Genomic DNA, 56673 nt, shown 5'->3' on the forward strand with positions numbered 1-56673 from the left:
TGTTTTCCAAAAAACGGCCCCAAAACAACCAACCACCAACAATCAGCAATACAATATGAGCCTTCCCCTTGACCGCCGCGCCTACGCCGAAATGTACGGACCCACTGTGGGCGACCGGGTTCGCCTCGGAGACACCGATCTGGTGATTGAGGTTGAAAAGGACTATGCCGTCTACGGCGAGGAATGCAAGTTCGGGGGCGGCAAAGTGCTTCGCGATGGGATGGGCCAGGCGGCGGGCATCGGACAGGCCGAGGCGCTGGACCTGATCATCACCAACGCCCTGGTCCTGGACTACACCGGCATCTACAAAGCCGACATCGGGATTAAGAATGGGCGCATCTCGGGCATCGGGAAGGGCGGAAATCCGCACATTATGCCGGGTGTTACGCCGGGTATGACCGTGGGCGTGACGACGGAAGTGGTGGCCGGGGAGGGCCTGATCTTGACGGCGGGCGGCATTGACTGCCACATCCACTTCATCAGTCCGCAGCAGATCAACGAGGCCCTGGCCTCGGGCGTGACCACCATGGTGGGCGGCGGCACGGGACCGGCGGCGGGCACCACGGCCACTACCTGTACGCCCGGCGAGTTCTACATCAAGATGATGATGCAGGCCACGGAGGCCTATCCGCTGAACTTCGGGTTTCTGGGCAAAGGCAACTCGTCTAAACCCGAGGGGCTGATTGAGCAGGTGGAAGCCGGCGCGCTGGGTTTCAAACTTCACGAGGACTGGGGCACCACGCCCGCGGCCATTGACACCTGCCTTTCCATTGCCGAGCAGTACGATGTGCAGGTCTGCATCCACACCGATACCCTGAACGAAAGCGGTTTCGTGGAGACGTCTACGGCGGCGTTCAAGGGCCGCACCATCCACGCGTACCACACCGAGGGCGCGGGCGGCGGACACGCCCCGGACATCATCAAAATCTGCGGCGAACCCAACGTGATTCCGTCCAGCACCAATCCCACGCGGCCGTTCACGGTGAACACCATTGACGAACACCTGGACATGCTCATGGTCTGCCACCACCTGGACAAGAACATTCCCGAGGACGTGGCCTTTGCCGAGAGCCGCATCCGGGGAGAGACCATCGCCGCGGAGGATATCCTGCATGACATGGGCGCGCTGTCCATCATCTCGTCAGATTCGCAGGCGATGGGGCGCGTGGGCGAAGTGATTACCCGCACCTGGCAGACGGCCCACAAAATGAAACAGCAGCGCGGCCAATTGCCAGAAGATGCTGGCAAGGACCTGGAGACAGATAACTTCCGGGCGAAGCGTTACGTGGCTAAATACACCATTAACCCGGCGCGGGCGCACGGCTTCTCCCAGGAAATCGGCTCCGTAGAACTGGGTAAACTGGCGGATCTGGTGCTCTGGAAACCCGCGTTTTTCGGCTCCCGGCCCGAGATGATCATCAAAGGCGGCATCATTGTGCAGTCGCAGATGGGAGATGCCAACGCCTCCATCCCCACGCCGCAGCCGGTCTTGTCCAGACCCATGTTCGGTTCCTTCGGCCAAGCCATCGGGCAGACGTCCATGGTGTTTGTCTCGCAGGCCTCAGTGGAGTATGTCCAGCAGCACTACGGCCTGCAGAAGCAGGTGGTGGCCGTGAAAGGCTGCCGCAGCGTCACCAAGAAAGACATGGCCCTGAACGACTACCTGCCCAACATAGAGGTAGACCCTGAAACCTACAAAGTGACCGTTGACGGCGTGCACCTCTCCTGCGAACCCGCCGAGAAGCTGCCCCTGGCCCAGTTGTACAACCTGTTTTAAATAAATATGAATAGCGGCAAATGGTGATCTGATCCGTATTCCTGATCCCATGCGTTTCAGGCCTGTTTTCATCAAAACGGCACCAAAACAGAAGCATCGTCTACTATCTAACATCCATACTTTAGCGTCTTACAAATGAAATTCGCCCGGCTGCTGCACCTCGTGGATTCCTCCATTCCCACCGGCTCGTTTGCCTATTCTTACGGGCTGGAGAGCAGCATCACGTTCGGGCTGATCAAAGACCGGCTGGGGCTGCGGCATTACCTGTACTCGTACCTGCAGCAGGTGGTGGGCATGGAAGTACCGTTTCTGAACTCGTGCTTTCACCTGCCAGTCCCAGATCTGAACTCCGAGCTCCAAACCATTGCCGAGGAATACGATGCTATGATGCTGGTGCCTACCATCCGGAAAGCCAGCGTGGTGCAGGGAAAAAACTGGATGAAGCTGCTGGCGTCTTTCTATCCGGCCTCGGGCATGCCGGAGGTGCGGCGGTGGTTTGAGGAACAGGAACTGCCCACCCATTTTGTGCTGGTCTTCGCGCTGTGCCTCAAGCGGGTGGAGTTTGACCTTTCCGATCTGCAGACTATGTACCTGCACATGGCGCTTCGGGACCAGGTGAGCGCCGCCATCCGGCTGGGTTTCATCGGCCCGATGGAGGGCCACAAGCTGCAGCACGATTTTTACTCGATTTTTGAAAATCTGCTCCAAAACCAGGCGGGCAGAGCGTACACCCAAGCCACAAGATCGGCGTTTATGCTGGACACGGCGCAGGTGCTGCAGGAAGATATTTACTCTAAGTTGTTCCAGAATTAAATTACTCAACCACTCATTCACTCATTGAAAAATGGCCTTTGTAGATAAACTAGCACTGCTGCTGCACGGACACACCCACGAGTTCTATGAATCACCGGGCAACTTTGAGGAACGCGAGACCCGCAAACTGCCGCCGTACCGCAACTTCCGGAAGCGGGCGTTCACCGTGGGCATAGGCGGGCCAGTGGGCACGGGCAAAACCGCCCTGCTCAAAGCTCTGTGCGAGCGCCTGCGGAACGACTACAAACTGGGCGTGGTCACCAACGACATCTTCACCCGCGAGGACGCTGAGTTCCTCATCCGGAACAGCGCGCTCTCTGAGGACCGCATTGTGGGCGTGGAGACCGGCGGGTGCCCGCACGCCGCCATCCGCGAGGACATCTCTCTGAACATGGATGCGCTGGAAGGGCTCATGACCAAGTTCAACAACGAGATTGACCTGCTGTTTGTGGAAAGCGGCGGCGATAATCTGGCGGCCCACTTCAGCCGGGAACTGGTAGATTATTCCATCTATGTGATCGATGTCTCGGGCGGCGACAAGATTCCGCGGAAAGGTGGGCCGGGCATCACGCAGTCAGACTTGCTGGTGATCAACAAAATTGACATCGCGGATCTGGTGCGCGCTGATCTGGGCGTGATGGAGCGCGACTCACTGAAGATGCGGGGCGAAGGCCCGTTTGTGTTAGCCCGCGCGCTGGACGGCTATAACCTGGACGTGATTATTGACCATATTTTCAAAGCGAAGGAGAAAGCGTTGGACTCAGTGCGGGAAGAGCGGCGGTAACTCAGGTCAATATTTCCGCTCCAAGGGATTGTACCCGAAAAACGCCTCGGTGCTGAGCGTCTGTAGCAGGTGCTGGCAAATCGGTTCCAGATCCTGGCGGCTTTTGCCCATGGCCCGCAGCAGGTACACGCCTTCTCTCGCTTCGGAAACCGAGATCACGTGATCCTGATCGGAGATGTGGAAGGTCACGTGGCGGTTACTGGTCATTTTCAGTTCCTGGAAAGCCTGGGCCAGCGCGGCAAACCTTTCATCTTGTGGAGGGCCCACCAGATACGCCGAGAACATGGTCTGGTACACGTCAAAGTTGGCGGGTGAGGTGGCGATATGATCCTCAGGGGAAAAGGAAAACCGGTCCAGCAGCACCAGTTTCTCTCCTACGCTTACTTTCAACTCAGAAGAGAAGGAATAGAACTGGAAGCGCTCAGACTGGTCCATCCGGCCTGAGTGGAACCAGTCCACCACCAGCAGTAGCGCCGAAGGGTGCAAATGCCAATGCTGGGTCTGCCTGAACCTGCTATGCTCCTGCGGCACCACCGGGTCCGGGAACGAAACAGCCAAGGCGTTTTCGGCTACTTGGGCGGTGATGTGCTGTTCTGCAGTGGCACCGTTGGTGCTTTTGAAGATCTTGGTGTTAGCCTGGGTGCTGACGAAAAGCTTGGCCTGGGCGCCGCAGGTAATTCTGAGGTTGATCTGATCACCGGACACCATGCCGCCGCCGTAACTGGAGAGCACCACGTGGCAGCCAGGGTAGGAGGAGCCGGGGTTGAGCAGCTTCAAAGGCTGCAGGCTCTTGCTGGTTACCAGCCGTGATTTCCCCTGGGTGAGCGCCACTTCCACCTCGCTCCACTGTGTGTTTCTCTCCATCTACGTTGAATTGGCCTGTAAATTAGAGAAGAAAGAGCAGAAAGCCATTATCCGGCCCTCTAAGTGGGAGAGGTGTACTGCCGGTGTTTCAGCCAGCTTATGCTCAGGCCGTTTCAGGGCCGTTTTCATGAAAAGAGCCTCAAAACGATGTCCTTCTCCCAAATTCCGGGTAAAAGGCATCCGGGGAGCAACTTCTCTCTAAATAGAATATCTTATATACTCAAAATACAGTATAAGTCTATGGATAAATGAACGCCCAAGTGCCCTTGCGGCTTTCCTTAAACTTCTATTGACTGCTTATGCTTCATATAAAAGAGCTTACCCTGAACATCCCGGATACTACCAAGCCAAGGGTGGTGATCATTGGGGGCGGATTTGGCGGAATCAACGTGGCAAGAAAGCTGTCTGGAAAAGAATTCCAGGTGGTGATGTTTGACCGCCAGAATTACCACGGCTTCTGGCCGCTGCTGTACCAGGTGGCCACTGCCGGCCTGGAACCAGACGCGATTGCAGAGCCGCTCCGCAAGATGTTTGACGAAGACTACGAAGACTTCCATTTCCGGCAGGTGAAAGTGACTGGCATCAACCCGGCCTCTAAAACGGTTTCTACGCTGGTAGGTGATCTGCCGTATGATTTTGTGATTATCGCCACGGGTACTAAGTCCAACTACTTCGGGAATGAGCAGATCAAGAAATACTCCTTCCCTCTGAAGCAGGTCCCGGATGCCCTGAACCTCCGGAGCCAGTTGCTGCAGTCCTTTGAACAGGCCAACATGATCAAGGACCCCGAGGTGCGGCAAAGCCTCCTGAACATCGTGATTGTGGGCGGTGGCCCTACGGGCGTGGAGTTGGCCGGTTCCCTGGCCGAGATGCGGAAGCACGTGCTGCCGAATGACTACCCGGGCATGGACTTCTCACGCATGAACATTTACCTGGTAGAAGGCCTTGACCGGGTGTTGCCTCCCATGTCACCAGAGTCCAGTGCTACCACCAAAAGGTATCTGGAGGAGGTAGGGATCAACATCAAATTGAATACGCTGGTGGAGTCCTATGACGGGGAGGTGGTGACCTTCAAAGGAGGCGAGCAGATCAAGACGCAGACCCTTATCTGGGCCGCCGGCGTATCTGGGGCGCAGGTGGCAGGGTTGCCGCCCGAAGCCAGTGAGCGCGGCCGTTATCTGGTCAACCACTTCAACCAGGTGATTGGGTTCCCGGATGTGTTTGCCATTGGCGATATCGCCTACATGAAGACCGAGAAATGGCCCAAGGGGCATCCCGGGGTGGCGCAGCCTGCCATCCAGCAAGGGCAGCACCTGGCCAAGAACCTCCGCCACATCATCCGGCGAGAACCCTTAGAGCCGTTTGAGTACTTCGATAAAGGATCGCTCGCCATCATCGGGAGAAACAAAGCCGTGGCTGACTTGCCCAAGAACATGCACCTGAAAGGATTCATCGCCTGGATGGCCTGGCTCTTCGTGCACATCTACTACCTCATCGGATTTAGGAATAAATTGATAGTACTTGCCAACTGGGTGTACAAATTCTTTACCTACGAGAACGGAACCCGCTTGATTATCAGGCCCTTCCTCCGAAAAGATGATATTGCCGGGCAAGAGTTCGTCAGGAAACAGGCGGACCTGGATTAACCATTCCCGGGGTAAAACCCGATTTCTCTTGTTCAAAAGGGGGCTGCGGAAAGCAGCCCCCTTTTGCGTTTTAAGCGTGTTTTGTCAAAACTGGTTCTTATTTATCTCGGCAGATACCTAAAACGCATGTCTGTGCGCTTCTATGAGGCTCTTCCTGCTTCAGAATGCCGTAAAAAGGATAATGCACCTGCAAAAGCTTCGCTTGCATTCATCTCTACAAAGCTCAGAAGCTAGGTTTGGTGGCGTTGTGGGTGGTGAAAGCTACGTTTTCTCTTTGCTTAGCTTCTAAGTAGTCACTTTAGCTGTAACGGTAATATTCCTACTGAAACTTATTGGATGGCATTTAAGCAAGTATTTTAATACCTGTTTTTAGGTATTATCTATTAATTTATAAAATTTAGTAAATAATATTTTGCACGCTATAAATTTTGTACTATATTAGATCAACAAAAGGATATAATGGGACTTTTAGATTCTGAAGAGCAACTAAAACACCTTATTAAATGTCTTTGTACTTAGTTATTAATAATTAGTATTAAGTATCTATACGATTTATATTTTTTGTTATTTAATTTCAATTCAAGCGAACGATTAAGATTAGCTCTCTGTTCAGGAGAGAAATAAGGGAGTCAGCTCCTGCAAATCATCGCTAGAAATACCCTTTGTAACCTATTCACACCATAAATAATATCATTGTTTAATCAGTAATCTTTAAGTTATGAAAGCAAAAGCTACCTTCCTGAGCTACATCTCTGCTGAAAAGAGATTGAGAAAAGAGCAATTAAAAGCAAACAGTGCAAAGAAAAACACTGCACTTGGTGAACAAGTATCTCAACTTGAGAAAAGAGCTTCTATGTCTGCAGGTAACTAATGCGTTAAGAATCTGACAGAAACGTAATCTGACGTGCCGTACATCCGTATATCTACATTGGCTCTATAACAAAATCTATACTTATAAGTCAGAGGTTCCCTTTGAGTAGGTACGTTGCTGTAACCAGATTTGCGGGGAATACTCTTATTCCTTAATCAATCAAATAATGAATTCAAAAGAAAAGCCCCGCTGTACTTGACAGCGGGGCTTTTGCCTTTAAGAGAAATCTCGTGCGATCAGATTATCCGATGGCTACACGCTTGAACTCAGTAACGGTCATGCCTTTGGAGGTGTTATCCAACAATTTGGCAATGGTTACAGATGGGTCTTTCACAAACTCCTGGTTCAACAAAGTGCTTTCTTTGTAGAATTTGTTCAGTTTACCTTGCGCAATTTTCTCCAGCATTTCTTCTGGTTTGCCTTCGGCACGAGCCTGCTCTTTTCCGATCTCGATCTCACGCTGGATGGTATTTGCATCCACGCCGTCTTTGTCAACCGCGATTGGTTTCATGGCCGCAATCTGCATAGCCACGTCTTTCCCAACCTCAGTTACATCGTTTCCGCTGGTGTTGGTTAAGCCAACCAATACACCCAGTTTACCATTAGAGTGGTTATAGGCAACAACTCTCTCAGCAGTAACAGTCTCGTAAGAAACTACGTCAATTTTCTCACCAATTTTACCCATCAGGTCAGTGATGTGGTCTTGCAGGGAGCGGCCATCGGCTTGTGGCGTAGCTAACAGATCTTCTTTGGTACCAGACGTGTTGGAAACAGCAGCCGCCAATACAGTTTGAGCCAAGTTTTTGAAGTCTTCTACTTTAGATACTGGCTCAGTTTCGCAAGCCAGTGCGATCACTGTTCCAACGGTACCGTCAGCGTTTACCTGCGTCAACACAGCTCCTTCTGAAGTTGCGTTGTCAGCACGCTTGCTGGCAATTTTCTGACCTTGCTTACGCAGGATATCTTTGGCAGTCTCAAAATCGCCGTTGGCTTCAGTCAACGCTTTTTTGCAGTCCATCATACCAGCGCCAGTTTCCTGACGAAGTCTGTTTACATCTTGTGCTGTAATAGCCATTGTTCTTTTATTAAGAATTACGGTTAATAAGATTTACTAGGAGGGGCTTACCGGAGCCGGTGACACCCGTTTGGGTAAAAAGAAACTGAACATCAGTGGCCAGGCTTCCTGATGTTCAGTTTCTTTTACAATGCTATAAAGAGATCAAAAGCTTATTCAGCCTCAATTTTCTCCTGGATGCCTTCGTCTTCTGAACGCTTTCTGTCAGAATCTTCTTTGTCTACTTTCCGCTCAGACAGACCTTCTTCAATGGCTTTACCAATCAAAGAGGTGATGAGGGAGATAGATTTAGAAGCGTCATCGTTTGCCGGGATTGGGAAATCTACCGTCTCTGGGTTAGAGTTGGTATCCACAATCGCGAATACGGGCAAGTTCAGTTTCTGTGCTTCTTTGATGGCGATGCCTTCACGCTTCACGTCCACTACGAACAGAGCAGCTGGGAGACGTGACAAGTCAGCGATACCACCCAACACACGGTCAAGTTTCTCACGCTCACGAGACAACATCAAACGCTCACGTTTCGCCATGGCGGCGTAAGCGGTGTTTTCTTTCACCATTTTGTCAATGGTTGACATTTTCTTCAAAGACTTACGAACCGTCTGGAAGTTAGTCAACATACCACCTAACCAACGGTCGGTCACGTAAGGCATTTTAAGGCGTTTTGCCTCTTCAGCCACAATGTCCTGTGCTTGTTTCTTGGTGGCGACAAACAAAATCTTACGGCCCGATTTAGCAATCTGCTTGATAGCGTTGGTTGCCTCGTCCAGGGAAACTAAGGTTTTGTTCAGGTCAATGATGTGGATGCCGTTTTTCTCCATGAAAATGTACGGAGCCATTTTAGGATCCCATTTTCTGGTAAGGTGACCAAAGTGTACACCGGCGTCCAGTAATTCTTTATATGTGGTATTAGCCATGATATTGATACAGCTGATGATATATTAACGTTTAGAGAACTGGAAGGAACGACGAGCTTTGCGCTTACCGAATTTCTTACGCTCCACCATACGGGGGTCACGCGTTAAGAATCCTTCTTTTTTCAGGGCTGGACGGGTCTCAGCGTTTTCTTCCACCAAAGCTTTGGTGATAGCCAAACGAAGGGCTTCAGCTTGACCAGCTACGCCACCGCCTTTGATATTCGCCTTAATGTCGTATTTGCCAACCGCCTCAATCAGCGCCAACGGCTGCTGAACGATGGTTTGCAATACTTCACTAGGGAAGTATTCCTTAATATCTCTATCGTTAATAGTGATATTCCCTTGCCCTGACGTCATGTAAATGCGCGCCACCGAGGTTTTTCTTCTACCAGATGTATTGAGAACTTCCATTAAATATGTCTAGATTATTATTTTGTAAGTTTTACTGAAACAGGCTGTTGTGCCTCATGCGGATGCTCAGCACCGGCGTACACAAACAGGTTGCGGAATTGCTCACGGCCCAGACGGGTTCTTGGCAACATACCGCGTACCGCGCGCTCTACCAACAGAGTGGAAGATTTGGCTTTCAACTCACGCGGAGTGAACGTGCGCTGACCACCTGGGTAACCAGTGTGTGTCACGAAGGTTTTCTTATCCCACTTCTTACCGGTCATGCGAACTTTGTCCGCGTTGATCACGATCACGCTATCGCCGCAGTCAGCGTTAGGCGTGAAAGAAGGTTTGTTTTTGCCGCGAAGAATCATCGCGATCTGAGAGGCCACACGGCCAAGGGTTGAGTCTCCGGCGTCTATCACTACCCAGCCTTTATTAGCGGCCGCCTTATTAACTGATAGCGTCTTATAACTTAAATGGTCCATTGTAAATGGTTAACGAGTGAAAAGAATGTATGCTTTTTCTTGAAAATGGTCACAAAGATACAAGCTTTCTTTTTCGTGTGCAACAGTATTGTTATTTATTCCCTTGAAAATCAGCAGAATTCAGGTGCTTTTCTCAGGAGAAGACTTGGGTGTGAAGCATTTAGGAGAGTAGCACTTGTTATTTTAGGGCCGTTTCTGGTAAAACAGCCTCAAAACGATCTGGCCAGAAAAGCTTTATAAGCCTGAGGAGAGGATCTGGTTGACCGCTAGTATTGGGAGCGAAGCGGCGGACGTCATTTGGTTCGAGTTGTAATTACTATGGCGCGGAAGTTACTTCCGTGACTTACAGATTCGGCAAGTCACGGAAGTAACTTCCGCGCCATAGAGGGAAAATCAGAAGTACCGGTTTCGCTGCGGCAGCGAGGATAGTCAGAGACTATCCGGCATCGGTAGGCACGAGTTGCAAACTCGCGCCAGTGAAAAAAAACTTGCTGCTGCGGGCTGCTAGTGAGGTCTTACTGCAAGAGCAACTGTGAGTTAATAACCAACAATCAGCATCTAACAATCAACAATCAAAACTAACAATCAGCAATCAGCAATATTTCTAACCGTTCTTGCGCAGCAGCTTCAGCAGCACGTCAAAGTCTTTGGGGTACTCGGCGGTGACGGTGACCGGCTCGCCGTTGAGCAGGGTGAAACCTAGTTGGTAGGAGTGGAGCGCGAAACGCTTGATGAGGGGCTGTTCCTCGGTGCCTTTGGCCAGGTTGAATTTGCGCTTGAGGCTGGAGAGATACAGGGGCTCGCCGCCGTACATTTCGTCCTGCACAATGGAGGCTTTGAGGTAGGCCAGGTGCAACCTAATCTGGTGCATACGTCCGGTGATGGGTTTGCATTCCAGCAGCGTGTGGCGGCTAAACTTCTCCAGCGTAGTGAAATAGGTTTGCGCGGGTTTGCCTTTGAAGGCCAGTTTGGCAATTCCCTTCAGGCCCGGCTGAATGGCGCGGTCTACCAGCAGGTTCTCAAACTCATGGCTGCCCCAGGCCACCGCGTGGTACACTTTGTTGACCTGGCGGTTCTCAAACTGCATGGAAAGGTGCCGGTACGCCTCGGGGTTCTTGGCGATGGCCAGACACCCAGACGTCTCCTTGTCCAGGCGGTGGCAAGCCTGGGCGTCATCATGGTACTGGCGGGCCAGGGTAAGCAAGTTGGTGGCGTTGAACGAACGGTCTTCCAGGGTAGCCAGAAAGGGAGGCTTGTTGACAACAATATAGTCGTCGTTCTCAAAAATAATAAGGTCGCGGAAAGCGGGTAACTTCATAGGAATGGCTGTGTAACGGCAGACGGGCGAGCCGTTTTTGACCTGCTTTTACGAAAACAAGGCAAAAACGACGGCCGCTGTTGCAGATACGCAAAGGTACCGAATATTTTCATCTTGCCCGGAGCTGTGTTTATCGCCCGTTTTCCGGAAAAGAAGGTGAAAACACCCGCCTGTCAGGCTTTCTGCTTCGTCAGCTTGAACCGCAGCGTGGTGCCCTCGCCCACTTCAGAAGAAACAACAATGGCCGATTTATGCGCCTCCACGATGTGCTTGGAGATGGCCAGACCCAACCCCGATCCTCCGCCGGATACATCTCTGGTCCGGCTTTTGTCAATGCGGTAGAAACGCTCAAAGATGCGGTTCAGGTGCTCTTTGGGAATACCCGGGCCATCGTCCCGCACGGTCACCAGGGTCTTTTTCTTGCCGTCCTCGAACGAGAGCCAGATGTTACCGTTCTCAGAGCCGTACTTGATGGCATTGTCAATGAGGTTGATCAAGACCTGTTTGATGCGGCCGCGGTCCCCGATCACCTCAAAGCTTTCGTCTGGGGAGTTCAACAGATGGAGGCGGATGTTTCTGGAATTGGCTTTGTTTTCCAGCTGCTCAAAGACTTCCTGCCCCAGTTCATTCAGGTCGAACGTCGATTTCTTCATCCGGATCACGCCTTTCTCCAACTGCGAGATGGTGATCAGGTCCTGCACCAGCGTATCCAGGCCGTCCAGGCTTTTGGCGGCTTTCTTCAGGAATTTGTCGCGCACCAGTTCATCGTCCATGGCGCCGTCCAGCAGGGTGTGGATGAAGCCTTGGGCCGCGAAAATAGGCGTTTTAAGTTCGTGGGACACATCAGCGAGGAACTCGCGGCGCATGGCTTGCAGACGTTTGAGTTCTTCTATCTCTTTCTGGTTGCGTTCGGCCAGCAGGTAAATTTCGTCTTTGATGCGCTGCAACGGATCTGGCCGGAAGAGGAATTTGGTGCTCATCTGCTTGAACTCCTTGCGCTTGAACTTCTCCAGGCTGGCGTAGATGTTGTTGATTTCCCTGAAGATGAGGGCCTCGTAGGAGAAATAGACCAGCAAAAAGCAGGAGGAGAAAGACAACGCCAGGGCCAGCACCCGCTGCCTGAACTCCAGGTAGGGCGATACCCCCAGGTAAATGGCAATGATCAGCGCCACCAGCACCGAGATGAGGATGGCGATGCGTTGCGAACTCAGTTGGGTGCCTCTGGGCGGCGTGGCCGGGGCGGGAGGTCCGGCCGCGGCAGGTTTAGTCGGTGTTGAATTTATAGCCAACTCCTTTTATCGTCTTTATTTGGTCTTCGCCTATTTTCTCGCGCACTTTCCTGATGTGCACATCCACGGTGCGGGCAATCACAAACACATCGTTCCCCCAGACGTTGTTCAGCAGTTCGTCACGGCTGAATACTTTGTTGGGTGTAGCCGCAAGAAACGACAATAATTCAAATTCTTTTTTGGGCAGGGTGATCTTTTGCTCGCCTTTGTGCACCATGAAGCTGGTGCGGTCAATGCGCAGACCGCCAATCTCAATCACGGGCACCTGATCTCCGCCCTGGCTGGTGTCACGGCGCTTAAACGCGGCTAACCGGCTGATGAGGGCTCTGGGTTTAATGGGCTTCACGATGAAGTCATCGGCTCCGGCGTCAAAGGCGGCTACCTCAGAGAACTCCTCGGAGCGGGCCGTCAGAAACAGGATGTGCGTGTCTTTGAACTTGGGGTTCTCCCGGAACTGGCGGCAGGCCGCTATCCCGTCCATAACGGGCATCATCACGTCCAGCAGAATAATGTCTGGCGTGAATTTGCGGGCCACGTCCAAGGCAAGCTGGCCGTTCTGGGCGTGCGCCACCTCGTAGCCTTCTTTCTCCAGATTGTACTGTAACAGTTCCACGATGTCTGGATCATCGTCCACTACCAGAATCTTGTATTTAGCCGACGTTTGCATACAATGCGGTTTGCTTAAAAAAGAGTCATGCCTTACTGTAATCTCTTTGAAAATCAGGTATAAGCACAGCGGAATAGGCTTACGCAACCTGAATTCTCAGGCAAAGATAGGGATTAGTTGTTGGCGGCCGCTTCATTTGCCAGCCGGGTGGTATTTAGTAACAATTTCTTAATATTCAGTTGCTTTCCTGGGGTAAGCCTGAGGGACTTTCAGGCAGGTTTTGGCAAAAGTGCCTTAAAGTAAAAAGACGCTGCAAGGATGTACCTAACAGCGTCTTCTGCTTCTTATGTGGAGGGAGGCAGTTTCAGCCACTGATATTGCTCACCTTGCCGGTGATGAAACTATACGAAATCTTGGTAGTGCCTATCTGGGTAACGCGATTGTCAAAGTCATACGATATCTGTTCGGTGCCGATCCTGTTGATCCGGCCATTGAAATCATAAGAAATATCAATTGTACCCATTTTCTTTAACCGGCCCTCCAGGTCAAAGTCTATGTCGCCGTCAGCATTGATCACATAGTTGGTGATTTTGCCTTTAGGGGAAAGTATGATCTGGAATGTTGGTTTGCTGATCTTGAAACTGAGGTTCCCTTCTTCTGTGAGGTACGCCGTGGCCTTGCTCTGGGCATTAGCCCCGATGGCTAAAAAGATAAGAAAGCCAATGACTAGGAACGCGTTTCTGTTTTTTGCAGGCATGGTGCTGTGGTTTGGAAGAGTGAGCGAATGGACAACAACAGAGTGCCCTGTTATTTCACCACGTTAAGCTTGGCTTGCAGGCCGTTGTATTTGTAAAGGTCTACTTTCACGGAACCCACGAACATCTCGGCCTGGAACATCACCGGAATCTTATTCTCGTCATCAGAGAAATACACCGAGATGGCATCTTCGCCGCTGAAAAGCTTGTTTTTAGGCATTCTAGGGACCAGGCGGTGCGCTCTGATTTTACCGGCTTTGGTTTCTACCGTGGTCTTGCCCCGGTAGGTCACGGTCATGTCAAACACCTCATCGCCTAGAAAACCCTGCATGCGTACGGTTTGGCCCGGTTTGAAGCTGTTCAGGTCAAGGGTGCGCAGGTAGTAGAACCCACTCACCATGTCCTGGGCGTTGTCTGGCACTTTGAAGACCTGGTTCTTCTTCTCGTCGCGGCTGTCGTTCACTACCACCTGGTTTTTGTAGTGGTCAAAGTCAGTGGTCTCTTTGCGGCGGTATTTGCCTTCCTCTATGTTGCGGTGGAAACGCAGGGGCAGCATGGAGGAGGTGTCTATAAAAGAGGTCCAGGTGTCACGCACGCGGTGGAAAAAATCAAAGGACCCCACCGTCTTGCCGCTCACCGTGGTCTGGTAGCAGGGGCGGTTGTTGATCCGTTGCAGATTGGGGGCTACATGAATAGTGGCCTCGCCGGCATTGATAAGGCCGTAGTGCACTTTATATTGCAGTACCTCGCCCGGGGCAAAAGAATCGTTTTTCACGGTGCGCAGGGTGTCATTGATCGCAAAGCCGCTCAGAACTAATCCTAACAGAGGTACCAGAAGTAGTAGTTGATGTTTTACACGCATAAGCCAATCTATCCTGTATGCCTAAGCTATTCAAATGTCGTACCAAATCCTGTTAGTTCAGGGCGTACACAAAGTTATAGGTTTTCAGGTGGAACTCAACTTAAACAGAAACGGCACCTGAAAAGGTGCCGTTTTGTAGAAAAAATAAAAAAATTATTGCTCTGTATCTTCTAAGGCAGCAGCCACTTTCTCGGGCTCGCCTTTCACAATGGCTCTGATTTTGGCTTCAATTTCCTGCATCAGCTCTTCATTGTCTAACAGGAACTGCTTCACGGCATCGCGGCCCTGGCCTAAGCGGTCACCGTTGTAAGAGAACCACGAACCTGATTTCTGCACCACGCTCAGCTCCACGCCCAGGTCAAGGATCTCGCCTACTTTGGAGATACCCTCACCGTACATGATGTCAAACTCCACCACTTTGAACGGAGGCGCCACTTTGTTTTTCACCACTTTCACTTTGGTGCGGTTACCGGTGATGCTGTCCGGACCTTCTTTGATCTGGCCAATCCGGCGGATATCCAGACGTACCGATGCGTAGAACTTCAGGGCGTTACCACCGGTGGTCGTCTCTGGGTTCCCGAACATCACGCCAATCTTCTCACGCAACTGGTTGATGAAGATACAGCAGCAGCCGGTTTTGTTGATGGTACCGGTCAGCTTACGCAGGGCCTGAGACATCAAACGAGCCTGAAGACCCATTTTGCTCTCGCCCATGTCGCCTTCCAGTTCACCCTTAGGTACCAGCGCGGCCACGGAGTCAATCACGATAATATCAATAGCACCGGAACGGATCAGATGGTCAGCGATCTCCAGGGCCTGCTCACCATTGTCTGGCTGCGAGATCAGGAGGTTCTCCGTGTCAATGCCTAGTTTCTCAGCGTATGATTTGTCGAAAGCGTGCTCGGCGTCAATGAACGCAGCCAGGCCACCTTTTTTCTGCGCCTCTGCAATGCAGTGCATGGTCAGGGTGGTCTTACCGGAAGACTCTGGTCCGTAGATCTCCACCACACGTCCGCGCGGAAGACCTCCAATACCCAGGGCGATGTCTAAGCCCAGGGAGCCGGTAGAAATGGCTGGGATGTCCTCCACCTGCGTATCGTTCAGCTTCATGACCGTCCCTTTTCCGTAGGTCTTGTCCAGCTTGTCGATGGTGAGTTGGAGCGCTTTCAATTTTTCGCTTTGTACACTCATGTCTGTGTTTTCTTTGCTTTATTTTTGATGAATTTACAACTTCCTGCGCCAATCTGCAAACGCGGCCGCGGCGTTCGTACTGCTTTCCAGGCTTATTCCGGAGGTCTATAAAGGAAACACCCAAAGTACCGGATTTGTGCCAACATTTACTACTTTTTTTAGTTAAATTTTCAGCTGAAATGCTATTTATACTAGCAATAAAGCGAACTGTCTAAAGGGCAAATAGTTAAAGCGCAACGCCCGTTACGGGTAGTTCCCGTGGCTTCTTCTCAACAACTGTGGCCGCGTTTTAGTTACAGAGCAGAGCGGTTATTTTACCTGAAATGCCGGCGGCAGAAGGGCTGGGGCATCTTCTCCGTTTAAGGCCTCCTTTCCGGAAAACTGCCTTAAAACGGAAAAGTCTGCCCCATGGGAACAACCCCAGCCGGCACCGCGCCGTTTAGTTTTCAGCCTGTTTTTACCTACCTTTCGGGAGGAGGGGAGCGGCGGCTCCCAGCACCGGTATTCTTTCTTTGTTTTTCAGTGGGTTCCTGTTGCAGAACGGGACGTTAACGATTTTCTATGTCTAAGAAGTGGCTTCTGATAGCCGTAGGTGCAGTTCTTGGGGTCCAGAGCGCCTTTGCCCAGTTAAACAACAAAGCCCTGGAAGTGAGGCAACCGGTGAAGCCCGACCAAACCGGCGAACTGCAACTGGGCATCAACGCGCTGGGGTACCAGAAGAACAACGAGTACTTCAATGACATCGCCGAAGGCTACACCCTGTTTGGCTATCACCTGAACCCGCGGCTCATTTACTTCGCCTCGCCCACCGTGCGCATTGACGCGGGCGTGCAGGTGCAGAAAGACTTCGGGACGCGCAGTTACTCGCTGGTGCAGCCCACGTTCACCATCCGCTACGAAGAGAACGGCAAGGCATTTATTTTCGGGACGCTGCAGGGCAACCTGAACCATGGTTACATTGAGCCGCTCTATGACTTTGAGCGCCTGATCACCAACCGGCTGGAGAACGGCATGCAGTTCCTGCTGGACAAACCTGGCGTGAAGCTGGATGTCTGGATTGACTGGCAGCGCTACATCCGGCGCCTGGACCCTTTCCAGGAAGAGATAGCCGGTGGCGCCTCCTCTGAGTTCACGCTGTACCGCACGCCGGTTTCACTGGACTTTCCGGAAAACACCCCCGAAACGGAAACCTACATCGGCTTGCCGCTGCAGTTCACCGCCCAGCACCGCGGCGGCCAGATTGACAACACCGAGCTGCCCCTGGTGACGCTAGCCAACGGCGCGGCGGGGCTGGTGATCCGGAAGACCTACCACAAGAAAAAAGTCTTAAGGGCGCTGCATTTTCAGCCGTACGTGGTGGGCTGGAAAGACTTCTCCAATACCAAGGAGCAGGCGTTTCAGCAGGGCGGCGGTCTGTACCTGAATGCCGGCATTGACACCAAGTACCAGAACGTGATGCTGAGTTACTGGCGGGGTAACGGCTACTACTCAGAACTGGGCGGCAAACTTTTCCCGTCGGTTTCCTCCAACTTCAAAACCCCTGATTACTCCGATAAAAACCGGCAGGTCCTGATTGTGCGCTTCATGCATGACCTCACCCTCATGGAGGGACTGACCCTGACCCTGCGCCTGGAACCGTACGTGGATTTAGACGACCCCAAACTGGAGTTCTCCAACAGCCTGTACCTGAACTTCAATTCTGATTTCTTCCTGGCCCGGCTCAAGAAACGGTAGCGGCCGCTTTGAGGCCGTTTTCCGGAAACCAGGCTTAAATCACCTCCCACAGGAGCGTGGCGTTGGCATCGCCTTTCTTCAACTGGTACACCCGGATGGGAAACGGCGGCGTGTTGGCGTCCTGCTGTTGCGGCAGGTAGGTCTTGAGGTGAGTGAAGCCGCTGCGCTCCGCCACCCGGCGGCTGCGTTCGTTGCTTTCGGCGCAGCGCAGGTTGATGCTCTCCATCCGGAGGTCCTGAAACGCGTAGCGGGCAATGGCCTTGAGGGCCTCGGTGGCATAACCGTGGCCTTCGGCTTTGTCGCCTAAGTAATAGCCCACTTCTGAATACGGTTTTCCGCGGGCCAGCCGCCGGAGGGTGATGTCGCCCACGTATTCGTTGGGTTCCTTTCGCCAGATCCCAAAACTGTACAGGTCCCCAATCTTGTGCTGGGCCATGAACACCCTGATCCGGTTCTGGGCATCGGGCAGGGTGATGACCGCTGAGGTCCGGTCCGGGAAATCGGGGAGCAGGCGTGCCCGGTTCTGATCCAGCAGCTGCCAGAACTCCGGCGCCATTTCCGGCGTGTAGGGCAGCAGCCACAACCGGGGGGTGGAGATCTCTAATCGGGCGGCAGGAGAAGTGAGGGGTGAGGGCATAGACGGACGCATACGCTTGATCTTTTTGGGTGTACGAGACGGCTTCTAAGCAGATGCCAAAAATCAACAAATTCTCAGGAGTGGCCGTTAACAGAAGATTGTTTTACCTGTTAACCCCCATTTCATGAGATTACAAGATAAAGTTGCTATTGTCACCGGCGGCGGAACCGGTATAGGAGAGGCCATCGCCAAAAAGTTTGCCAAAGAAGGCGCCAAAGTAGTGGTGTGCGGGTTCCCCGAAGATCCCGTGGCCGATGTCGCCAAAGCCATCCAGGAGGAGGGTGGCACCGCTATTGAGTTCACCGGCGACATTTCGCTGGAGGCGAACGCCAAAAGCTGCGTGGAGCTGGCCGTGAAGCAGTACGGCAAACTGGACATCCTCATCAACAACGCCGGCGTGTTCCCCACCACTTCTTTGCTGCAGGACTACCCCACCGAGGCCTTTGAGTACATGCTGCGCCATAATGTGGCGTCTACCTTCATGATGAGCCGCGCCGCACTGCCGGAGCTCCACAAAACCAGAGGCAATATTGTGTCTGCGGGCTCAGAGGCCGGCCTTATTGGCATTGCGCAGAACACACCCTACGGAGGCACCAAAGGCTTCAACCACGCCTTCATGCGCGGACTGGCGGTAGAGCAGGCTCAGTTTGGCGTGCGGTGCAACTGCGTGTGCCCGGGCCCCATTGACACCGCCTGGACGCACAAAGAAACCGGCCCCATGGACAGCAAGATGGAAAAGACCATGGTGCAGGCCACGCCCCTGGGCCGCCGCGGTACCCCCGAGGAAGTAGCCAACGTGTATGCGTTCATCGCGTCTGATGAGGCCTCGTACGTGACCGGCGCCCTGTATTTCGTGGATGGCGGCATTACGGTGGCCAAAGGACCCGTAGGCGATGAAGTGCCCTCCAAACTGGCCCAGGAACCCAAAGGTGAACTGACCACCGAGCACAGTCAGGACGGGCACACCCAGATCAAGGAAGAGCACCAATAGCCTTGCCGCTCACAGGGAAAAGCTGCCGCTGAACAGCAAGGCCCGAGTGACGACCGCTTTGTTTTACGCCTGATTTTCGGAAAACATGCAGGAAAAGACCATTCTCCAATCATTGCAGGAATATGGGCGGGGCGTCATTGGGGGCTTGCTCTTCAGCCTGCCCATTCTCTACACCATGGAAGTCTGGTGGACCAGCTTTACCGTGTCGCCGTGGCTGCTGCTGCTGTACATTTTGGTAACCTCGGTCTCGCTGCTGGGCTACAACACGTACGCCGGCCTGCGCTCCAGCGCTTCCTGGAAAGAGATTGCCGTAGACTCCGTGGAGGAGTTGGGGTTGGGCTTGGTGCTAGGATTCCTTTTCCTGTGGCTGCTGGGAGTGGTGCAGATCCATGACATGTCGCTGGAGCGGATGGTGTACATGACCGTGATCGAAGCCATGCCCATTGCCATTGGGGTTTCCATTGGTACCGCCCAGCTAGGCACTTCTGAGAAAGAGGAAGACGAATCGGAGGAGAAGAAACCGCAGGAAAGCATTCTGGCCAAGCAAGATGCCGGACCCGCCTCCACCTTAGAGCAGATCATGCTGGCTACCTGCGCCAGTTTGCTGTTTGGGGCCAGCGTGGCGCCCACCGAGGAGGTGATGAAGATTTCCTCTGATGCCAACCCGCTGCAGCTGTTATTGGTGTTTCTGGTCTCGCTGTCGCTCAGTGGCGCTATTCTGTTCTATGTGGGCTTCAGAGGATCTTACGAGACGCCGGCCAATGAAGCGCCCACCTTTTTGGAGGTCATCTGGGGTTTGAGCATCACCTATGCCACGGCATTCTGTACCTCGGCGGGGGCACTGTGGTTCTTCGGGAGGTTTGACGGGGTGGGTTTGCAGGCCTGTGTGGAGGCCACGGTGGTGCTGGGGCTGGTTTCTGCCTTGGGCGCATCAGCGGGGCGGTTTTTGTTTGATCAGGAGTACAAATAGAAAGGAAGGTTCCTATGAAGAAAAATCCGCTGGAGTGGTTTGTGTTCGGCCTGAGTGTCTTGCTGATTGTCGCGCTGCTGGGCTACCTAGGGGTGAAGGCCTTTCACTACCAACACACGCCGCCGGATCTTCATGTCAAGATCTTCCCAGAGAAAGGCCGCCCGCAGCAGAACATCCACCGGGTGGAACTGGTGAACCTGGGCGAGCAGACCGCCGAGAACGTTTTGCTGGAAATCACGCTCCTGCACCAGGGCCAGGAGATAGACCAAGCCGAGGTCCGGTTTCCCATCGCCCCCAAGGAAAGTGTGCAGGAAGCCTGGATCACGTTCAAAAAGCCCAAACAAGCCAATCAGAAGATGTCGGTGCACGTGCTGGGGTATAATAAGCCCTAAAGCACATCGGGGCTAAGCAGGAATCAACTGCTTAGCCCCGATGTGCTTTATGAGTGCTTTTAAGAAAAGTGCTCCAAAGAGAGCAGCTCCCAGACGAAAGCGGTGTAGGTTACTGGTTCAAGAAAGGGTAGTTGTATTGCAGCGGGCTGCCTAGTTGCTGCAGACGGGCAATCACTTCCATGGAGTGGGCAATCTCGTTGAAATACTCCAGGCGCCGGATCAGTTGCTCTTTCAGCAGTACGGTGCCTTCTGGGGTGCGCAGGTACGCCCGCTTGTCTTCCAGAATGCGGTGCATGACGTCAGATACGCGTTTGCCTTCCTGCATGTACAGGGCGTGAAACTCCACCAGCGCATCGAAACCGTCTTTGGTGACCCGGCACGGGAAGCCGGCTTGGGTCAGTACATCGCACAGCAGGTTCAGCTCCAAGGGCATGGAGATGTTATACGGCGTGGTACGTACGTCCAGACCTCTCTTGATGTAAGAGAAGATGGTTTCCAGGTTGTTTTCAAAGCGTTCGTAAAGAGCTGCTGCTTCCATGCGGGTTATGTTTAAAAGAATGCGGGGCAAAAGTACACAATGCGTTACTCTTTTTCACCACCAGCCGTTGCCTCTGCGGCCGGCGCGTTTCCGTTTTAAGGCTGTATTTTGAAAAACGGGCTCAAAACGCCTTTCGCAACGGAGAAGATTTACTTGCCTTTTCTCCGGAATGTCTCATCCTGTTATTACTCCTGAAGTGGTTTTCTCAGGAAAGGAACTGTTGTCTGTTTTGAGGCCTTTTTCGCGAAAACAGGCGCAAAACAGCTTAGAGGAGCCCTTTGATGATTTGTTCTACGGTAATGCCCTCGGCCTCGGCTTTGAAGTTGCGCACCAGCCGGTGGCGCAGAATAGGAACGGCTACGGCCTGCACATCCTCAATGTCGGGGGAATATTTTCCGCGGATGAGGGCGTTGCATTTGGCCCCCATAATCAAGTGCTGCGATGCGCGGGGACCAGCTCCCCACTCCAGGTATTGCGTGGTCTGCGGACCAGCCAGTGGGGTGTTGGGACGGGTCTTGTGCACCAGCTTCACGGCGTATTCCACTACGTTGTCGGTGACGGGGACGCGGCGCACCAGTTGCTGGAAGGCGGTGATCTCATCGCCGTGTAACACCACGCTGGGCGTGTGCTTGCGGTCACCGGTGGTGTTCTTGACGATCTGGAGCTCGGCCTCGTAGCTGGGGTATTCCAGGGCTACGTGAAACATGAAACGGTCCAGCTGCGCCTCGGGTAGTGGGTAAGTTCCTTCCTGCTCAATGGGGTTCTGGGTGGCTAGCACGAAGAAGGGACGCGGCAGGTTGTAATGATGGCCCGCCACCGTCACAGAGTATTCCTGCATGGCTTCCAGCAGCGCGGCCTGCGTCTTGGGTGGCGTGCGGTTGATCTCATCCGCTAACACAATGTTGGCGAAGACCGGGCCTTTCACAAACTGGAACTGGCGGTTCTGGTCCAGCGTTTCGGAGCCCAAAATGTCAGAAGGCATCAAATCTGGGGTGAACTGCACGCGGTTGAACGACAGGTCCAGCGAGTTGGAGATGGTCTGGATGAGGAGCGTTTTGGCCAGCCCCGGCACGCCCACCAAAAGACAATGCCCCTGACAGAAAACGGCGGTCAGCACCAGTTTCACCACTTCCTCCTGGCCAATGATGGTTTGGGAGATCTCAGTAGTCAGACGCTTGAAGGCATGGTGAAGCGCATCTGCGGCTTCTCTGTCAGAGGCAAAGGGAGGCATAGAAGGGGGATTAGTCGTCTAAACTACAGGTTTTGAAATCGGGCACGATGTCCACAAACACCGTTTCTTTGTTTTTTTCAAACCACTCACTGATGGCTTTGTTGCGTTTATCAGCCAATGCCGCGGCGGCAATCTTCTGATAATCGTCTTTCATGTTGGCCTGGTGCGGAGCGGCCTTTGATTTCAGGTAAAGAACACGCATGGCTTCTTTGCCGTCCTCGGTCCGGTACGGAAGCGGCCCGCTGATGGAACCTACCTGCATGGTGTCAATCACGAAGAAGATAGACGGGTCTACCTTGTCTACCGGAATATACGTGCTAGGGCTGTTGGGGAGGGTGATCATTCCGCCGTTGCCTTTGGAGTTCATGTCATCTGAAAACTCTTTGGCTGCCTTGGCAAACGACATGCTGTCTGTTTGAACCAGCGTCCGGATGCTGTCCAGCAAATGGGCGGTGAGCTGCATGTCTGCCTGCGCGGTAGCCGGTTTGATAAGGATGTGACGGGTATTGAATTCCTCGCCGCGGCGCTCCAGCAACTGGATGATGTGGAACCCGAACATGGACTCAATCACCGGAGAAGTCTCGCCGGGCTGCAGTTTCAGGGCGGCGGCTTCGTACTCTGGTACCAGCTCGCGTTTCTTGAAGAAACCCAGCTCTCCGCCCGCGGCGCCTGATCCTGGGTCTTGTGAGTATTGACGGGCCAAGGTGGCAAAGTCTTCGCCGGCCAGAATCCGCTTCCGGATGCTTTCCAGCTGCTCACGGGCGGCCTGTTTCTGGGCGGTTCCAATCTGCGCAACCTTCACAATCTGGCCTACTTCTACCTCGGTGGAGAAATAAGGCAAGCTGTCTTTGGGGATACGGTTGAAATACTGCTGCACCTCTTTGGGCGTCACCTTCATTTTACCGGCAATCTCCCGCTCCATCTTCTGAACGGTCATCTGCTCTTTCAGGCTACGGCGGAGATCACTTCTGATCTCGCTCATGGGTTTGTTGTAATACGCTTCCAGTTTCTCGGGGCTGCCAATCTGGGCTATGAATTGGTTCAGGCGGCCTTCCAGTTCACTGTTGATGGTGCTTTCCTCCACAATGACAGAGTCTACCTCGGCGCGGGCTAAAAGAAGTTTGTTCTGCACCAGTGACCGGAGAATCTCGCACCGCAGGTTAGGGGATTTATAGCCCTGGCCTACAGCATTGGCGTGCTGGAACTCCAGCTCAGAGCGTAAGATGATATGCCCGCCTACTTTTGCCACAATGTTGTCAATGAGGGTGGCTTGCTGAGCCTCTGCGCGTTGCGTCAGGGTGCCCAACACACAAAGGAGGAGAAAGCTTTTAAAGAAAGAAGATAAAGAAAGGTTAATTTTCATGGTATTCTGTATAGCGGTCTCTAGCTATAGAACCGCTTCTCTTGCAAAATAGTATAGTGGTAATCTAACAAAGCTAGGCAAACGGCTTCATTAAAAGAAACTTCCGGGGCTTACTTCTTAATAAGCTTCTGCACCTCGGGTTGGTTCACGCTTACCGGGTATTTCTGGCGGAGTTCTTTGATCCATTCCTGCTCCAGGTAATTCTGGTAGTCTGAGATCACCACGCCGCGGGTTTCATTCAATCTTTTAGCCACGGGCGGATCTACTTGGTCAATCTTTATCCAGATGGACCGACCGTCCTGGGTGATGTTGTACGTGCCCGGTTTCCAGGTGACGCCATCCAAGACTTTGTTTTCCCCGCGCTGGAACTTCCGCGAGGTCACCTGCAGGGACAGGGGGTTGCTTTGGTTCAGGTTGTCAGCGAGGGTCTGCAGATCAGAGGAATACACCTTCACCGATGCCCGGCGGGTGCCCACCAGTTGCGCCGGAGCCGGTACCACCTTCAGGTCCTCGGCTTTCACGCCTTTCTGCTGCAGGTAGTTTTTGATGGCCGTTGCCCGGCGGGTAGGCAGGTTCGCATTCTTCTGGCTGGCGCTTTCACGGGTATCCATGAACCCGGTTATTTCCAGGCTCAGAGCAGAATCAGAGAGCAGGGTGGTGGCTAGTTGATCTAATTGGCTTGTGGCCGATTTAGACAGCGTGGCAGTACCCGTGGTGAATAACAGGTCTAGCGGTTTGTTTCTAACGGATAAAAACTTGCCGGTGGCCATCTGCGCCTGGGCTTGCGCCAGCACGTTGGCGTTGGCGGCGCTCAGGATGGTGGCCTGGGTCCGCTCTCCCCACATGTATTTGTCTTTGTTGGCTTCAAAGAAAGCTTTCAGGCCCACGGTGTCTTCCACGGCCTTGGCCCAGACTTTCTCCTCCATGAGTTGGAACAACAGAATGCCGTCATGGTACTCGTTTACCAGCATCCGGTAGTCAGGGTGTTTTTCCTCCAGGTGCTCCTTCTCGTAGTCCAGCAGGCTGGTTTCCACAAACCGGTCATAGAGCAGGTTCATGGCATGCGTTGGCGACACGTTCTGGCGGGTGCGTTGGTTGCTATCAATGTACGTGGCGAAATTACCTGCCGTGAACGCTTTGCCATTGATGGTGAACAGCGTGGCGGTGGGGAGGTTCTTCGGCTCGGCCGGAACGTTGAATTTCCATTTACCCGCTAAAAGGGTAGAGTCTGCCAGCCGCAGCATGGCTTCTTTGATGGGTTGGTTTTCCTGGAACTTGTTCTCGGTTTTGATCCGGCGCAGGAACGCCGCTTTATTCAACTCAGAGCGGGAGTCTTTGGCGATGCGGTTCCGGAGCGAGGTTTCCATCTCCTCATACGTGGGCAGTTCCTTGCGCTCCAGAAGTTTGATGATGTGCCAGCCATAGGCGGTCTGCACGGGAGCCGAGATGGCACCCGGCTGGGCTAAGGTGAAGGCCGCTTCCTCAAAGGACGGAATCATACGGCCCGTGCCAAACCAAGGCAGTTCCCCGCCGTTGTCTGCCGAGGCGGCATCTTCTGAGAACTGCGAGGCCAGTTTGTTCCAGTCTTCCTTGCGCTGTACGCGGCTGTAGATCTCGTCTATTTTCTTTTTGGCGGCCAGTGAATCTGCTTTGGGCAGACCTTGCTGGGCCCGCACCATGATGTGCGCCACTTTGATCTCGCCCTGAGCCGGACGTACCTCGTTTACTTTGATGAGATGATACCCGAAACGGGTTCTGACCGGTTGCGAAATCTGGCCTACCGGCGTGTTGAAGGCGGCGTTCTCAAACGGGTACACCATCTGCAAAGCCGTGAAGTACCCCAGGTTGCCCCCGTTCTCCCGCGCCGACGGGTCTTCTGAGAAGCGTTGCGCCAGCGACTCAAACGGAGTTCCGTTTACGGCCTGGTTTCTCAAATCTAAGGCTTTTTGGTAGGCGGCCAGCGTGTCTTTGGGATCGGCTTCCATGTCAACGGAAACCAGCAGGTGCGTGGCGTTCACTTCCTTCTTCAGGCGCTCGTAGGCTTCGCGCACCAACTGGTCGGTGACGCTTTTCTCCGTCAGGAAAGGTTGGGCCAACTGCTCTTTGTAACCGCCCAGCTCTGTTTTGAAGGCTTGGGTGGTGTCCAGGCCGCGGCTTTTGGCCTCGGCTACTTTCAGCTTGAAGTTGGTGTACAGGTTCAGGTACTCGTTGACACTGGCGCTGGAGAAGGCGCTGTCTGCGTTGGTGTTGTTTTTCTCATACACGTACGCAAACTCAGAAACCGGAACTTTCTCTGGGCCAATGGATAACAAGACAGGTTCCGCGGCCTTTTTAGGGGAGGTACACTGGAAAAGGAGCAGGGCACCCAGGCCCACATACAAAGAAGTAACTCGCATAGATGTCAGCAAAATGCAGGATGTCTGGGATATAGGCTTCCCTAACATGATGCAATTTTACTCATTTTTTTGGAGAGAACAGGCTACTATTGAAAAACATAGTGCCAGGGAAGCAGGAGGGAGAAGACCTGCTCCGTTTTTGGCATCTTTTGCTCAAAACAAGCAAAAAACGGTTTTTATTGTGCCGCGGGCAAAAAATAGCACGGCAACCTTACGCAACCACTTTGCGCAGGCGGCAGATATTGGTGGCCCCTTGCACGCTGTACTCCACTTTGTCCATGATCCGGTTCACCAGGGCCACGCCCACGCCCCCTTTCTTGCCCGTCCGGATGTTGTCTGGGATGTTAGGCTCAAGGTAGTTGGCCTGCACAAAGGGAATGCCGTTGTCTTCCAGCTCAAAGACAATCTCCTTGCCATCGTACTTGATGGTGAGGCAGAGGTGCTTCTGGCTGTCTTCGCGGTTGGAGTGGATGATCAGGTTGGCGCAGATTTCGTCTACGGCCAGGATGATCTGGTTTAACGTGATCTCAGACAAATGGACAGGCGAAAGGGTATCCGTCACAAAGGCGCGGATAGTTTTAAGGTTTTTCCTGTCACAACTGACCCGGATCTTGTTAGTCATTGGCTATGGTCACGGCTTCTTCATAGGAAGAGACAATGGTCATGAGCAGATCCAGGCCCAAAATCTCAAACACATTGCGCACTTTCTCCTGCATGTTGAAGAAGATGAGCTTGATCTGAGCATCTTCAAAACGCTGCAAGTGCGAGATGAACACGCCTAAACCCGCTGACGAAATGTAGTTGAGGTTTTTGCAGTCTACCAGGATCTTGCCAAACATCATGATGCTGGGGTTGGAGAGCTCTTCATCCAGCAGTACAGAGGAGCTGGCGTCTAGTTCACCATCTAAACTGATGGTGATGGTATTGTCGGTGATCGTATGTTTTATTTTCATCGTGCTTCTTTACGAATCCTCTAAATAATAGGTTGACGCTGTTTGAACTTGATCACCAGCAACGTCTGGTCATCATGCAGAATGTCACTGCTGAAGTCGTTGACATCGTTGATGATAGCGCTTTTGATGTCCTCGGCCTCCAGATGGTAGGTTTGGGAAAGCATGTACTTCAGGCGTTCCTCGCCGTACTCATCCTGGCGGGTGTTGCGGGCTTCCACAATCCCGTCGGTGTAAATGACCATGACATCGTTGGGGTTGTAGTCATAGTGCAGCCGGTGGATGCGCTTAGCGTACGAGGCGTCCCGCACAATGCCCAAGCCTAACCCTTCTGTCTGAAAATAGAACGTATCTTCAATCATAGAGTTGTAATAAAGCGTGTGGCAATGCCCCGCCCGGGCAAAGGAAACCCCCTGCATCTCGTAATCAATGATATACAGCGAGGAGGTAATGAAAGAAGTGCGCTCCAGACAGCGGCTCAGGGCACTGTTGGCCTGCACCATGAACTCATCGGGCAGTAAATCCTGCTGCATGAGCCCGTGGAAAATTCCCTTCATCTGGGCCATGTGAAACGCCGCCGAAATCCCCTTACCCGACACGTCCCCGATGATGATGGCGATACGCGATTTGCTCAGCTGCAGGTAATCATAGAAGTCACCGCCCACTTCCTTGGCCGCCTGCGAGTACGTACTGATGTCAAACCAGGTATCGGTTGGGAATGTTTTGGGGTTCAGGCGGTCCTGCACCAGACTCGCGATCTTAAGTTCCTCTTTGTAGCGCTCGTTCTGCAAAGACTCCTGCATGAGGCGCAGGTTTTCAATGGTGAGCACCGTTTGGTTCGCAAACGACTGGACCACACTGATGGTATCGGGGTCAAATCCCTGTTCTAACTCCAGCAGCAGGTACAAATAGCCGTAGCGGCGTTTGGGGGAAACCAGGGGCACCAGCAGCAACGAGTTGTACGGACTGTTGAGGTCCTGGAACCCAGGAATGAGGTTCAGGTCGCCATTCACGTACACGCTGTCCAGCGTGGTTTTGTCTTCTTCATGAATCCTTTTCACCAAGGCCCTCACAAACATCTGCACCTCAGAATCAATTGGGTCACCGGACGTGTGGGAGGTGTCCAGATGAGTTAGTTCGCCAATCTCCAGCCAGGCCGCGTCGGCCCCGGTGGCTTTGATGGCGCTTTCAAACAAAATCTTGTACACCTCGTCCTCGCTTTGGCCCTGCTGGATGGTGTGGCTCAGGCGCTGAAAGCTCAGCAAATCGGCGTTTCGCTGCTCAAAAACCCGGGAGGTGGGCAAACTGAAAAGCGATACCAGCAAAGAAGCCAGCGCGTACAGAAAGACAAACGCCAGCGCGATGAGGATAAACGGATTGTCTGTGTAGTCCACGACCAGCTCAGAAGAATCGGCGAAGAGGAACAGGAAGTTGGCAAACAAGACCACCGAAGCCAGAATGGCGGTGAGCAGGAAAATACAGGCCCATTTTTTATCCAGGCTCAGGAAAGCGATCCAGCGTTGGTGCACGCTCATGTACAGGCTGTACCCCAGCAAAAGCGCCAAATCCAGGATGAGGAAGACATGGTTCATGTACGTCACATCCAGCAGCGGCACCAGAAGAGAGAGGTAGACCAAGATCTCGAACCATTTCCATTGGCTCTGCACTTCTTTGGTTTTGTGGTACAGGATGAACTGCCGCCAGGTATAGAATGCCTTGCCCAGAAAATACACCAGCAACCCGAACAGAACCTGGTAGAAGATGTCCAGCAGGTAGGGGCTGTTGACCCAGTGCTCGTTCAGGCCAGGGTACCCAAGGTGCAGGAGCAGACAGAGGTACGCGCCCAGGCCGCCTTTGACAAAAAGTCCCCAAAGCGGCGACGTAAACTCCTCGCTGCGCTGTATTTGAACGTACTGCCGCTGGTACAGGAAAACGGACAGGATGAAGATGACGGACAGGAGGTTGTTCAGGTACGGGGAAGCGGCGTTGGCTTCTCCCATATGCCCTTGGCGGGCCAAAAACAATACATTCACCAATAGCAATACCCAGCTCACGCTTCCGGTTAAAAAGCTCACCTGTTTGATGGTTTTGTCTTGGGGCATTGGAAAGAGTGCCTGCTGCTGCCGGTTATGTATTGGATGAGGGTGAATACGAGATTTTTTTAAAAGTAACTAAAAAATAATTATGATCTCTCAACAGCTTTTCGGTCAGATTTCTGTTGCCGCTGAATGTGTCTGACAAACAACTTATTACCTTTCAAGAAAAGGTTTCGGTGTGGCAGAATAGCAAGAGCCTATATAGGGAACGCTAAATTTTTGACAATGATTCATCCCTGTGACCTTACAAGTGAACTCTTTCTATGCCTTCGCTTGAAGTGACTCAGTAAGCAATTGTGATTGAGTTAATTGTGTAGCCCAATTGTGCGGAAAAAATATACGCAACAGAGCCAGGAGAACCTGGGCTAGAAAGTAGAACAAGAACCTTATGCTATGATAAAGCCGCGCCATGCTGATTGCTCGCAGCTGGGTAGTTTCAAGCCTTTCCGTTTCTTGGCAGTTTAAGGGAAAACAGATCAAATTCGGGTGGTTGTGGAAGAGCGGCTGATCAGGTGTTTGTCTTCTATAAGGCCGCCCCTAAACAAATTTTGCTCTGCCCACAAGAAGTAGACAGAGCAAAACAAAAAGTAAATGAAGTAGAGCAGGGGAAATCCCAGCCAGATAACTAGCGGCTGTAGTTAGGAGCCTCACGGGTGATCTGCACGTCATGCGGATGGCTTTCGCGCAGACCGGCACCCGTGATTTTCACCATTTTGGCTTTCTTCAGGGCTTCAATGTCCGGAGCGCCGCAGTAGCCCATCCCGGCTTTCAGGCCGCCTACCAGTTGGTACAGCACCTCGCCGGCCAGGCCTTTGTACGGCACGCGACCCACAATGCCTTCGGGAACCAGTTTCTTCACGTCATCCTCGGCATCCTGGAAATAACGGTCTTTGGAGCCTTCGCCCATGGCCTCAATGGAACCCATGCCACGGTAGGTCTTGAACTTACGGCCTTCAAAGATCTGCATGTCGCCGGGAGCTTCTTCGGTACCGGCTAACAAAGACCCGATCATCACGGTGCTGGCCCCGCCGCCAATGGCTTTCACCACGTCGCCGGAGAACTTGATGCCGCCGTCGGCGATGACCGGTACGCCGGTGCCTTCCAGGCCTTTTACGGCCTCAATCACGGCAGAGAGTTGCGGAACGCCAATACCGGCGATGATGCGGGTGGTACAGATAGAACCCGGTCCAACGCCTACTTTCACAGCATCGGCGCCGGAGTCGGCCAGGGCGCGGGCACCTTCGGCGGTCGCCACGTTTCCGGCAATAAGGTCCACGTTGGGGAAAGCGTCTTTGATTCTGCGCACCGCTTCCATCACGCCTTTGGAGTGACCGTGGGCGGTGTCAATGCTGATCACGTCTACGCCGGCTTCCACAAGCGCGCCTACGCGGTCCAGCACATCTGGCGTCACGCCAACGGCGGCACCCACGCGCAAACGACCGAACTCGTCTTTGCAGGCATACGGGCGGTGTTTTCTTTTCAAGATGTCTTTGTAGGTGATCAAGCCCACCAGAATGCCGTTTTCGTCAATCACCGGCAGCTTCTCGATTTTGTATTCCTGCAGGATGTCCTCGGCTTTGTCCAGCTCAATGCCTTTGGGGGCGGTCACCAGACGGTCTTTGGTCATGATCTCGGAAACCTTCACGGAGAAGTTCTTCTCGAACCGAAGGTCACGGTTGGTGATGATGCCCACCAGTTTCTTGTCGGCGGAAACGATGGGAATGCCGCCGATGCGGTGCTCTTTCATGAGTTGGATGGCATCGCCTAGGGTGGCGTGCTCGTCCAGCGTAACGGGGTCCAGAATCATGCCGCTCTCAGAACGTTTCACCTTGCGCACCAGCTCAGCTTGCTGCTTGATGCTCATGTTTTTGTGAATAATTCCGATGCCGCCTTCCTGGGCCATGGCGATGGCCATGTCAGCCTCGGTCACGGTGTCCATGGCGGCGGATACCAGCGGAATGTTCACCCGGATGTTACGCGTGAGTTGGGTAGAAGTATTGGTGTCTTTGGGAAGTACCTCAGAATAAGCGGGTAATAGAAGAACGTCGTCGTAAGTCAGGGCTTCGAACAACAGATTGGGAGCGTGAGACTGCATGGCAAATAGCGTATATGGTATTTGCCACGTAAAATTAAGGGAAAAGTTGAATATCCTACGGTCCAAAGAAAAACTTTCTTTGGCGGCGGCTCCCGTTTAGGGGCTGTTTACCAGAAAACAGGCGAAAAGCGGTATGGTTTAGTATACCGGAAAATTGGGGTCCACTTCCTGCGCCCAGGCGTGCACGCCGCCTTTCAGGTTCAGGAGCTGGGTAAAGCCGTGGCGCTGCTGCAGGAACATCAAAGCCTGGGCGCTCCGGAAACCGTGGTGGCAGATGAGCACCGTCACCTTGTCTTTGTCCAGGGTAGCGGCGGCTTTGGGGAGATCTCCCAAAGGAATGAGTTGGCCGCCCAGGTGGCAGATGTCCCATTCCTGCGGCTCGCGCACGTCAATGAGTTGCAGGGGCTCCTGTTGGTCCAGGCGTTCTTTCAGTTGTTGGGGCGTGATCTCGGGTAGCATGGCGCAAAGGTAAACCAAATTATTTTGCCGGATACCGCAGGCGGATGGAGCAAGCTGCCCCGAAGCTTCTATTTTTGTGCTCTTTACGTATGCCCGTTTGGGTTTTGAGGCTGTTTTCTGAAAAGAGGCCCGAAACCAGCACCGGCCAACTGTTTCTCTATGGATTTTCTCTCCCCCGCTACATGGGATTTAGCCACCGTCACTGAGGTGGTGGGCGTGATCACGGGTTTGCTGTGCGTATGGCTGGCGGCCCGGCAGAACATCTGGACCTTTCCCATCGCGCTCATCAGCGTGACGCTGTACATCATCATTTTCTACGACGCCCGCCTGTACGCCGACATGGGCCTGCAGGTCATGTTCGCCGGTCTCAACTTCTACGGGTGGTACCTGTGGCTCTACAAAGGAAATCAGCGGGAGGAGCGTCCCGTCACCAGAATGACCGCCCGGCACTGGCTATGGCTCCTCTTGTTCGTGCCGCTTTTCACTCTCGGTTTGGGAACCTACCTGCACTACAACACCGATGCCGATTTAGCTTACTGGGATGCCGCCACCACTGCCGTGAGTCTGGGCGCCCAATGGCTCATGAGCCGGAAAAAACTGGAGAACTGGCTTGTCTGGATCGTGGTGGATGCCGTGTACGTGCCCATTTACCTCTACAAGGAGCTTTACCCCACGGCGGTTCTGTATTTCCTGTACCTCGCGCTGGCCTGGTGGGGTTACGTAGACTGGAAAAAAAGCATGCGGCAAGGCCAGCAGGAGCAGGGTGCGCAGGCATTGGCCAGTTAGAAAGCCGGTTAAGAATACCTTCAAATAGTTTCTGCTTGACACCATTCATCAGTGGTGATGAGCTTCGTTTCTGAGGCTTTTTTCTAAAAATGCCTCAAAAACGTGATGTCAGATGGCCCGGCTGATATTTCCCGCAAAAGAATTGTCCTAAAAAAACCTAGGTTTAAAGTAACCCTTTAACTTTTTCTAACGATATGCAGTAGGTTACATTCTCACCCAACCGTGAACAGCATATGAAGAACATAGTACGTATCTGGCTTGCCCTCACCATGTGCTTCGGCCTGGTGAGCCAGGATCTGATGGCGCAGGAGGCCGATTCCCTGAAGAAGTACCAAGAGCCCGTAGTGGCCCAGGACACCTTGAAGAAGTACCAAGACTCGGTGGCCTTGCCCGTGAAGCAGCCGTTCTTCAAGTCCAAAGCCTTTAAAGCCACCATCATTCCCGCCATCCTGATCGCCTACGGGCTCAGCACCGTCAAAGACAACGGGATTTACAGCAGCTATGACGCCAAGCGCGATCTGCAGAAACACTTCCCCAACTTCAAGACCAAGATAGATAACCCTTTGCTCATTGCGCCCTACGTGGAGCTGGCGGCGGCCAATCTCTTCAACATAAAATCGAACAATGACTTTCTGAATACCTCCATCCTGATCCTGAAGGCCGAGGCCATCTTTGCCGTCACGGTGTTCGGGATAAAGCAAGTCTCCAACCAGGAGCGGCCCAACGGCGAAAACAGGGAATCCATGCCTTCGGGCCACACGGCCCAAGCCTTTCTGGCGGCCTCCATCCTCAACTCAGAACTGAAGCACAAGAGCCCGTGGTACGGCATTGGCGCGTACACCATTGCCACCAGCGTGGGCGCGTTCAGAATGCTGAACAACAAGCACTGGCAGTCTGATGTGTTTGTGGGCGCGGGTATTGGGATGCTGTCTTCACACTTGGCCTACCTCTCGCACCGGAACCGCTGGGGGCGCAAACCGTCCATCGTGCAGCTGTCGCCGGCTTACATTTACGGGGCTCCAGGCTTTGCTTTCAGCATGAACCTGGACGACTACAAGAACCGCAAGAAGAACGCCGCCTTCTACAAATACAGCCAGAATTAACCTGGCCTACTGCCAAGTTTTAGATGTGTTTTCCGGAAAATAGCCCGTAAACGGGAAAAGGCAAAACCTGCGGTGAAGACTGGGGTTTTGCCTTTTTTGCATTTTTGTTGGAGTTTTTCTAAGCTTTTTTCAAAAAAGAAGCTTGAAACCGAAACAAAGTTTGGTGTTCTACCTATTTCCCTAGTTGTTTGCACCACAGGCAACACTAATCATCTACCTATGAGAAAAATTTTCCAAGTTTATCTGCTTCTGTTTGCGGCATCGGTTACAGAAAGCTTTGCCCAGGACAAACGCCGGCATGATACCAACTACAACGGCTGGTTCATGTACTTCGGGACCCACAAGCTGACCGATAAGTGGGGACTGCACACCGAGTTTCAGCTCCGCCGCTACCACGTGATCTCTGATGCGCAACAGTTCATGCCGCGGGTGGCGCTTACCTATAACCTGTCAGACAGAGCCTCAGTGGCCGGCGGCTACGCCTACGTGCACACCTATCCGTACGGCGACAACCCCGCCGCCGATGACTTCCCCGAGCACCGCACCTACCAGCAGTTGCAGCTCAAAGACCCCCAGGGCATTTTCGGACTGCAGCACCGGTTCCGGCTGGAGCAGCGCTGGGTTAAGTTCGCGGGCGCCGATGACTATACCTACCTGAACCGCGTGCGGTACCAGTTCAAAACCACCCTTCCGCTGGCGGGCCCTACCATAGAAGACAAGGAGTTCTACCTGAGTTTATACGATGAGGTCTTTGTCAACTTCGGGCCCAATGTGACCAGCAACATCTTTGACCAAAACCGCGCCTATGCCGCTGTGGGGTACCGTTTCCACCAAGACGCGAACCTGGAGGTAGGCTATCTGCACCAGCACGTGGCCCAGCGCAACGGCGTCTGGTTTGAGAGCAACCACACCCTGCAGGTAGGCCTCACCTACAACCTCGATTTCCGGAAGAAGAGCACCGCTGCGCCGCAACCGTAAATTTAGTACCTTGGGCGCATCTGCTCCTGTTTAGGGGCTGTTTTTCAGAAAACGGCCCCTAAACAGGAGTTCTCTAAATTTCTGTACGTTGATAAGAGTCGCGATCACCGGGCCCGAGAGTACCGGCAAGTCTACCCTGGCCGCCCAGTTGGCGCAGCATTTTCAGGCCCCCTGGGTTCCCGAGTACGCCCGCACTTACCTGAACCAACTCAGCAGACCCTACGAAGCCCTTGATCTGGAGGCCATCGCCCGCGAGCAGCTTGCCTTCTGGCAGGAAGAGGCCGCCAAAAACCCGCCGCTGCTGTTTCTGGACACCGAGCTGCTGGTGCTCAAAATCTGGTCTGAACACGCGTACGGCACCACATCAGCGTTTATTCTGGAGGAACTTCGGCGGCAGCCCGTAGACCTGTACCTGCTCATGAACATAGATTTGCCCTGGCAGCCAGATCCGCAGCGCGAGCACCCGCACCTGCGGCAGTTTTTCTATGACTGGTACAAACGCGAACTGGAACAGTTAGGCGTGCCCTACGTAGAAATCTCCGGCTCCGCCGATGAACGCCTGCGCAACGCCATCCGGGCGGTACAGCAGGTGGTGTCTTCCCCAACCAAACCTCTCTCATGAAAACGACTTTTCTGGAAAATGACTACCTGCGCGTGGGCGTGAAAAGCCTGGGTGCCGAGCTGTGCAGCCTGGTGAAGAAAGACGCCAACCGCGAGTACCTCTGGCAAGCCGATCCGGCGTTCTGGAACCGCCATGCCCCGGTGCTGTTCCCCATTGTGGGCCGCCTGCCGCAAGACCAGTACCTACACCAGGGAAAAACCTACACCTTGCCCCAGCACGGGTTTGCGCGGGATCAGGAGTTTGCGCTGGTGGAGGAGCAGGAAAACCGCCTGGTCTACGAACTGAAAGCCACCGATGAAACCAGAAAAGTGTATCCTTTTGCCTTTGTGCTGCGCATCATTTATACCCTGCAAGCGCAGACCGTGGAAGTAACCTGGCAGGTGCGCCACGCCGGCGAGGGCGAGATGCTGTTTTCCATTGGCGCGCACCCGGCTTTCAACGTGCCCCTGCTCCCCGGCGAGGCGTTTGAGGACTATTACCTGGAGTTCTCCCAGCCGGAGCTGCTGTCCCGCTATTTGTTGCAGGAAGGCACCGGCCTGCTGAACGGCGAAACCGAACCCGTCTTAGACAACATGGCCGTTCTCCCGCTCCGCTACGAGCACTATGAGAAAGACGCACTGGTGTTCAAAAGCTTCCGTTCCGATCGCGTCACGCTGAAGTCTGACCAGAACCCGCACTTCGTGCAGATGCAGTTCGCCAATTTCCCGTATCTGGGTATCTGGACCAAGCGGGTAGGAGCGCCTTTCCTCTGCCTGGAGCCCTGGTACGGCATTGCGGGCAGCGCCGGAGAACCCGTTGAACTCAGCGAAAAAGAAGGAATGCAGTCGCTGGGTTCCGGTGAAACGTTCGAAGCCGCCTATTCCATCACCATCGGCTAAGCGTTTTACGCCCGTTTTCTAGAAATCGACCTAGAAAAGTACCTCCCAAAGCTTTCCCTTGAGAACTGGAGAAGGCAGCAATGAGGTCTCTACTGCTAGAACAGGAAAGACAAACCCGTGAAGGCGAACCCTTATCCAGAGGCGGTGGAGTTGGATACCCGCGAAAAGGAAAGTAGCTTTGCGGCCCGAGGCTGCCCCGGAATCTACCGGCAAGTCTCCCTCAGGATAACAGAAAAAATCATGGAAGTGAAAGACAGCAACGGAACTCTGCTCAACGAAGGAGATTCTGTCACAGTGATCAAAGATTTAAAGGTGAAAGGCTCCTCCACCACCATCAAGAGAGGCACGGTGGTAAAGAAAATCAGGCTAACCGATGACGCCGAAGAAATAGAAGGCCGCGTGGAGAGAACCGTCATGGTCCTGAAAACCTGCTTCCTCAAGAAAGTATAGATTCTAATTACATATTCCCTATAACAGCAAAGGCGCCCTGGAGCGCCTTTGCTGTTATAGGGAATATGGCGACCGCCATCCGGTTACTTAAGATGCGGCTACATTGCCCTGGCTGTCCAGGGGCAGAAAGGGGTTGTAGGCCACTTCCCACAAATGACCATCCAGATCCTGGAAGTAGCCGCTGTATCCTCCCCAGAACACTTTCTCCGGCTGTTTGACAATAGACACACCCTTGCTTTCCAGTTCCTGGAAAAGCGCATCCACTTCCTGCTCGCTCCGGAGGTTGTGCGCCAGCGTAAATCCCTTGAAACTGCTCAGCTCAAACGGAATCTGGGCATCCTTCGCCAGATCGTGGGCCTCAAACAAGGCCAGTTGAAAGCCGTTGAGCTGAAAGAACGTGATGCCTTCCTGGCTGCCAGCGGTGCGCTGCCAGTTAAATACGCGCTCATAAAAGTCGGTGGCGGCCGCCACGTTGGCTACTCCCAGGGTAATCAGGGTAATTCTAGGTTCCATGAAGCAGAAAATATGGGTATGAGGTGAAAAATGGTTTTGATGTCTTTTTCGGAAAACTCCCTTGAAACGCTAGTAGAATCGTGGTGCAGCAAGCATTGCGTTCTGGCGCAGGTTCAGGAGCCGTAAGGTAATTTTACCGGGTAAGATTACAGAATTATTCCTTTCCCCGGAAGCCGATGTGCGGATAAAAGGGGAGGCCTGCAGTTACGGGGTAAGGACGATCCATCGGGCCGCGAACAGAAGTTCAGAGGCGGCGGCAGCCAGAAAGCAGCCTTTGAGGAAGTATTTTGGGTGATACAAAATTTCCTGATGGTCCAAACAAAACCGTTTATCGTCTGTTTTCCCCAAAACAGCCTCAAAACAGCAGGAGGCAAGGGGTAGGTTAAAAATGTTTAACCTCTTTTTGGTTAAATCCAATAAAAAGAAGAGTACCTTTATTTCTCATTCTTAAACACGGCGTTCTAAACGCAAGACTATGCGGCGCGAATGTAAAAACTCATTCAACAAGACGTTCTACGTGGTAGAGCACAGCCAGGAGCTGGACATCGTTGATACACTGTGGTATGGCTATGCTTCTCCTACCGACTTGCGCCAGGCCATGGAAGCAGGATTAGAGGTGCTGGAGCAAACGAATTGCGCCTATAAACTGAACGACAACACGCAGTTTACCGGTCCCTGGAAAGAGGCGGTGAAATGGTTGGAAAAGGAGTGGCTGCCCCGCGCCATGAAAGCCGGTCTGTGCTGCCTGGCCCATGTGGCCAACGCAGATTCCCTGGCCGAGGAAAGTGGCAAAGCCATGGAGATAAGTTTGATCGGCCGGAAATTGATTTACCGGATGTTCCATTCCCGAACCGAGGCGTTGGCCTGGCTCAAGACCTGTCAGGTGGAAAAAGTCTGTGTGGAGCAGTAGCCTTTCTCGAGCTCCCAGGCCGAAGGGTTTTCCGGGCGTTTTCCGCAAAACAGGCCAAAAACACCGCGCGGCCGTTGGGTTTGCGCGGCTTCTGTGATCATCCTGGTGAAGCTGTTCTCTATCTGAAAACCTGATTACGTAGGCCAATTCAGTTCTCCGCTGTTGGTTTCTTTACCTATTCTGATGAAAAGCTTGTGCTGAATGGGTGACGTATAGTGACACCAAAAAGCAGAAGCTGACGCTTGAAACTTAGCGCTTTGATTTGGCGGCCTGGGCGGCTTTGAGGTCGCAGTTCTCTTTGCGGCGGGTGTCTGAGATGGTGAAGATTTTCCAGCCCTCGGGGCTGCGGTACAGCTGGAAGGCATCTACGCCGCAGTGGCTGAAGGTGTCTCCCACGTAAAAGGCGTACTCGCACCAGAGGGTAGCCAGATCACCGTCGATGTTCACTTTCACGTCCCAGATGCGCTCATCCAGGACCTGCGGATGGTGTTGGCCAATCATCTCCACAAACTTGTTCATGGGCGTTTCGCGGGGCAGGATCTTGCCGTCTTTCCCGGCACCCACCGACATCAGGCGGGCGTTGTCCGCCAGCACCGACCGCGCCATGGTGCTGTCGCTTGTCCGCATGGCGTCAAAGAAACGCACCACGGCCGCCTCTACCGCCTTGGCATCCGCTGACGGGGCAGGCGCTGCTTTCCTGGTTTGGGCGAAAGTGGCCCCGGTCATCAGCAGATAAAACGCAAGCAGGAGAAATGGACGCATAGAGTTTCGGTTTTGGGGCTGTTTTCTGGAAAAGGTCTGTGAAACGGCTGCGGTCTCTCAGAGGTAGAATTAAGCTGGAAGTTGGCTTAGATCAGGATCAAGCGGTCCTGGAGCAGGGCCCGGAGTTCGGGCGGAAGCCCAAAGTGGGTGTCCATGAAATCGTCCAGAATCTGGCGGGTATGCGCGGAGAGGCATTCCTGAATCTCCTCCATCGCCTCGCCGCTGATCATGTACGGCATGTAGGTGTAGAACAGGTCTGCCCCGCCGCATTGCGCGAAAATCTGGTACTCTCTGCAAGCCGAACGCGGGGTGCCGTGCACGATGCAGTGCGAAAGCCAGTTGTCCAGATTCAAAGGATCGGGCAGGGAGAGCAGGGCCTCGCGGCGGGCCACAAAATCCACGCGCTGCGCAAAGTAGGCGTTGATCTGTCGCTTCGATTCCTCTGATAACTCATTGCGTAGCTGCTGGGCGCAGTTCAGGCACATGGCGTATTCAAAGACCACATCCCGGAGGCCGGCCTGGGGGTACACGCGCACGGCTTTCTCCACCAGGTAATTCACGCCTTCTTGCAGCAGCTGGCAGTTACAGGCGATGCAGGATTGGAACGGTTCGCCGGAGGCCTCTGAGTGAAGTTCTCTGGGAAGCGGCTCAAATTCATGTTCGAGGTGAATAGGAGGTAAATCCATGGGCAAAGGTGATCAGAATACGACAAGGCACCTAAGTTACACTTTTGTCTTAAATGCAAGTGCTTGTTTTGAAGGTGTTTTCTGAAAAGTACCCCTAAAACAGCAAACGGGTGGTGGTGCAAATGGGCGAGTTGGGTGAGGATATCGTTGAAAATGCAGCTCAGTCAAGACAAGGGGCAAATCCGTTTTAGGCCTGTTTTCCGGATTTCGGGGGTAAAACGGAATGGGCCGCTATGCTCACGGAAAGGAAAAGCGGCGGGCCGGATTTTTCTACAGCGAAAGCATGAATTCTCTCTGTAGTTCTAGGGAGGGCTGATGCCAATGGAAAATTTCTCATCTTTGGCGTAGTTAAACACCTTTGCTATGACACGTACCCGTCTCCCCTTGCTTTTTCCGTTTGTACTGGCCCTGGCGCTGGTTTCCTGCTCCACCAATCCGTACGCCACCACCAACAAAGTCTACAAGAAACAGGCGAAAGCCTTCGCCAAAACCCTGCGCACCACTCCCGTGACCAATAAAGGAGAAGACAGCCTGCGGCAGGGAGACCAATGGGTAGGCACCACCAATTTCAGCATGCGCAAACCCAACTACGTGGTCATTCACCACACGGCGCAGAACTCCACGGAGCAGACCTTGAAGACGTTCACCATGCCCAAAACGCAGGTGAGCGCCCACTACGTGATTGGCCGAGACGGCAAGGTGTACCACATGCTCTCCGATTACCTGCGGGCCTGGCACGGCGGCTCAGGCAAATGGGGCAACACCACCGACCTGAATTCCTCGTCCATCGGTATTGAGCTGGACAACAACGGTGCGGAGCCTTTCGCCGAGGAGCAGATCAACAGCCTTCTCCAAGTATTGGCCATCCTGAAGAAAACCCACGGCATCCCTACGGCCAACTTCATCGGTCACTCAGACATTGCGCCCTCCCGGAAAGTAGATCCCAACCCCACCTTCCCCTGGAAGCAGCTGGCCCAAGCGGGTTACGGGATCTGGTATGACGAGGAAGCCGTGCGCAACTCGGTGTTCGAGTCGGTAGTACCGCCTTTTCAGGATTCTGCCGCCACAGCGGGCGTAGACAGTGCCGCGGTGCGGGTAACGCCGCTACCAACTCCGGCAGCAGTAGTGGCGGTAGATACCATTCCGGCTTCGTTTCAGCCCAAAGACGCCCTCCGGATCATCGGGTTTGATGTGTCCAACCTGGAGGCGGCTACCAAGGCGTTCAAGCTGCACTTCATCCAGAAAGAAGTCAACGGCATTCTCACCGATGACGACAAGAAGGTTTTGTATCATCTTTACAAAAAGAGCCTCTAAACGCCTATCCGCATTCTTGAAGTCAAAGCATCAGTTCTCGTTCCCAAATGTCTGTCTGCATTCGTGAATGTCCCCCCTTGAAGGGGGATGATTTCTCCTGCTGATTATTGCGTTCCCAGAAACTAGCAGGGCAATCCTCTGTGGTTGCCTTTGCTCTGTTGGAGAGGTTAAACGGTTCTTCATGCGTCTTGTCATCCCCCTACCCCCTTCAAAGGGGGACCAAATAGAAAGCATTTAACGCTTGGGACTGAAACTATACTTAAAGAACGTTCTTTTCCTAGCTTGTAAGCGTGCGTACTTCCCCACAGATTCCTTCCGTTTTGAGCCTGTTTTCAGAAAAGGGGCCGTAAACCGATGCACAACTTCGGGAAACCCAACACTTTCCCGTAACTTTAAGCGTTTTTGAGAAAGCGGGTTCTGTGCCCGTGACTAGCCGCATGCCAGAAAGTAAGAAGATAGCTCCCCCACGTACCAAATACCATAAATGGATCAGAAATCTCTGGAAGCTCTTTGTCTTCGGGGGACTTTTCGTTATCCTTTATTTCGTTTCCGTGGACCTGAACCTGTTCTACCTGTTTGGGGAATCGCCGGGCCTGGATGACCTGGAAAACCCCCGGAACAACCTGCCCTCGGAGATCTACACCTCAGACGGGCTGCTGGTGGGGCGTTACTTCCGCGAGAACCGCGACCTAGTACCGTATGACAGCATCGCGCCGGTGATGGTCAAAGCCTTGGTAGCTACCGAGGATGAACGGTTCTACGAGCACCAGGGCATTGACCCCATCTCGGTGCTGGCGGCCGTGAAAGACAACCTGAAAGGCGATTCGCGCGGAGCCTCCACACTTACGCAGCAGTTAGCCAAAAACCTCTATAAAACGCGTACCAAGAACACCAAAGGCATTTTGGGACACGTGCCGCTGCTGTCTACCGTGGTGGCCAAAACCAAGGAGTGGAACACCTCCATTAAGCTGGAGCAGCGCTACACCAAAGACGAGATTCTGGGTATGTACCTGAACACCGTGGATTTCGGGAGCAACGCTTTCGGGATCAAAGTGGCCGCCAAAACCTTCTTCAGCACCACGCCAGACAAACTGAAACCTGAGGAAGCCGCCATGCTGGTGGGCGTCCTGAAAGCGCCTACCACCTACAACCCGCGTTTCAACCCCAAAAACGCGCTGGCCCGCCGGAATGTGGTGTTGCAGCAGATGGCCCGTAACCAGGTGATCACCGCCGCCCAAGCCGATTCCCTGACCCAACTCCCCATCGACCTGAAGTACCACGTGGAGCAGCACCTGGACGGCGTGCCCGCCTATTACCGCCAGACGGTGAACGAGATTGTGCGCAAGTGGGCCGAGGAGCGCGAGCTGGACATTTACGCCGATGGCCTCAAAATCTACCTCACCATTGACTCCCGCATGCAACGCCTCGCGGAGGAAGCCCTGCACGAGAAGATGAAGAGCCTGCAGAACCGGTTTGAGGGCCACTGGCGCGGGAAAAACCCGTGGGTGGATGATCAGAACAAAGAGATTCCGGGATTCATTGAGAATGCCATCAAACGCACCAGCGTTTACCAGTCGCTCAAAAACAAGTACGGGTCAGACACCGCCGCCATCAACGCGGCCCTGAACACGCCCAAGAAGATGACCGTTTTCAGCTGGAAAGGCCCCAAGGAAATGACCATGAGCTCCATGGACTCGCTGCGGTACTACAAACGGTTTCTGCGCGCCGGTATGATGACCATGGACCCGTTCACCGGCCAAATCAAAGCCTGGGTGGGCGGTATTGACTACGAGAACTTCAAGTATGACCACGTGAAGCAGGCCAAGCGCCAGCCGGGTTCCACGTTTAAGCCGTTTGTGTACGCCGCCGCCATTGACGGAGGCTACTCGCCCTGTGACAAGATCCAGGACAAGCGCGTCACCATCAAGTACGTGGAGAACGGCAAGCCGATGGAGTGGACACCGCATAACGCCAGTTATTCCATCTCGGGCAGTAACATGACTTTGCGACACGCCATGGGCCGTTCCATCAACACCGTGACCGCGCAGTTGACCGAGGCCATCGGGTGGGATACCGTCCGCAAATTCGCCCGGCAGTTGGGTATCACCAGTCCGCTGGAGGCGGTGCCGTCCATCGGGTTGGGTTCGTCAGACGTGAGTATCTATGAGATGGTGAACGCCTATAGCACCTTCGTGAACAACGGCTTCCTGAACAAGCCCATGCTGGTGATGCGCATAGAAGACCGCAACGGCAACGTGGTGGAGCAGTTCAATCCGCAGCAGAAACGCGTGATCTCCGAGGAAACCGCTTTCCTGATGGTGCACATGCTCAAAGGAACCATGGAAGAGCCTGGCGGTACCTCACAGGCCCTGTGGGAATACGATCTCTGGAAGAAAGGCAACCAGATTGGCGGCAAGACTGGCACCACCTCCAACCACTCAGACGGCTGGTACATGGGCGTGACGAAGGACCTGGTGACTGGCGTGTGGGTAGGAGGCGAAGACCGCAGCATCCACTTCCGGACCTCGTCTACCGGTGAGGGTTCTAAGACGGCCCTGCCTATTTTCGGGCGGTTTATGGAAAAGGTATACAAAGACCCAAGCCTGGGCATTAAGTTGGGCGTTTTCCCGAAACCCAAGGTCAAGATCAACAAGCCCTATAACTGTGTCACAGTAGTGCCTCGCCGGCCGAAGGTGCAGGACTCAACCGCCGTAGATACCATGCTGGAGCAGATGAATGACAGTATTTCTTCTCAGTTCTAACCTGATGAACCCAGCGTACAGAAACTAAACGTCCACGCGCGTTTTAAGCCCCAATTGGGAAAGCAAAGGCAAAAACAGCCATGCTCCCAGTTGGGGCTTTTTGTTTCTGTAACGCCTTACAAATGGGTGCAGAATGAAAAGCTTTTCTTGTCTCTGCCTTTTGCTCGTTCTTGGGTCAACTGTTCTGCAAAGGTTGGAATGCCGTAAGCGAGCAATCCGCTGGCTGTTCTCGTTTAGAATGACATCTGTGGATGCTGCTTCAGAGGAACCCCTTTCTTCTCTGGTCTGTCGGTCTTGGGGCAGAATGCAGTGTTTTGGCCTCGGCTAATCCAATTTCCGCAATCAGCCGCGGATTCAGCCGAAATAGGAGATTTTCTCTCCTTCGGTTCTGCGATTTTACACAGCATTTTTTGTCCTGTTTTTACTTAAAACAGAGAAGTAGCATTTCTCAAATAAGCACTCTGAAAAGCGCTTTCTTGCCTTGTTGTGCCGTGAAAGTAACTTACATAGGGCGGGTGAGATGTAAATTATTGAAAATCAACTGGAAGGGTAAAGTTCTGATAGTGTTTTTAGTTGTAATCTTAAGTGAATAGAGTACCACTTTCTTTTCTGTGAACTTTCTAAGATTTAGGTATAATTTACATATAATTATCTGTTTTTCAATTGTTTATATGTTTGTGCTCTATAGTTGATGGAAAAGTTATATAAAGGGAAAAGTATAATTCTTGAACAATTTCATAGGTATGGTATTTATTTACAACTATTTAAGGATGAGTTTTGGGAGGTGAGTTTTACTTCGGGTTCTTGGAAAAATAAATCTGCTGCTACGTACTACCTGAATAAAAGGTTTAAATTCTTTATATATGCTTATTAATCTATTTTTAAAGTTATATTATGCTGTTTGCTTGGCTTTGTTTTAGTCTCTAATTTTGAAACATGTAAAAGTAGAGAGAAATTGTACTCTTTATGATGGTTTCATTTAATACAGATACGGCTTATACGATAACTACATGATATAAACCCGCTTCTATCTTGGTCTAAATTGAAATTTAAAGGGTTGTTTGTTTAACGTCCCAGCCAAGCAATATGAAGTATGTGCGTTGAATTGCATTTTCCCCTCTTTAATAGGAATCTAATTACAGGTGTAAGTATGCTTGCATACTGCTTTGTGATTATTGTATATTGATTTTATCCTGTTCCTGGCAATTCTCTTTCTGCTTCTTGTCGCAGTTCTTGCGAGTGCTCTCCCTACGCTTTATTACCTCTAATTCTGCTAATGCTTTCTGTATTAGAGGTTGAAAGTCGCGCCCAAATTGTACTAAGTCCTGAAATGCCTCCCTGACTTGCCCATTCATCTACCCTATACCACGCGCCATGAACCCACTTAAACCCATTCTTTTAAGCTTATTAATTTTATTTTCCTGCCTAGTGCCCAGAAGTTCTCCTGCCCAGGCCGCTTCTGAGGTAAAACTGAAAGTCGTTTCCATTAAACCCTCCATCAATACCGGTACAAATTACTCTGCCTGGTTGGCGGAGGACCTGGACAAACTGGTGGAGACCAACTGGTCAGCCATCAACAAACAATACGTTGACGTTGTGTTGAAACTAGAGACCAGAAGTGCCATCTCCAGGGTTTCGCTCTTCGACCACGAAGGAATTTTCCGCAGCAACCCGGCTACCATTTACGCTTTAAACGGAACTGAGAGGATTAAGCTGGGGACGTTTAACGGGTCACGCTATATGGAGTGGGTAGATGTTAAATCAGGCAAACCGGTAGAAGCGGACGCCATCATCATCCGGAAGTACCTCAACAATATTCCGCAGAAGGTAAAAATCTACGGCAAGCCGCTGAAGGCCACCGGTAATGGGAATTCCGCAAAAACTCCCGCGGTGATCTCCTTTGCCGCGCTGCCCACCAAGACCTACGGTGATGCTGCCTTTAAGCTGACGGCCACCAGTACCAACACCAATCCGAACGCGCCAATCACCTTCACGTCCTCCAATACGGCCGTAGCAACGGTAGCCAATACTGCCCAGGGCTGGAAAGTGACCATCAAAGGTGCCGGCACCGCCAACATCATCGCGTCACAGCCAGCCTTCGGGAAATACGCCGCGGCAGTGAGCGTGAGCAGAGCATTGGTGGTGAGCCCTAAATCAGCCGTTATTACGTTTGCCGCTTTGCCCACCAAAAAAGTAGGCGATGCTCCTTTCTTCCTGACTGCCTCCAGCACCAACACCGCCACGCCAATCACGTTTACCTCCTCCAATACCGCCGTTGCCACCGTGGCGAAAACCACCAGCGGCTGGAAAGTAACCCTGATAGGAGCTGGTACCACTACAATCAAAGCGTCACAGGCGGCAAGTAGCACGTATGCTGCCGCCCCCAGCGTCAGCCGAGCGCTGACAGTAACCTCACCTGCGCCTGTTGCGTCAGTGATTACGTTTACCTCCCTTCCCGAAAAGAAATTTGGTGATGCTCCTTTCCTGTTAAAGGCCACCAGTACCAATACTGCCACGCCCGTTACATTTACCTCTTCCAACACTGGGGTGGTTTCTGTGGCCAACACCAGCACCGGCTGGAAAGCAACCATCGTGGGCGTGGGTATCGCTACCATCACCGCGAAACAAGCAGCCGGCAACGGCTATGCCGAGGCTACTTCGGTGAGCCGCTCCCAGGTGGTTTCTGCTCAGCCGGCCGTTATTTCTTTTGCGGCTCTGCCCGCCAAGAAAGTAGGCGATGCGCCGTTTATGCTACAGGCCACCAGTACCAATACTGCCACGCCTGTCACCTTTACCTCTTCTAATCCAGCAGTGGCCACCGTCACCAAGACGACCGAAGGCTGGAAAGCCACTATCCTGAAAGCCGGTACTACAACCATCATTGCCGCGCAGGCTGCCGGCGGAAATTATGCTGCCGCGGCGAGTGTGAGCCGTTCCCTGGTGGTGAGTGAGGTAACGGCAGTACCAACAGTGCCATCAGTAATTACTTTCGCGGCCTTGCCCGCGAAGAAAGAAGGGGACGTGCCTTTCGCGTTAACGGCTACCAGCACCAATACCGTAACACCTATCACGTTCACGTCCTCTAACCCGGCGGTAGTTACTGTAGCCAATACTTCTGCCGGCTGGAAAGCTACCGTAGTAGGAGCGGGGACCGCTAGCATCACGGCTTCTCAAATAGCCGGCAACAACTACGCCGCCGCTGCGCCGGTAAGCCGGACCTTGACGGTGAGTTCTGACATCAATGAAGTGAAACCTCCCAACAACGGACCTGTAGTGCAGGGCGAGATTCCGTACAAAGCCTATTGGGGGTACCACAAAGACAAAAGCAACCAGAGCATTGACAAACTGTTCAACGGCGTGATCAATGAGACAGTGCACATGGGTACTTCTGAGCTTTTGCCCGAGGCAGACATCGTGCTCAACTTCCCAGACCAAATGGAGGTGGAGTTGCAGAAGATCAGTTTCTTTGACGGCCAGGGCTCTATCCCCGCCGGGTTTGAAGTGAAATTCATCTACGTGGAGAAAGGAACCGGCCGCGAGATTGCCGGTCCGTTGTACAACGGCAGCCGGTATAACTTCTGGATTGACCACGCCATTACCACGCCTATCAAGGTAAGTGCGGTGATCCTGCGCAAGAAGAAAGGCGTACGATTGCCAGACGAGATCAAATTCTACGGGAAGTACAAGCCGTACACGCCACCAACCTTCACCAAGCCGGCGTATCCGCTGAAGCGGATGCTGGGTATCAACACCTATCCGTCAGATAACACCAGTACCATCCCTGAGCGATTGGTGCAGAAAATCAATGCCATTGCGCCGTACCACGTAGTGAGAGACTATGTAGACTGGGGCGTTCTGGAAACCAACATGGAAGGCGAGTATGCTTTCCAGCCCACCATGAAAGGGAACTGGAAGATGGACGATATCTACGCCCGCCACAAAGCCAACGGCAAAGAAGTGCTGGTGTGCTTAAAGAACATTCCCGGCTGGATGCTGTCCACCTACCCGGCCGCCATCAGAGACGCTGAAAACGCACCCATGCCGTACAAGAGCAGCTATACTACCGTCACCAGCTCCGGTACCAACTACTTCAACGAGCAGTACACCGCCGACAAGCAGAAGCCTGCCTCTTACGTGAAAGCAGCCAAGCTGGCCTTTCAGTTTGCCGCCCGCTACGGTTCCAACACCAACGTGAACCCCGCCCTGGTAAAAACCAAGAGCACCGTGAAGATAGGTTTGAACCTGATTTCCAAAATGGAGGCCAATAACGAGCCAGACCGCCACTGGAAAGGCCGTCAGGCCAACCAGACCAGCGATGAGTACGCCGCTTACCTGAGCGCCTTCTATGACGGACACATGGGCACCCTGGGCGCCGATGTAGGCGTAAAGCAAGCTGACCCGAACATGAAAGTGGTGTGTGCCGGTATCGCTTCTACCAAAACCGCCTTCTACCAAGGCATCATCGACTGGTGCAAGAAAAACAGAGGATACCTGCCCAACGGGAAAGTCAACCTGTGCTTTGACGAGATCAACTACCATGCCTACAACAACAACTATGACGGCGAGCAGTACGCGAACGGTAGCCGGGTAGGGGTAGCCCCGGAGCTTTCTTTGGCACCTCTGAACATCAACAATTTCCACCAGATCAACCGCGAGTTCATTGGCGACGGCGATATGCCCATCATCATCACCGAGACGGGGTATGACTGGAACAGCACCACCCAGGGAACCAAAGTGATCGGTAGCAAAGATAAGTTCCAGGTGCAGGGCGACTGGATTCTGAGAAGCTCGCTGGAATATGCCATGGCCGGTCTGTCTGGTCTGTATTTCTACCAGCTGTATGATGACCCATCCGGTTCCATCACCAACACCACTCAGTACGCCACCAGCGGACACGTAGACCGCGAGACCTTCGTGCGCAGACCCGCCGCCGATTACATGGCCCAGGTTTGGAAGCATTTCGGAGATTTCGTTCCGGTGGAGCGCCTGAGCAAAGACCCTAGAATTGACAAGTACCGAGATGACAAAGGCCAGAACATGTACGCCGCCTGGATTCCGGATGAGAAAGACCGTCGCAGCGATTACACCCTGAGCCTGGGCACCGACTCCGCGAACGTGTACTATACCCGCATCGGGAGAGATTCCATGGAGGTGGTCAAAGTGAAGACCGTCGGCGGGAAGCTGAAGGTCACCGTCTCTGAGACGCCTATCTTTATTGTCGCCACCGGTCAGCCGGTCATCACAACTCTCAACGCGGTAAACACCCAGGCTGCCATCGCGCCGCAACTGGCCGTGGAAACCAGGCTGAACGTCTATCCGAATCCGTTCACCCAGAACACCACCCTTGAGTTTGTAGCGGCCGAGAGCGGAGACGCTGTGGTGGATATCTTTGATGCGCAGGGTAAGTTGATCAAACACCTCTTCGTGGGCAAAGCTGAGAGTGGTGTCACCCAGGCTCTGCAGTTCAATGGAACAGGCCTGCCCGGTGGCGTGTACATCGCCCGCTTCACCACGGGCAAGCAGACTGTCACCAAGAAACTTTTACTTATCAACTAAGCTATTTGAAGTTCAAAGCCCCTGGGGAACGTTCCCCGGGGCTTTACTTTACGGCTGGACACAGCGCTTTTATTCGGTCAGAAGTCCGGCCGCCCTACCCAACAAAATTGAAGAGCGAGACAACTGCTGTTTTAGGGCCGTTTTCGCAAAATCGGCTTAAAAAAGAAATCCCTCACTGGAAACGTCCAGTGAGGGATTTCTTTTTAGGTGAAAGCCTGATTAGCTGTTCTTGTCATACAAAGACTCCAGGGCCTCCTGCAGTTCATTGTACTCAAAGGTGAAGCCGGTCTGCAGCACTTTGGTGGCGCTCACGCGGGAACTGTTCAAGACAATCTCGCTCATCTCGCCTAACATGAGCTTCAGCCCGAAGGCGGGGACGTTGGGGAACACCATGGGGCGTTGCATCACCTTGGCCAGGTTGCGCGTGAGTTGCTCGTTGGTGGCTGGGTTGGGCGCCACGGCATTGTACACCCCTTGCATCTGGCGGTCTTCAATGGCTTTGATGCACAGGCGGCACAAATCATCAATGTGAATCCAGGACATGTACTGCTTGCCAGAACCCAGCGGCGAGCCGGCCATCATTTTAATGGGCTTGGCTATCTGCGGCAGGGCTCCGCCTTTGTTACTCAGCACAATGCCAATCCTGAAAATAACGGTTCTGATGCCCAGGTGATGCACTTGCCAAGAGGCGTCTTCCCAATGTTTGCAGACCTCGGCCAGGAAATCTGAGCCGTAGGTGCTTTCCTCCATCATAAGCCGGTCACCGGAGTTGCCGTAGATGCCTACCGCCGAGGAGGCCAGAAAGCCTTTCACGTGGTGGGTTGATTTCTCCAGATAATGGCAGAGCAGGTTGGTGGAAAGAATGCGGCTGTTCAGGATCTCCTTTTTACGGGCTGCCGTCCATTTCTCCCCGGAAACGCTGGTGCCGGCCAGGTTGATGATGTAGTCGGCGTAGCGGATGGCGTTCTCATCAATGTAGCCTTTCTGCACATCCCACTTAAAGGTTTTGTAACGGGCGTATTTGTCCGGGGTGCGGCTGAGGTGGGCTACTTCATAGCCACTGTCAATCAACATCTCTGACAGGCGTGTTCCCAGTAAACCGGTGCCCCCGGCAATCAATATCTTCTCTGACATGTTGCGTTCTCTACAGTCTAGGCCAGACCTGCTTATACGACGATGCATAAAATTAGGTAAGGCCGCTACTTATTGGCAAAGTAGTGAGGTGGAAACACCGTGTGAGCCTGAAAAATTCATCTTTCGGGTTAGAAGTTAGCAGGTTACCCATTGCGCCGGATGGCCTGTAAAAACTCCATTCTATAAGCGTCCTGCTCAAACAAACCAGAGTACTCAGAAGTGATGGTGCTGCTGCTCACATCGTTCACGCCGCGGCTCATCACGCACAGGTGATCGGCTTCAATGAGCACGGCCACGTTGTCAGATTTGAGGACGTCACGCAGTTCCTGGGCAATCTGGCGGGTAAGGCGCTCCTGCACCTGCGGGCGGCGGCCGAAGTACTGCACAATGCGGTTCAGCTTAGACAGGCCAATCACGTGCCCTTCTGGGATGTAGGCCACGTGGGCCTTGCCGATGATGGGTACAAAATGGTGTTCGCAGCTGGAGTAAAGGGTGATGTCCCGCTCTACCAGCATCTGGCGGTAACCGTATTTGTTTTCGAACAGGCGGGCCACCGGGCGGTTCTCGGGGTTGAGGCCGTCAAAGATCTCTTTCACGTACATCTTGGCTACCCGGCGCGGCGTGCCCTTGAGGCTGTCGTCTTCCAGGTCCAGGCCCAGCAGCTGCATGATCTCCCGGAAGTGGTGGGCAATGCCGTCAATTTTCTGCTCATCTGTGAGGTCAAACGCGTCTGCGCGCAGGGGCGTGTCTAATGAACCGGCCACGTGCTCTTCTGCGGGATCTTCCTCGTTCCAATCCCTTCTATCCATGGTATTCAACAAAGTTTCTTTCGGTTTCAAATAAAGTGAGGGACAACGCAAGGTTCTCTGGGAGGTGGGGGCGTAAGCGCTGCCAGATCACTACGGCGATATTCTCGGCGGTGGGGTTTAGGTGCTGAAACTCCTGGGTGTCCAAATTCAGGTTTTTGTGGTCAAATTTATTTAAAATTTCTGCTTTTATCAGAAGACTCAGCTTTTTCATGTCATAGACATAGCCGGTGTCCTGGTCCACGGGCCCGGTCAGCTTCACAATGAGCGTGTAGTTGTGGCCGTGGAAATTGGGGTTGTTGCACAGCCCGAACACGTTTTGGTTCTGCTCCTCAGACCAGTTAGGGTTGTGGAGCCGGTGGGCGGCGTTGAAATTTTCTTTTCGGCAGACGGTCACATTCATAAGGCAGAAAACAGGAGTAGGGGCAATTTAGTTTTCATTTGGGGTATTACTACTATACGGTCTCCGGATAAATTTGCCGCAAGAGGTGAGCCGCTGCGGGTAAAAGCGTTAATTTTGGGGCTTACAATCTGAAAGTTCTAGACATGGAAAGCACACGTACGCGGGTAGCGGCAGTGGCACTGCTGCTGCTGGTTTGGGGAATGGCGACTTCGGCCTGGGCGCAACGCTCAGCGGTAGAGGAAACCGAGGTAGAGGTAAACGGCATCAGCCGCAAAGGCCAGCGCATCATCATCCAGCTGGACAGCAAAACGGTGGAAAAAGCGTGGGCCAGTTACCTGAAAGAGAAATCTGGTGGGGCGGTGAAAGGGCCTTCCCTTCTGCCCTCGCTCAAGGCCCAGGCCGGCAAAGGCATCTACACCGTGGAGAAAGGCCAGATAGACACCATCAGCGCTAACCCCATGCGCATTGTCTCCAAAGTGGAAGCCACGGAGCAAGGCACCCAGTTGTGGTGGTCGCTGGACTTTGGCAATGCTTACCTGAGCAAAAAAGACACGCCCAAAGAGTGGGCCAGCGGCGTGTCATTGCTGCAGCAGTTTGCCCGCAATCTTTACAAGCAAGACATTCAGCAACAGATCAACGATGCCGAGATGGTGGTAGTCAACACCCAGGTGAAAGCCGATTTAGTGGTGCGCGAAGCCAACGAGATCCAGAGCAGAATCACCAAAAACCAGCTGAAGAAACTGGAACTGGAAGCCGCCCTGGCCGCCAATGCCAAAGAACTGGAGCAGCTGAACAAAGAAGTGCAAGCCAACCAGAAACAGCAGGAGGCCAACAAGGCCGAGTTGGTGAACATGCGCCGTGCCGTGGAGCTGGTGAAAGCGAAAATGGACAAGATAGACTAAGCACCTTTCCTCCACCAAAACAGCAGGGCCCGATGTGATTATCACATCGGGCCCTTTTAATTATACAAAGTGTCTTTAGATGTTAATATCAAAGGATGCTACCGTTGCCAACTCTTGGGTTACCAGTGAGGCACCCATGGTCTACCTCTGAAAAGTTCGTGGCCAAGCAAGGGTTTTGTCTATGCCTTGCTAGCACATGCCTTTATTTTCCCCGAGACTCAATTGCTTCAAAATATTCCATCACCCTTCTTTCTGTCTCTTTTTGGAGGTTGATACCTTCAAAAAGAGACGTTCTTAACGTCCGATAAAGGGCAACGGCATGTTGTAAGCTATCCAGTAACGCTTGCCGCTCATATACCGGGATGGTTTGTTTAAGTTGGGCCAGGTCTTCTGGATTGAGTTCGCGTTCTACTTTTCTCACCCCTCGGGGCAGATTTCCGTTTTTGATATGCAGTAAAGGACCGAATACAACCATTCTCAGGAACCCTAAGAAATCAAACGCTTCCAGATATTCACCCCGACCAATTTTTACTAATGCGTAATGAACCCAAATCCAGAAACGGTCTTCTATCCATTGATAATCTGGGTAGGGATACTTGGCAGTGGAGTTATTTAATGCATCTTGAAGTTGACCGTCTGTGTCCAATAATAGAATAGGTGTTTCAACCCGTGAATGGAATTCAGCGATTGTTAGAAATTTAATGTCCACATGAAGTAAGGGATTATCATAAAGGCAGATTAAAACCCTGGGCTCACCCACGTGTTCTCCTGTAAACCCAGACAAAAGCGTGCCTAATTTCTTTGCATAGTCCAGCATTGCTCCTTTACGCTCTGAAATTTTCTCTCTGGTGACAAGAATGAGGTCAAGGTCAGAAAACTCATCCATCTCATTGGTCAGCCAAGAACCGCCCACCGCTAAGCCGATAACATCTTTATCAGTTTCAAGGATTTTCCTGGCTCGGTCCGCAAACTCAATTTGTATCATGGTGTTATTCGCTTTTTTTCTTTGTGTAAGCGTGTTGCTAACGGGAAGGCTGAACGACGGGCGAGGCCATTGCCTGAAGCAGCCGTTTACACGTGGTTGCGCAAGTTGTTCATTAAGTGTCTAAAGAAATGCTGTCCCATTCATACGCACGATAGCAAGTATATTCAAGGGCCTTTCTTCTTTCCATTATTATATCCAAATCAACTTTGTCAGATTCTTTGCCTGTTAAATGATTGTTTCTTGCAAACCAATGAGCGCGGTAAAACTTATCCAGCATTTCAAAAATCTCTAAGCGGCTCCTTAGTCTGAATTTTTTGATATATGGTTCTGCTGATTCGTTTTTCTCAATATCAGGTGTCATTGATGCAAGAGAATCTTCAACCCCTGTATTGAGGGATAATTGATTATGGAGTCCACCTATCCAAGCAAATGTCCAAATAGCTTCTACATACCAGTAAATATCTATTTGGTCCTGCTCTGGTAAATCCTGATACTCCGATTGCAAGTACCTCAACTCGTCACTTGTCAGATTGTCTGAGAGTTTATTGGCTTCAATCAATTTGTTGATTATGTGGTTTGGAGCTCCAAGATGAAGTTGGAAAATAGCTAATTGAACCATCTTTCTCTTAGCTATTTGTTCAGCGTCTCTAAAGTCTGGATGATCCAGATAAGGAAGATGTTCAATCACGTCAATTCCATTTGAACGAAGGAGCTTAGTGTTCTTTAATTTGATTTCTTCTGGTTTAATTTTCTTATTGAACCACATTGTTTTTCAATTATGCCCAACGGTCTTGTGTAAACATTATGCTAGGCCGTCGGCCGACGCATAATGTTTAGCAATGTTAGCGATTGTTATTTTTTCTAAATATTCTATATAACAGGAATGTACCGCAGTTAAGAGCAGTAAAGAAGCCACCAAGGCTTTTAGCAGGATTGTTGGTGAAGAACTGATTGTGCAAGATAAATACCATCAAGGTTATGGCTGCAACTCCAATGAGTTTACCCCAAGGGGTATCGTAAATTAACTTATTCTCCATGATTTGTTGGTGGCTTTCTTTATCATGCTTTTGTATGGCTTTCTTTAGTTCTTCGTAAAGTTTTAGGAGTTCTCCTTTATCGCTTGTCCTTGTTCCTATAGAAAGGTTTTGTCCACTATTGGTGAATACTTTCAAATAGATGAACTCTGGACTGTCATCCTTCAATTTGATGCTGCTAATACTTTTTATTTTAATAGTCGTCCCATCCGCTATTATTAAATCATCAGAGATCTTAATAAGCTTTTCTCCGTCAACGTAGAACATTATGAAATAGAAAGCTAGTCCAGTACCTATAAGGAAAGGAATAGAAGCAATAGTTTTACCAGTCTGCATTTCTAATTCCAAGTAAATCCCGAAGGCTGCAAATGGGAGTAGGCAGCCAAATGAAAGCAACAATGCTTTATTTGGAAGGATATATTTTACTTGGTATGACTTCATTTTATCAATTACCGCTAACGTCTAGTATAAACAACGGGCGAGGCCGTCGGCCGAAGGCTGATGTTTATGCCTTGTTAGCTACTGCCTTTTTCTTTCTTCTGCTGTTCCTTTTTTCCATTTTGAGGTTCTTTCAGAAATTCGGTTGCCAAGTTTCAATCCTTCTGGGCCAGCAAAATCATCCCAAACTCCTGTCGGTAAAAACCATTGGTGGATTTGTGTCAAGTCGGTTTTATTGTTGTATTCAATCCAGTCTATTTCATCTTCTAACGCTTCCCTGAATTGCTCAACTGAGTCAAAGTCGCCCGAATGTCCGCCAATTTTATTCTTAAGCATTTTTTCGGCTACATGAAGGTCGTCAAGTAGTCCGTAAAAGTCCCACTTTTCATAATACTCGAATTTTGTAAGCTTTCTGGGCTTTTTACCGAAGAGCCATTTCAGCATTTTTCATTTTTAAGATAGTAGCTAACGGTTAGGCTAAACGACGGCGACAGCCGTCGGCTGGAGATGACGTTTAGCTGTTGTTGTGCGGAGTATTTCTTCTTTTTTAGTAATAAGCCCACATTTTGATTTTAAGCTCAACTATTTCACCTGTTTTAAATTCTACAGAGTCGGTTAAGCCAGTATATCCAATAAAGGAAGCCCTTATCTGATACTTTCCAGAAGGAATGTGATTGAATTTAAATTCTCCATTTTTGTCGCAATATGCTGAATACGACTTTTGGTGATTGGATAATCTTACATCTGCTTGTGGTAAATTCCATTTAGTTTTTGGGTCGAACACTTTGCCATACACGTTTACGGTTAATGTGTCCATGATTCCGATGTTCTTTCTTTCAATAATAGCGTAATCGTGCTTATTTTTAGTTACGCTATTATTGCAACTAAAAGAAAGCAACCCAAAAACTAAAGGTAGAATTATCCTTTTCATATTACGCACTACTATTGGATAAACGGAACACCTTCGGTTATTGGCTCTTTAGTTGGAGTAGTTCAGGCTGCTTTTGCAATTGCCACAAACCTGTTCTAGCTCCATTTATATTATATTTTTCTGCTAATGTAACCATTACATACAGATTGTCAAGCGGGCGCTTTTGGCCTTTGATGGTAGCTATACTCGATTAGTATCCAGTCTATTGCGCTCCTGTGTGTTCGTGGCCTCCAGGCCGGATTTTGGTGCGCGTTCAGGAAGCGCACCAGCAGCGATTGGTAGGTGCGGGTGGTGCTCAAGGACTAGTTGAATTGCTACCGCCTCTCCAGACAGGCAAGGGCAGAGTGGTAGCCTGGATAAGTGGTAGATTTGCCCTATAAAAGCGCATCGCGCTCATATTCCTCATCTTCCATGCGCCGAGCAGCCAGACATTTGCCGTACTCCTTTCTGATGCTTAGTTGAACTAATTCAAGCGATGATGAGCCTGCTTCAAAGTAGTAGGCGTAACTCTCTTTCAAGGTTAAGGCTCGTCAGGTTCATCCTGAAGGGCTGATTATGATGACATCGGGTCCCGCTGTTTCAGGCCGATTTTCTGAAAAGACGTCCAAAACGGCTCAGCCTTTTCCAATCTGCCCGCGCGGTTTTAGCGGTGTTTTATAGAAACCAGGCGTAAATCAGCGTACAGGCATCAGGTATAAATCAATTCTCCGCTACTTGCCTCTGGTAGGTGAAGCAGGCCATTCTCTCAGGTTCTCCTAACCATTTCTCTCGTATTCCGGAGGACGGTGTTTTAAAGCTGTTTTAGCCGAAACTGCCTCAAAACAGTGGAGCACGTGGCGCGCGCATTGAAAAGCCACGGAGTGCAAGTTGTGGTCTGGAACTGTACCTTTACGGGCGCAGAACCAACCACGCGGGCGCAAAGCCGGTACAGGGGAACGTATGATTATAAGACAAAGAGAAAATTGGTTTAAGATGCTCTTCGTGTGGAAGGGCTCGGTGTTGCCCGCCATTCTGCCCCGCCTCGGGCTGTTGCTGCTGATCTCGGTGGGCGTGGTGTTTGTGCAGGGCCGTCTGTTTGAGTACAAAATCCCCCTGAACCCGGCGGCGTTCACTTTGCTGGGCGTGGCCTTGGCCATTTTTCTGGGTTTCCGGAACAACGCCAGCTACGAGCGTTTCTGGGAAGGCCGCAAACTCTGGGGTGCCCTCCTGATTGACACCCGCTCG

The 56673-nt window shown here is 52.3% G+C and carries 53 protein-coding genes (1 of these 53 running past the window's edge); 21 read left to right on the forward strand and 32 right to left on the reverse strand.

Annotated elements, in window-relative coordinates; genetic code table 11:
• The 3 genes from ureC to ureG all read left to right on the forward strand — a co-directional run.
• The coding region (gene ureC, locus H7U12_RS20090; RefSeq protein ID WP_317170802.1) for an urease subunit alpha at positions 1-1777 on the forward strand (1777 nt) is incomplete at its 5' end.
• A gap of 135 nt (positions 1778-1912) precedes the next feature.
• Positions 1913-2590 carry an urease accessory protein UreF gene (locus H7U12_RS20095; protein ID WP_186641462.1) on the forward strand — a complete coding sequence of 226 codons (678 nt, stop codon included), beginning with the start codon at positions 1913-1915 and terminating at the stop codon, positions 2588-2590.
• A gap of 31 nt (positions 2591-2621) precedes the next feature.
• Complete coding sequence (ureG, locus tag H7U12_RS20100) at positions 2622-3374, forward strand: urease accessory protein UreG (RefSeq protein ID WP_186641463.1); 753 nt, start codon at positions 2622-2624, stop codon at positions 3372-3374.
• A gap of 6 nt (positions 3375-3380) precedes the next feature.
• On the opposite strand, the gene H7U12_RS20105 is transcribed toward ureG, so the two are convergent.
• Positions 3381-4238, reverse strand: a complete 858-nt coding sequence (locus H7U12_RS20105; RefSeq protein WP_186641464.1) for an urease accessory protein UreD — start codon at positions 4236-4238, stop codon at positions 3381-3383.
• A 299-nt stretch (positions 4239-4537) separates the two neighbouring features.
• Here H7U12_RS20105 and H7U12_RS20110 point away from each other — a divergent pair, with 299 nt between their 5' ends.
• Both H7U12_RS20110 and H7U12_RS20115 read left to right on the forward strand, forming a co-directional pair.
• Positions 4538-5884 carry an NAD(P)/FAD-dependent oxidoreductase gene (locus H7U12_RS20110; RefSeq protein ID WP_186641465.1) on the forward strand — a complete coding sequence of 449 codons (1347 nt, stop codon included), beginning with the start codon at positions 4538-4540 and terminating at the stop codon, positions 5882-5884.
• A 718-nt stretch (positions 5885-6602) separates the two neighbouring features.
• On the forward strand, positions 6603-6755 hold the full coding sequence (locus H7U12_RS20115) for a hypothetical protein (protein WP_186641467.1): 153 nt from the start codon (positions 6603-6605) through the stop codon (positions 6753-6755).
• Positions 6756-6996: 241 nt separating this feature from the next.
• Here H7U12_RS20115 and tsf read toward each other — a convergent pair whose 3' ends face one another.
• From tsf to recA, 10 genes are all read right to left on the reverse strand, one after another.
• Positions 6997-7830: a translation elongation factor Ts gene (gene tsf / locus H7U12_RS20120; RefSeq protein WP_186641469.1), complete on the reverse strand. Its 834-nt coding sequence runs from the start codon at positions 7828-7830 to the stop codon at positions 6997-6999.
• 152 nt (positions 7831-7982) lie between these two features.
• On the reverse strand, positions 7983-8744 hold the full coding sequence (rpsB, locus tag H7U12_RS20125) for a 30S ribosomal protein S2 (protein ID WP_186641471.1): 762 nt from the start codon (positions 8742-8744) through the stop codon (positions 7983-7985).
• 24 nt (positions 8745-8768) lie between these two features.
• Positions 8769-9155 (reverse strand): 30S ribosomal protein S9, encoded by a 387-nt coding sequence (gene rpsI / locus H7U12_RS20130; RefSeq protein ID WP_186641472.1) that lies wholly within the window; start codon positions 9153-9155, stop codon positions 8769-8771.
• A gap of 17 nt (positions 9156-9172) precedes the next feature.
• Positions 9173-9622, reverse strand: coding sequence for a 50S ribosomal protein L13 (gene rplM / locus H7U12_RS20135; protein ID WP_186641473.1), 450 nt, complete (start codon positions 9620-9622; stop codon positions 9173-9175).
• A gap of 604 nt (positions 9623-10226) precedes the next feature.
• Positions 10227-10940: an RluA family pseudouridine synthase gene (locus H7U12_RS20140; protein WP_186641474.1), complete on the reverse strand. Its 714-nt coding sequence runs from the start codon at positions 10938-10940 to the stop codon at positions 10227-10229.
• Between the two features lie 173 nt (positions 10941-11113).
• Positions 11114-12229 (reverse strand): sensor histidine kinase, encoded by a 1116-nt coding sequence (locus H7U12_RS20145; protein WP_317170803.1) that lies wholly within the window; start codon positions 12227-12229, stop codon positions 11114-11116.
• The gene (locus H7U12_RS20150) at positions 12204-12896 is read right to left on the reverse strand and encodes a response regulator transcription factor (RefSeq protein ID WP_186641475.1); all 693 of its coding nucleotides are present in this window, start codon (positions 12894-12896) and stop codon (positions 12204-12206) included. Before H7U12_RS20150 ends, H7U12_RS20145 begins: the two co-directional genes overlap by 26 nt.
• Before the next feature lie 304 nt (positions 12897-13200).
• The gene (locus tag H7U12_RS20155) at positions 13201-13593 is read right to left on the reverse strand and encodes a hypothetical protein (protein ID WP_186641476.1); all 393 of its coding nucleotides are present in this window, start codon (positions 13591-13593) and stop codon (positions 13201-13203) included.
• 50 nt (positions 13594-13643) lie between these two features.
• Positions 13644-14453, reverse strand: a complete 810-nt coding sequence (locus H7U12_RS20160) for a DUF3108 domain-containing protein (protein ID WP_186641478.1) — start codon at positions 14451-14453, stop codon at positions 13644-13646.
• A 153-nt stretch (positions 14454-14606) separates the two neighbouring features.
• Positions 14607-15644 (reverse strand): recombinase RecA, encoded by a 1038-nt coding sequence (recA, locus tag H7U12_RS20165; protein ID WP_186641480.1) that lies wholly within the window; start codon positions 15642-15644, stop codon positions 14607-14609.
• Positions 15645-16205: 561 nt separating this feature from the next.
• On the opposite strand from recA, the gene H7U12_RS20170 reads away from it, so the two are divergent.
• Entirely contained in the window at positions 16206-17378 is a 1173-nt protein-coding gene (locus tag H7U12_RS20170) for a hypothetical protein (protein ID WP_241749561.1), read from the forward strand.
• Between the two features lie 34 nt (positions 17379-17412).
• On the opposite strand, the gene H7U12_RS20175 is transcribed toward H7U12_RS20170, so the two are convergent.
• Positions 17413-18015 carry a GNAT family N-acetyltransferase gene (locus H7U12_RS20175; protein WP_186641482.1) on the reverse strand — a complete coding sequence of 201 codons (603 nt, stop codon included), beginning with the start codon at positions 18013-18015 and terminating at the stop codon, positions 17413-17415.
• 124 nt (positions 18016-18139) lie between these two features.
• On the opposite strand from H7U12_RS20175, the gene H7U12_RS20180 reads away from it, so the two are divergent.
• The 3 genes from H7U12_RS20180 (at position 18140) to H7U12_RS20190 (ending at position 20368) form a co-directional block, all read left to right on the forward strand.
• Positions 18140-19006, forward strand: coding sequence for an SDR family NAD(P)-dependent oxidoreductase (locus H7U12_RS20180; protein WP_186641484.1), 867 nt, complete (start codon positions 18140-18142; stop codon positions 19004-19006).
• Positions 19007-19091: 85 nt separating this feature from the next.
• Positions 19092-19976, forward strand: coding sequence for a DUF2391 family protein (locus tag H7U12_RS20185; RefSeq protein ID WP_186641486.1), 885 nt, complete (start codon positions 19092-19094; stop codon positions 19974-19976).
• Between the two features lie 14 nt (positions 19977-19990).
• Positions 19991-20368: a hypothetical protein gene (locus H7U12_RS20190; protein ID WP_186641488.1), complete on the forward strand. Its 378-nt coding sequence runs from the start codon at positions 19991-19993 to the stop codon at positions 20366-20368.
• A gap of 109 nt (positions 20369-20477) precedes the next feature.
• Here H7U12_RS20190 and H7U12_RS20195 read toward each other — a convergent pair whose 3' ends face one another.
• The 9 genes from H7U12_RS20195 to H7U12_RS20235 all read right to left on the reverse strand — a co-directional run bounded on the left by H7U12_RS20195 (position 20478) and on the right by H7U12_RS20235 (position 31496).
• Positions 20478-20906 (reverse strand): hypothetical protein, encoded by a 429-nt coding sequence (locus tag H7U12_RS20195; protein ID WP_186641490.1) that lies wholly within the window; start codon positions 20904-20906, stop codon positions 20478-20480.
• A 265-nt stretch (positions 20907-21171) separates the two neighbouring features.
• A complete protein-coding gene (locus H7U12_RS20200) occupies positions 21172-22137 on the reverse strand; it encodes an AAA family ATPase (RefSeq protein WP_186641492.1) in 966 nt (321 codons plus the stop codon).
• 10 nt (positions 22138-22147) lie between these two features.
• On the reverse strand, positions 22148-23500 hold the full coding sequence (locus H7U12_RS20205) for a peptidylprolyl isomerase (RefSeq protein ID WP_186641494.1): 1353 nt from the start codon (positions 23498-23500) through the stop codon (positions 22148-22150).
• 110 nt (positions 23501-23610) lie between these two features.
• Positions 23611-25896 (reverse strand): peptidylprolyl isomerase, encoded by a 2286-nt coding sequence (locus H7U12_RS20210; protein WP_186641496.1) that lies wholly within the window; start codon positions 25894-25896, stop codon positions 23611-23613.
• 211 nt (positions 25897-26107) lie between these two features.
• Positions 26108-26518: an ATP-binding protein gene (locus H7U12_RS20215; protein ID WP_186641498.1), complete on the reverse strand. Its 411-nt coding sequence runs from the start codon at positions 26516-26518 to the stop codon at positions 26108-26110.
• Complete coding sequence (locus H7U12_RS20220; protein ID WP_062544051.1) at positions 26511-26849, reverse strand: STAS domain-containing protein; 339 nt, start codon at positions 26847-26849, stop codon at positions 26511-26513. The genes H7U12_RS20215 and H7U12_RS20220 overlap by 8 nt, the downstream gene beginning before the upstream one ends.
• A 20-nt stretch (positions 26850-26869) precedes the next feature.
• Positions 26870-28948: a PP2C family protein-serine/threonine phosphatase gene (locus H7U12_RS20225; protein ID WP_186641500.1), complete on the reverse strand. Its 2079-nt coding sequence runs from the start codon at positions 28946-28948 to the stop codon at positions 26870-26872.
• A gap of 619 nt (positions 28949-29567) precedes the next feature.
• On the reverse strand, positions 29568-31037 hold the full coding sequence (guaB, locus tag H7U12_RS20230; RefSeq protein ID WP_186641502.1) for an IMP dehydrogenase: 1470 nt from the start codon (positions 31035-31037) through the stop codon (positions 29568-29570).
• A gap of 138 nt (positions 31038-31175) precedes the next feature.
• Positions 31176-31496 (reverse strand): rhodanese-like domain-containing protein, encoded by a 321-nt coding sequence (locus H7U12_RS20235; protein ID WP_186641504.1) that lies wholly within the window; start codon positions 31494-31496, stop codon positions 31176-31178.
• Positions 31497-31655: 159 nt separating this feature from the next.
• Between H7U12_RS20235 and pnuC the strand changes: the two genes are divergently transcribed.
• The 6 genes from pnuC to H7U12_RS22910 all read left to right on the forward strand — a co-directional run bounded on the left by pnuC (position 31656) and on the right by H7U12_RS22910 (position 36313).
• The gene (gene pnuC, locus H7U12_RS20240; protein ID WP_186641506.1) at positions 31656-32282 is read left to right on the forward strand and encodes a nicotinamide riboside transporter PnuC; all 627 of its coding nucleotides are present in this window, start codon (positions 31656-31658) and stop codon (positions 32280-32282) included.
• A gap of 233 nt (positions 32283-32515) precedes the next feature.
• Positions 32516-33385 carry a phosphatase PAP2 family protein gene (locus H7U12_RS20245; protein WP_186641508.1) on the forward strand — a complete coding sequence of 290 codons (870 nt, stop codon included), beginning with the start codon at positions 32516-32518 and terminating at the stop codon, positions 33383-33385.
• 219 nt (positions 33386-33604) lie between these two features.
• The gene (locus H7U12_RS20250) at positions 33605-34363 is read left to right on the forward strand and encodes a DUF2490 domain-containing protein (protein ID WP_186641510.1); all 759 of its coding nucleotides are present in this window, start codon (positions 33605-33607) and stop codon (positions 34361-34363) included.
• Positions 34364-34451: 88 nt separating this feature from the next.
• The gene (locus tag H7U12_RS20255; protein ID WP_186641512.1) at positions 34452-34985 is read left to right on the forward strand and encodes an AAA family ATPase; all 534 of its coding nucleotides are present in this window, start codon (positions 34452-34454) and stop codon (positions 34983-34985) included.
• Positions 34982-35863 (forward strand): aldose 1-epimerase family protein, encoded by an 882-nt coding sequence (locus tag H7U12_RS20260; protein WP_186641514.1) that lies wholly within the window; start codon positions 34982-34984, stop codon positions 35861-35863. The genes H7U12_RS20255 and H7U12_RS20260 overlap by 4 nt, the downstream gene beginning before the upstream one ends.
• Positions 35864-35980: 117 nt before the next feature.
• Complete coding sequence (locus tag H7U12_RS22910) at positions 35981-36313, forward strand: alkylphosphonate utilization protein (RefSeq protein WP_317170804.1); 333 nt, start codon at positions 35981-35983, stop codon at positions 36311-36313.
• 87 nt (positions 36314-36400) lie between these two features.
• Here H7U12_RS22910 and H7U12_RS20270 read toward each other — a convergent pair whose 3' ends face one another.
• Positions 36401-36826: a VOC family protein gene (locus H7U12_RS20270; protein WP_186641516.1), complete on the reverse strand. Its 426-nt coding sequence runs from the start codon at positions 36824-36826 to the stop codon at positions 36401-36403.
• Positions 36827-37301: 475 nt separating this feature from the next.
• Between H7U12_RS20270 and H7U12_RS20275 the strand changes: the two genes are divergently transcribed.
• Positions 37302-37736, forward strand: a complete 435-nt coding sequence (locus H7U12_RS20275; protein WP_186641518.1) for a hypothetical protein — start codon at positions 37302-37304, stop codon at positions 37734-37736.
• Positions 37737-37985: 249 nt separating this feature from the next.
• Here the strand turns inward: H7U12_RS20275 and H7U12_RS20280 are convergent, their stop codons facing one another.
• Together H7U12_RS20280 and H7U12_RS20285 are read right to left on the reverse strand one after the other, a co-directional pair.
• The gene (locus H7U12_RS20280) at positions 37986-38498 is read right to left on the reverse strand and encodes a nuclear transport factor 2 family protein (protein ID WP_186641520.1); all 513 of its coding nucleotides are present in this window, start codon (positions 38496-38498) and stop codon (positions 37986-37988) included.
• Positions 38499-38584: 86 nt separating this feature from the next.
• A complete protein-coding gene (locus H7U12_RS20285) occupies positions 38585-39184 on the reverse strand; it encodes a hypothetical protein (protein ID WP_186641522.1) in 600 nt (199 codons plus the stop codon).
• Between the two features lie 363 nt (positions 39185-39547).
• Here H7U12_RS20285 and H7U12_RS20290 point away from each other — a divergent pair, with 363 nt between their 5' ends.
• The 3 genes from H7U12_RS20290 (at position 39548) to H7U12_RS20300 (ending at position 48816) form a co-directional block, all read left to right on the forward strand.
• Positions 39548-40498, forward strand: a complete 951-nt coding sequence (locus tag H7U12_RS20290; protein ID WP_186641524.1) for an N-acetylmuramoyl-L-alanine amidase — start codon at positions 39548-39550, stop codon at positions 40496-40498.
• Positions 40499-40935: 437 nt separating this feature from the next.
• Positions 40936-43260 (forward strand): penicillin-binding protein 1A, encoded by a 2325-nt coding sequence (locus H7U12_RS20295; protein ID WP_186641534.1) that lies wholly within the window; start codon positions 40936-40938, stop codon positions 43258-43260.
• A gap of 1374 nt (positions 43261-44634) precedes the next feature.
• On the forward strand, positions 44635-48816 hold the full coding sequence (locus H7U12_RS20300; protein ID WP_186641537.1) for a T9SS type A sorting domain-containing protein: 4182 nt from the start codon (positions 44635-44637) through the stop codon (positions 48814-48816).
• Positions 48817-49035: 219 nt separating this feature from the next.
• Here the strand turns inward: H7U12_RS20300 and H7U12_RS20305 are convergent, their stop codons facing one another.
• The 3 genes from H7U12_RS20305 to H7U12_RS20315 all read right to left on the reverse strand — a co-directional run bounded on the left by H7U12_RS20305 (position 49036) and on the right by H7U12_RS20315 (position 51159).
• On the reverse strand, positions 49036-49950 hold the full coding sequence (locus tag H7U12_RS20305; RefSeq protein WP_186641539.1) for a TIGR01777 family oxidoreductase: 915 nt from the start codon (positions 49948-49950) through the stop codon (positions 49036-49038).
• 143 nt (positions 49951-50093) lie between these two features.
• Entirely contained in the window at positions 50094-50759 is a 666-nt protein-coding gene (gene folE, locus H7U12_RS20310; protein WP_186641541.1) for a GTP cyclohydrolase I FolE, read from the reverse strand.
• Entirely contained in the window at positions 50752-51159 is a 408-nt protein-coding gene (locus tag H7U12_RS20315) for a 6-pyruvoyl trahydropterin synthase family protein (protein ID WP_186641543.1), read from the reverse strand. The genes folE and H7U12_RS20315 overlap by 8 nt, the downstream gene beginning before the upstream one ends.
• 143 nt (positions 51160-51302) lie before the next feature.
• Here H7U12_RS20315 and H7U12_RS20320 point away from each other — a divergent pair, with 143 nt between their 5' ends.
• Positions 51303-52061: a DNA repair ATPase gene (locus tag H7U12_RS20320; RefSeq protein WP_186641545.1), complete on the forward strand. Its 759-nt coding sequence runs from the start codon at positions 51303-51305 to the stop codon at positions 52059-52061.
• Positions 52062-52263: 202 nt separating this feature from the next.
• Here H7U12_RS20320 and H7U12_RS20325 read toward each other — a convergent pair whose 3' ends face one another.
• From H7U12_RS20325 to H7U12_RS20345, 5 genes are all read right to left on the reverse strand, one after another.
• Entirely contained in the window at positions 52264-53046 is a 783-nt protein-coding gene (locus tag H7U12_RS20325) for a nucleotidyltransferase domain-containing protein (RefSeq protein WP_186641547.1), read from the reverse strand.
• 112 nt (positions 53047-53158) lie between these two features.
• Positions 53159-53812, reverse strand: coding sequence for a DUF4272 domain-containing protein (locus H7U12_RS20330; protein WP_186641549.1), 654 nt, complete (start codon positions 53810-53812; stop codon positions 53159-53161).
• A 76-nt stretch (positions 53813-53888) separates the two neighbouring features.
• Positions 53889-54521: a hypothetical protein gene (locus H7U12_RS20335; protein WP_186641551.1), complete on the reverse strand. Its 633-nt coding sequence runs from the start codon at positions 54519-54521 to the stop codon at positions 53889-53891.
• A gap of 78 nt (positions 54522-54599) precedes the next feature.
• Complete coding sequence (locus H7U12_RS20340; protein WP_186641553.1) at positions 54600-54962, reverse strand: hypothetical protein; 363 nt, start codon at positions 54960-54962, stop codon at positions 54600-54602.
• 103 nt (positions 54963-55065) lie between these two features.
• The gene (locus H7U12_RS20345) at positions 55066-55335 is read right to left on the reverse strand and encodes a beta-sandwich domain-containing protein (protein ID WP_186641555.1); all 270 of its coding nucleotides are present in this window, start codon (positions 55333-55335) and stop codon (positions 55066-55068) included.
• A gap of 1053 nt (positions 55336-56388) precedes the next feature.
• Here H7U12_RS20345 and H7U12_RS20350 point away from each other — a divergent pair.
• A protein-coding gene (locus H7U12_RS20350) for a bestrophin family protein (RefSeq protein WP_186641557.1) crosses the window boundary here: on the forward strand, positions 56389-56673 show its beginning. 636 nt of this gene lie beyond the right edge of the window; the window shows 285 of its 921 coding nt (coding positions 1-285); its start codon is at positions 56389-56391; the stop codon falls past the right edge of the window.

This window comes from Rufibacter sediminis (assembly GCF_014269285.1).
Classification (GTDB): domain Bacteria; phylum Bacteroidota; class Bacteroidia; order Cytophagales; family Hymenobacteraceae; genus Nibribacter; species Nibribacter sediminis.

What these genes read in the sequence shown, in the direction of transcription:
- H7U12_RS20205 (WP_186641494.1), bottom strand. Translation starts at nt 23,500, where the DNA reads ATGAAAATTAACCTTTCTTTATCTTCTTTCTTTAAAAGCTTTCTCCTC.
- H7U12_RS20250 (WP_186641510.1), top strand. Translation starts at nt 33,605, where the DNA reads ATGAGAAAAATTTTCCAAGTTTATCTGCTTCTGTTTGCGGCATCGGTT.
- rpsB (WP_186641471.1), bottom strand. Translation starts at nt 8,744, where the DNA reads ATGGCTAATACCACATATAAAGAATTACTGGACGCCGGTGTACACTTT.
- H7U12_RS20325 (WP_186641547.1), bottom strand. Translation starts at nt 53,046, where the DNA reads ATGATACAAATTGAGTTTGCGGACCGAGCCAGGAAAATCCTTGAAACT.
- H7U12_RS20105 (WP_186641464.1), bottom strand. Translation starts at nt 4,238, where the DNA reads ATGGAGAGAAACACACAGTGGAGCGAGGTGGAAGTGGCGCTCACCCAG.
- H7U12_RS20200 (WP_186641492.1), bottom strand. Translation starts at nt 22,137, where the DNA reads ATGCCTCCCTTTGCCTCTGACAGAGAAGCCGCAGATGCGCTTCACCAT.
- H7U12_RS20235 (WP_186641504.1), bottom strand. Translation starts at nt 31,496, where the DNA reads ATGCTACCCGAGATCACGCCCCAACAACTGAAAGAACGCCTGGACCAA.
- H7U12_RS20315 (WP_186641543.1), bottom strand. Translation starts at nt 51,159, where the DNA reads ATGAATGTGACCGTCTGCCGAAAAGAAAATTTCAACGCCGCCCACCGG.
- H7U12_RS20340 (WP_186641553.1), bottom strand. Translation starts at nt 54,962, where the DNA reads ATGCTGAAATGGCTCTTCGGTAAAAAGCCCAGAAAGCTTACAAAATTC.
- H7U12_RS20190 (WP_186641488.1), top strand. Translation starts at nt 19,991, where the DNA reads ATGAAGAAAAATCCGCTGGAGTGGTTTGTGTTCGGCCTGAGTGTCTTG.
- H7U12_RS20095 (WP_186641462.1), top strand. Translation starts at nt 1,913, where the DNA reads ATGAAATTCGCCCGGCTGCTGCACCTCGTGGATTCCTCCATTCCCACC.
- H7U12_RS20285 (WP_186641522.1), bottom strand. Translation starts at nt 39,184, where the DNA reads ATGGATTTACCTCCTATTCACCTCGAACATGAATTTGAGCCGCTTCCC.
- H7U12_RS20335 (WP_186641551.1), bottom strand. Translation starts at nt 54,521, where the DNA reads ATGAAGTCATACCAAGTAAAATATATCCTTCCAAATAAAGCATTGTTG.
- H7U12_RS20175 (WP_186641482.1), bottom strand. Translation starts at nt 18,015, where the DNA reads ATGCCCTCACCCCTCACTTCTCCTGCCGCCCGATTAGAGATCTCCACC.
- ureG (WP_186641463.1), top strand. Translation starts at nt 2,622, where the DNA reads ATGGCCTTTGTAGATAAACTAGCACTGCTGCTGCACGGACACACCCAC.
- H7U12_RS20330 (WP_186641549.1), bottom strand. Translation starts at nt 53,812, where the DNA reads ATGTGGTTCAATAAGAAAATTAAACCAGAAGAAATCAAATTAAAGAAC.
- folE (WP_186641541.1), bottom strand. Translation starts at nt 50,759, where the DNA reads ATGGATAGAAGGGATTGGAACGAGGAAGATCCCGCAGAAGAGCACGTG.
- H7U12_RS20345 (WP_186641555.1), bottom strand. Translation starts at nt 55,335, where the DNA reads ATGGACACATTAACCGTAAACGTGTATGGCAAAGTGTTCGACCCAAAA.
- H7U12_RS20225 (WP_186641500.1), bottom strand. Translation starts at nt 28,948, where the DNA reads ATGCCCCAAGACAAAACCATCAAACAGGTGAGCTTTTTAACCGGAAGC.
- H7U12_RS20290 (WP_186641524.1), top strand. Translation starts at nt 39,548, where the DNA reads ATGACACGTACCCGTCTCCCCTTGCTTTTTCCGTTTGTACTGGCCCTG.
- H7U12_RS20270 (WP_186641516.1), bottom strand. Translation starts at nt 36,826, where the DNA reads ATGGAACCTAGAATTACCCTGATTACCCTGGGAGTAGCCAACGTGGCG.
- H7U12_RS20245 (WP_186641508.1), top strand. Translation starts at nt 32,516, where the DNA reads ATGAAGAACATAGTACGTATCTGGCTTGCCCTCACCATGTGCTTCGGC.
- H7U12_RS20185 (WP_186641486.1), top strand. Translation starts at nt 19,092, where the DNA reads ATGCAGGAAAAGACCATTCTCCAATCATTGCAGGAATATGGGCGGGGC.
- H7U12_RS20180 (WP_186641484.1), top strand. Translation starts at nt 18,140, where the DNA reads ATGAGATTACAAGATAAAGTTGCTATTGTCACCGGCGGCGGAACCGGT.
- H7U12_RS20160 (WP_186641478.1), bottom strand. Translation starts at nt 14,453, where the DNA reads ATGCGTGTAAAACATCAACTACTACTTCTGGTACCTCTGTTAGGATTA.
- rplM (WP_186641473.1), bottom strand. Translation starts at nt 9,622, where the DNA reads ATGGACCATTTAAGTTATAAGACGCTATCAGTTAATAAGGCGGCCGCT.
- H7U12_RS20300 (WP_186641537.1), top strand. Translation starts at nt 44,635, where the DNA reads ATGAACCCACTTAAACCCATTCTTTTAAGCTTATTAATTTTATTTTCC.
- H7U12_RS20140 (WP_186641474.1), bottom strand. Translation starts at nt 10,940, where the DNA reads ATGAAGTTACCCGCTTTCCGCGACCTTATTATTTTTGAGAACGACGAC.
- H7U12_RS20295 (WP_186641534.1), top strand. Translation starts at nt 40,936, where the DNA reads ATGCCAGAAAGTAAGAAGATAGCTCCCCCACGTACCAAATACCATAAA.
- pnuC (WP_186641506.1), top strand. Translation starts at nt 31,656, where the DNA reads ATGGATTTTCTCTCCCCCGCTACATGGGATTTAGCCACCGTCACTGAG.
- H7U12_RS20215 (WP_186641498.1), bottom strand. Translation starts at nt 26,518, where the DNA reads ATGACTAACAAGATCCGGGTCAGTTGTGACAGGAAAAACCTTAAAACT.
- H7U12_RS20275 (WP_186641518.1), top strand. Translation starts at nt 37,302, where the DNA reads ATGCGGCGCGAATGTAAAAACTCATTCAACAAGACGTTCTACGTGGTA.
- tsf (WP_186641469.1), bottom strand. Translation starts at nt 7,830, where the DNA reads ATGGCTATTACAGCACAAGATGTAAACAGACTTCGTCAGGAAACTGGC.
- H7U12_RS20170 (WP_241749561.1), top strand. Translation starts at nt 16,206, where the DNA reads ATGTCTAAGAAGTGGCTTCTGATAGCCGTAGGTGCAGTTCTTGGGGTC.
- recA (WP_186641480.1), bottom strand. Translation starts at nt 15,644, where the DNA reads ATGAGTGTACAAAGCGAAAAATTGAAAGCGCTCCAACTCACCATCGAC.
- H7U12_RS20280 (WP_186641520.1), bottom strand. Translation starts at nt 38,498, where the DNA reads ATGCGTCCATTTCTCCTGCTTGCGTTTTATCTGCTGATGACCGGGGCC.
- H7U12_RS20155 (WP_186641476.1), bottom strand. Translation starts at nt 13,593, where the DNA reads ATGCCTGCAAAAAACAGAAACGCGTTCCTAGTCATTGGCTTTCTTATC.
- H7U12_RS20220 (WP_062544051.1), bottom strand. Translation starts at nt 26,849, where the DNA reads ATGAAAATAAAACATACGATCACCGACAATACCATCACCATCAGTTTA.
- H7U12_RS20260 (WP_186641514.1), top strand. Translation starts at nt 34,982, where the DNA reads ATGAAAACGACTTTTCTGGAAAATGACTACCTGCGCGTGGGCGTGAAA.
- H7U12_RS20110 (WP_186641465.1), top strand. Translation starts at nt 4,538, where the DNA reads ATGCTTCATATAAAAGAGCTTACCCTGAACATCCCGGATACTACCAAG.
- H7U12_RS20115 (WP_186641467.1), top strand. Translation starts at nt 6,603, where the DNA reads ATGAAAGCAAAAGCTACCTTCCTGAGCTACATCTCTGCTGAAAAGAGA.
- H7U12_RS20305 (WP_186641539.1), bottom strand. Translation starts at nt 49,950, where the DNA reads ATGTCAGAGAAGATATTGATTGCCGGGGGCACCGGTTTACTGGGAACA.
- H7U12_RS20150 (WP_186641475.1), bottom strand. Translation starts at nt 12,896, where the DNA reads ATGCAAACGTCGGCTAAATACAAGATTCTGGTAGTGGACGATGATCCA.
- rpsI (WP_186641472.1), bottom strand. Translation starts at nt 9,155, where the DNA reads ATGGAAGTTCTCAATACATCTGGTAGAAGAAAAACCTCGGTGGCGCGC.
- H7U12_RS20210 (WP_186641496.1), bottom strand. Translation starts at nt 25,896, where the DNA reads ATGCGAGTTACTTCTTTGTATGTGGGCCTGGGTGCCCTGCTCCTTTTC.
- H7U12_RS20320 (WP_186641545.1), top strand. Translation starts at nt 51,303, where the DNA reads ATGGAAAGCACACGTACGCGGGTAGCGGCAGTGGCACTGCTGCTGCTG.
- guaB (WP_186641502.1), bottom strand. Translation starts at nt 31,037, where the DNA reads ATGCAGTCTCACGCTCCCAATCTGTTGTTCGAAGCCCTGACTTACGAC.
- H7U12_RS20195 (WP_186641490.1), bottom strand. Translation starts at nt 20,906, where the DNA reads ATGGAAGCAGCAGCTCTTTACGAACGCTTTGAAAACAACCTGGAAACC.